Genomic DNA, 45,510 nt, shown 5'->3' on the forward strand with positions numbered 1-45,510 from the left:
GCGGCCGGGAACACGGCACCCCTTCAGCGCGGGCGCGCCGGGCATTGCAATCCAGTCGGCGGTGAGCGAGGAGGATTGGGAGCGGCTCGCGCCGGGCCAGCTCTACCGGGAAGAAGCTGCTGCAGCGCGCTTGCAGGGCTTCGCCACCAGCCACGATGAGGTTATCGCCGGCCTGTCGTCCGTTGCAGCTCCCATCCGGCTCGCCGGCGGACTGCCTGCGGCGGTGGCCGTCGTCTACATCCGCTCAGCCCACCCGGAGGCTGAACTCGGTCTGCGGATTGCGGGCAGCGCCCGCACCATCGAGGAACAGCTCAGCTGACTTCCGCCGCGTCAGTCCTGCTGGGCAGCACCACGGTCGACACCACGCCCAACAGCAGGAGTACGACGGCGGCCGCCATCGGAACCGCGAAAGCTTCACGGACGCTCGCCTCCGCCAGCGCTCCTGCTATGGACGCTCCAAGCGCCGTGCCGGCGACAATGCCGCTAGCCAACAGGGTCATCACCGTGCCGACCAGGTGCTTCGGGGCCACGAGTGAGCCGACGCTGAAAATTGTGACCATCGTTGGACCGACCGGGATCCCGAGGATCAGTAGTGCTGCGAGCATGAACGGAATGTCCAGAGCAAGGAGGGGCAGGAAAGCGGCCGCGCTCATCATCGCCGCTGAAGCCACCCACCGCAGTGGGTGGCGGAATCGCTGTGGCCAGTACGCTACCGACAAGGCGGTGAGGGCGGAGCTGACGCCCATGACGGCATACAGCAGGCCCGCCGCCGTCTCCGCTCCGAAACCTCCGGCGAAGGCGATCAAGGCGGTCTGGGTCGAACCGAAGAAGGTGCCCATCATCACCATCCCGAGAACCGGCAACGCCACAAGAAAACCGGTATGCGCTCTTCGCTGGGTCTTCACCTCCGAGCTTCGCGTCCGGGGGCGGCGCCGCAGCGGAATTACCGCCCGTTCCGTTGGGTGCACAGCGAAGGCGGAAACAAAAGCCAGGGTCAGTGCTGCTGCGAGTGCTAGCGGCAGCCAGGGCGCAATCAGGCTCGCCAGCAGTCCCACCAGCGCAGGACCCAGCACGAAGGTCAACTCATCGGCCGTGCTCTCGTAGGAGAGCGCCGTGTCGAGATCCGTTGGTCGTTTGTCCTGGGTCAGTGCCATCCAGCGAACCCTTGCCAATGGTCCGATTTGAGGGCAGGTGGCGCCCACGAGGAAGGCAGCAATGAGCGTGGGAAGCAGCCCTGTTTCGATGCCCGACACGCCGCTGACAATGATCAGACAGACGATCGCCAGGGTATTGAGTGCGGCTGACAGCAGCAGGACCGGGCGTTGGCCGTAGCGGTCCGCCAGGAAACCGAGGACCGGCGCGCCCAGTGCAGAACCGATGCCGACAGCGCCGGCCGCAAAACCACCGAAAGCGTAGGAATCCGTGCCGGCTGTCACCAGGGTGAGCGCTCCAACGGTGAGCATCGCCAGAGGCAGGCGGGCAATCAAGCCGAGTGGAAGGAAACCTGCGCCGGCAATCTCAGGTAGCCGGCCGAAACGTCCGCGGTGCGAGGTATCTACTTCAGAGGTTGGTGTAGCCATGTGCACTCCGGGTGCTATGAAACGCGCATCGTCCCTCCTCCCGATGCGCCCAACCCGGTAACACCAGCAATTTTACACTCGCTGCAGCTTATTGACGAAGCGCACGGTAGACCCTGTCCGGCTCTTGGAAACGTGCAGCTGGGCGGGGATCCGCTGCATCAGGTCGGCAACATGGCTGACGAGTCCGACTACACGTCCGCCGTCACGCAGGCTCTCCAGGGCGTCCATCACCTGCTCGAGGGAATGCTCGTCGAGGCTTCCAAACCCCTCGTCAACGAAAAGCGTCTCGATATCCAGGCCGCCTGACTCCTGCTGCACGACGTCGGCAAGCCCCAATGCGAGCGCCAATGATGCCATGAATGACTCGCCGCCGGACAGCGTTGCCGTATCCCGGTGCAGTCCGGTCCAGCTGTCAATGACATTCAAACCAAGGCCCGATTTTCGATTTCCCGACTTGGAATCACTGTGGACAAGCGAGTACCGGCCGTCTGACATTTTCTGCAGCCGCTCGGTTGCGGCACCTGCAACCTGTTCCAGGCGGGCCGCCAGCACATAGGTCGCCAAGCTCATCCGATACAGGTTCTCGCCGTTGCCCCTGGCTGTGTCAGCAATCGACCTGGCGAGCTGGTGAGCGTGCCGCAGCGGCACGAGCCGTTCCTCAAGCGCTGCTGCCCTGTCCGCATAGGAGCCCATCTGAACCACTGACTGCTCCAGCAGCCCCACCTCCAGGACAGCCTGGTCAAGAAGCTTCGATGCGTCCGCTTCCTCGGTCGCGGCCGACGCAATGTCATCTTCGTTCGGCACGGGGCTGCCGTCCTTCTCCAGAATGGCGGCGGCCAGGTTCTCCGGCCGCTGCAGGTCCCGTTCGATCCGATGAGCAGAATTTTCGGCATCGCGGATGGCCCGCTCCGCGGTTTCGGCCTCCGTGCTGGTCAGCAGCGCGTCGCGGACGGCTTCCGCTGAAGCGAAGTCCGTTATAGACAGGCGTGTCCGCAATGCAGCTTCGGCCTTGTCAAGGTTCTCCTCTGCCTGCTCACAGCGATTCAAGGCAGCGCACACCGCCCCAAGACTCCGCTCCGTTGCTTCGAGCGCCGTGATTTTCTTCTCAACGGAATCGTAAGAACCACGCACGTCAGACAGCTTTGCGGCCAACGCCGCCTGCTGCTCCGCGAGTGCGGCTAGCCGTGATGATTCTTCTGCCTGAGTCCGCGCAAGGTCCGCCTGTTGCTCGTGCAGCCTGGCAAGCGTTGTATCCGCCGCGGTCTTCCGTGTGCTGAGGTCGGTGGCCAGACGGACCGCCCGTTCCGCTTCCGCATGCTCCTGCTCAAGGGACACAAGCGTAGCGCGAAGCTGCCCGGCATCGGCTTCGCCGCTTCTGGCGCGTAGCCCGGCGGCCTTCAACGCGGCCTCGTCGCGGGCCGCGGCGGTCTTCCGCAGCCGGTTCTCGGCTGCATCCTGCTCTTCCCTGGCAAGTGCTTCGTGTTCGCGGGTGACGAGGGACTGCGGATCCGCAGCTGCAGGCGCCGGATGATCCTCACTCCCGCAGACGGGACAGGGCTCCCCTGCATCCAACCGCTCGGCAAGCTCCGCAGCTGCCTGTTCCAGACGCGCCTGGAGTTTCCGCAGCCAGTCATCTTTCGCTGTGAGAAAGAGTGCTTGATGCTCCTGCTGCAGCTCGTTCAGCTCACGCACAGCACGTTCCGCACTGTCCGCCTGCCCCAGCAACTCCAACCGGCTGGCCGCTTCGATGCACTCCGTTGCCAGTTGTCCTTCACGGGCTGCCATCACCTGCGCGTCTTCCAGGCGCGATGTCAGTTCGACGTATTCCCGCCGCAACTGTTCATCTGCTTCACTGCAGCGCGTTGCCTCGGCCTTCTGACGCTCCAGAGCAGTCTCGGTAAGACGAATCCTTGCTGACAGCTGGCTGAGGTCCTTTTCCAGCGGCAGGGCTGCGCGCGTCGCGGCCAAAGATTCACGAACCACCTCGTGAGCACGTTCGAACGTGGCCAGCGACCGCAGGGAGTCGGGATGGAGAACCTCGGGGGCTTCGTGCCGGACTGCGGGATCGGCTTGCAACGGACGTGCTGCTGATTGCAGGCCCTCCCGCAGATTATGCACCTCTGCAGCCGCCTCGTCCCTCGATTGCAGCGCTCCCTGGAGGATTTGAGCGCGTTGGTGATCTGCCAGCTTTGCCCTCAGAGTTCCAGCCCCGACCAAGGCACCCTGGTTAGCCTGCGCTTCTGAAACCAGCTCGCGGAACGTCAGGCGATCCCTGCGCTCCGCCTCAAACCGGGTGCGCCTCTCTGCGGCGGCATCGCGCAGGATCCTGAGCTCGCGGGTCCTTTTCCGACCCTCAGCCACGGCCGCCGTCAGCAGGTCTTGAAGAAGCACGGGATCAGGCGTCCAATCAACGGAGGCACTGCCCTCGTGGCCGGAACCATCCGGTTCTCCTTCCGGGAATGACGCCGGGGTGCTTGACTGCCGGGGCGTCAGGCCGTGGCGCTCAACTTCCTCTGCAGCCCGACTGAGGAGGGCCTCCAGCTCGGTCTCGGCCTCCTGGAGCCGCGCGGATGTCCGTGCGGAGTGCTCTGCCAGCATGTGTTCCATAGTCGAGAACCGGTCGGTTGCGAACAGCCGCTGCAGGAGCTCGCCGCGAGCGGCTGCGTCCGACCGGAGGAAAGCCGCAAACTCTCCCTGCGGCAACATGACGACGCGCGTAAACTGTTCACGGTTCATTCCCAGAAGATTCTGGAGCTCCGCTCCCGCTTCATCATTGCGAGTGGACCGGGTTACCCACTCGCCGGCAACCCTTTCGCGCAGCAAGGTCTTGGCCTGCTCTGTGGTTGTTCCGCTTCCGCGTTTGGACGGCCGGTTCCAGGAAGGGTTTCGGGTCACTTCCAGACGCCGGGATCCCGCCGAGAACTCGCACACCACTTCCGGCGCAAGCGCATCGGGGGCGTGGTCGCTGCGCAGCCGCTTCGCGTTCTGACGTGCTCCCGGAACGGAACCATACAGCGCGAAACAGATGGCATCGAGCACGCTGGACTTACCCGCCCCGGTGGGCCCGTTCAGCAGGAACAGGCCTTGTTCGGTGAGGGCGTCAAAATCGATGTGCTGGCGCACGGCAAAGGGCCCGAAGGCCTGTATCTCGAGTCTGTGGATTCTCATGCGCCGCTTTCAGCTGCCCGCAGGGCGTCGATCGTCTCAGCGAACAGGGCTGCCTCCTCGGTGCTGGCACTGCGTTGACGTACATGCTCAAGGAACCCGCAGCAGATGGAAGCATCATCAGCGGCCTGGGCGATCCGTTCACTGTAGGTACGCTCTTCCCCCGCGTTTCGGGACGGTTCGAACGCGAGCACCAGGGTTCCCGGAAACCGTGCCCGCAACCGTTCCATGGCCTGGTGCGGCCGCTCGGCATCGGTGAGCGTCACCTGGCACCACGCGTTTTCTGCCGCTGCGTGCTCCGGCGCAGTGATGAGCTCAGCGATAGGACCGCGCAGGATTGCAAGCTCGCGTTGCGGGGCCCACTTCACCGGCTGGATTTCACCTACCCCACCTTCATCGATGTCTACCAGCCAGGCTCCCTTCGACTGCCGCGCCTCGGAGAAGGAATATGCCAGCGGAGATCCGGAATAACGCACCCGCTCCTGCAACTGCTGCTGCCCATGGAGGTGGCCCAGCGCAACGTAGTCAAACCCTTCAAAGAGGTTCAAGGGCACAACGCCGAGACCGCCCATGCTGAGCTCCCGTTCGCTGTCCGAGCCGACGCCGCCACTGGCGAAGGTATGTGCCATGACGACCGAGTGCACGATTGATTGCGTGCGGCGCCGCCGCAGGTCCGACCTGATCTGATCCAGCGCCGCAGCAGTCACTGCCGTATGCGTGGAACTCTCACAATTAAGCGGATCCGCAACCATCCGGGGTTCAAGATATGGCACACCGTAGACGGCAACCTCAATCCCCTCGTCAATTCTGAAAACGGCAGGGCGCCCGATGTCTTCCAACCGGGTACGGAGGTGGACCCCTCCGCGCTCAATGAGCTTCCCGCCGAATCCCAGCCGCACTGCCGAGTCATGGTTGCCGCTGCTGACCACCACCTGCGCGCCGGCTACCGTAATCCGTTCCAATGCCTCGTCGAAGAGCTCGACGACGTCAACGCCAGGCAAAGCGCGATCATAGACATCACCGGCAATAAGCACCACGTCCACGTTCTCCTCGCGGACCGTCTTCTCCAACTGATCGACGAAAAGCCGCTGAGCCTCGAGCATCCCAACACCGTGGAAGGAGCGGCCCAAGTGCCAGTCTGACGTGTGCAATAACCTCATGATTCCAAGCTACCGGCCGTCTCCGACAGTTTCGGACGGCAACGCCGAAGCACCGGTTGGAACGCCGCCTGGACGGTCGGTACGCGCTACGGGGTGCCGTCGTCGTCATGGGTGTCACGGCGGGCTGCCAGCGTAGCGGCGGCTGCCGCGGAACCGGCTGCAGTGTCGCCGGTTTCCGGAGCGCCGTTGTCCCCCGCCGGGGCGGACACGCTCTGCCGGCTGTGGATCGCGAGGTCGAAGCTCCGGTAGAGCAGGCCCGCGATCAGCGCACCGAGCAGGGGTGCAAGCCAAAAGAGCCACAGCTGCTGGACTGCCCACGCCTCGGCGAACAGTGCCGTTGCCGTGGACCGGGCAGGATTGATCGCGCCGTTGTCCATGGGAGCGAGCGCGGTGAGCAAGACGGCGTATCCCAGGCCGATGGCGAAGGGAGCCGCTGCACGTGAAAGTGACCGGCCGGTCGATCCAAGCACTACTGCGGTCAGCAGAGCAGCCGCAGTGACCTCGATCAACAGCACACTCGCGATCGGGAACTGGGTGGAGGAGTGCTCCGCATATCCGTTCGCCGCTGCCGAGAACAGCCCGGCAGTCTGGATGTCCTGCGGGTGCGCGCTGAAAATCACCCAGAACAGGCCGGACGCCGCAAGCCCGCCAAGAACCTGCGCCATGATGAAGGGCAGCACCGACCTCCACGCCAGGCGCCCGGCCATCGCCAGTCCGAGGGTGACAGCGGGGTTGAAGTAACCGCCCGATAGCCGGCCGAATGCGGCGATGGCCGCGGCCAGGCCCAGCCCGAATGCCACACCGGGAGCAATGCCGCCCTGCGGATTGAGCATGGTCACGCCCAAGCCGCCCAGGATCACCAGAAACGATCCAAGCGCCTCCAGCAGGGAAGCCGTGATGAGGCCCGGGCCGTTGTCGTCGTACCGAGTGCCCGTGGCGGGCTTTTCCTGGCTGATCGGGTGCATGGTGGTTGATTCCTTCGATGGTGGTGCGTGCTGGGCACGAGGCAAACCCGTCAAGCGTTCCACTCGTATCTGGGCGTTTCCTGAAGGCATCGTGGCAGGGATCGGCTGGGCGGACTGCCTAGACTAGCGGGGTGACATCTTCTGAATGCTTCCCCCCTGCATTGCGCAGCAGAATCACCGGCTCGATCCTGGCCTGTGCACTCGGTGAGGCTGCCGCAGGATCACCCGATGCGTCTGTCTTCGGCGATGCCACCGCACTGACGCTCTACACGGTCGACGGCATGACTGAAGCGCTCGAGTGGGCCAACGACGGCGTCGCAGCCGATGAAACCGCCTGTCTCTGGCTTGCATACCTCCGGTGGCTCGGGACTCAGGGAGAGGCACCGCCGTCGTCCGCTCCCGCTCCTCCTGCCCGCTGGATCGACAGGCAGGACGTCCTGCATACCCGACGGCACTCGGACGCTGCCAGCATCCGTGCGCTCAGAAGCGGCGAGATGGGCAGCCGTCAGCGGCCGCTTGAAACGGACGACGACGGCCCCGGTGCGCTCCAGCGGTCCGCACCCTTCGGCCTCATCGCCAATGTTCCGCCCGCGATGGTCGAGAAGCTCACACTCGATGCCGCAGCGATCACACACGGCAATCCCGCTGCCCGGATTCCCGCAGCAGTCTTCGCCGGCCTGATTCATGCGATCGCCCACCGGGAACTCTCGCTGTCGGACGCTGTAGCCGAAGCTGCAGCGCACGCGGCGGCATTGGGGTCGACCGACCTCTCGGTCCAGCTCACGAGTCCGGATGCCGGCGCGCTCCCGACTGCTTCACCGACTGCCGGAAACATCCTGTGCGAGGCAATCAGGCTGGTGCTTGCCACCGCAACCGACGACGACGCTGCCCATGTGAGCGCTTTCCTCGCCGCTGCTGCGGAGCAGGATGCGCCTGCAGCGCGGGTTACCGGAGCTGTTGCCGGTGCAATCATCGGCGCACTGCATGGACGCGATGTACTCCCTGCCGCCGCAATTGATCAGCTCACGGGAGCACGGGCGGTCGAGGAATTAGCCGGCCGCTTCGCCTCCGAAATGGGCGCATAGGAAAGGCTCTACTGGCTCGTGACGGGCCAGCGTCCCTCGGTCATCTGCAGGAACTCTGCTTCCGAGAGCACTTCAATGTTCTGGCCCCGGCCGTGAAGCTCCATCACGCGCCGTGCCTTGCCCGTTACCCGACCACTGCGCAGATCTGCGGCAACGAAACCGTTCCCCACCACCAGCACTGTGGTCTTGCGGGTCACGGCGCTTGCCGGTTGCGCTCCGAGCACAGCGGCCCGCTGCTTTGCCTGCGGCCGCGGAATCCCGAGGTCGCCGGTGAAGACAACAGTCTGCCCGTACAACGGGTGTGTGGGATCCGCAGCCGGGTTCGGGTCCGGGTTCAGTCCTTCGTCCGGCCAACCTGCCCAGCCGGTGGCGGGCCCCCGTTCCAGCGCCGTACGGGTCGCCTTCGAAAGCTCGGAAATTCCTGGCTCGTAGGCTTCAAGACGGGACAGCTTCAGCCGGTGCCCGGATACAAGCTCCTCGAGCGTCGCCGCTTCGGCGCGACGCGCGATGTCCACCAGAATTCCTGCGCAGGCGCGGGCATCCTCAACAGCGTCATGGTGGTTCACCAACGGCACTCCGGCAGCTTCCGCCACGTAAGGCAGCGAGTAGGAGACAAGGAAGTAGCTGCGGCGCGAGAGCAGAACCGTGCAAGCGTAGTCGTAAGCAGGACCGGCCAGGTTGGACACTTCAAGCGCCGAACGGATAACGCCCATGTCGAAGGCAGCGTTGTGGGCCACTACGACATCGCTTCCAATGAAGGCACCGATCTCCGGGAACAGCTCACCGAAAGTCGGCTGGTGCGCCACCATGTCGGCGGTGATCCCGTGGATGGCGACGTTGCGGGAGTCGAAGTGGTCGTGGCCTGCCGGCGGGCGCATCAGCCACTGCGCTTCCTCGACGATTCGGCCATTGCGGACCTTCGTGAGCCCTACGGCGCAGGGCGATCCGCGAAACCCGTTGGCAGTCTCGAAGTCGATGGCCGTGAACTCAATTCCCACCCGCTCACGGTATCCGGTGGAGAAGCGTAGGCAGTGGAACCGACTCCGCGTGGCGGGGCCGGTTCCACTTCACGGCGGAACCGACTAAGGCTCTGCCCGACGCAGGGTGAGGAACGAACCGCCGGCAAGGGCAAGGGCCAGAACGGCGAGCCAGCCGGCAACTGTTAGCTGCGTCTGCGAACCAAGGAAGGCTCCGACCTCGGGCCAGGCGCTGCGTGAGCCGATCAGGTACAGGGTTCCCACCAGCGCAAGAGCCACACTGATTCCGGCGATCAGCAATCCCGTTGCCTGCCAGCGCTTGTAAATTGTGGCTGACCAGAACCCGATCAGGAAGAGAGCCATCATCACGGCGAAGTAGAAGGCTATTGGTTGATACCAGGGGCCGTCCGCAATCCAGTCGAGGGCGAAGAAGCTTCCGCCCACTCCCCAGCCACCGGTCCCCTGCTCCACCAGTCCCAGCAACCAGTAGGTCACGGCGGTGATAAGCGCTATCAGCGAGAAGAGGGACAGGGTGCCGAGAAAGAAGGTGCGCCGGGTGATGCTCAGTCCCTGGGAGAACGGGAAGGTGAGCGTCAGGGACTGGATGCCCAGGGCGAAGAAGTACCACATGACAGCCTGGGATCCGCCTGAGATGCGCACCCCGCCGTCGTTCGGAATGAACGACCAGATGATCAGGGTCAGCAGAAAGGATGCGGCGAGGATGATCAGGGGTATCCCGATGAAGATCCAGCGGTTGGCCAGTTGCATCCGCATGACTTTGACGACGCGGTTCATCGTGCTACCTCCGAGAGGGGCCGGTCCGCGGCCCCGGAACTTGCCGGTGATGCGGACATGGTTCTGCGGACAATGAGTTGCTGCAGGGAAACGGGCGCGAGCTCAAGGCCGAGTTCAGCAGCTTCCCGGGTTTCGGACTCGTTCAGCGTGCCGAGTGCCGTTACCGACGCCAGTGAAGCGAAATTGTCTGCGTGGACCACCTCGCGGCCGCCGAGGAAGGTGCGAACCTTCTCGGCCGAGCCCACTACCGTGAATGCTGATCCGCGGATGGTTTCGGCGTCATCATCCATGATGATCCTCCCCTGATCGATCACGATCACGTGCTCCAGCAGGTTCGCTACTTCGTCGATCAGGTGAGACGACAGGACCACTGTGCGCGGGTGCCGCGAGTAGTCCTCGACCAGGCGGTCGTAGAAGAGCTGGCGTGCAACCGCGTCGAGTCCCAGGTAGGGCTCATCAAAGAACGTGAGCTCCGCGCGGGAGGCCAGCCCGATGATTACTCCTACTGCTGAGAGCTGGCCTCGGGACAGCTTCTTGATGTTGCGGCGCAGCGGAAGCTGGAAATCCGTAACCAAGCGATCCGCAAGTTCCTGGCTCCAGTTTGCGAAGAAGAGCGCGGCGGATTTGAAGGCGTGCTCCGCGGTGAAGGAGTCCGGGTACTTCTGGGATTCGCGGATGAAGCAGATGCGGTTGAGGACGCGCTCGTTCTCGTAGGGATGCTCGCCGAAAACCCGTACTTCCCCGGATGATGCGAAACCCTGGGCGGTAAGGATCGACATGAGGGTGGTCTTACCGGCACCATTACGGCCGAGGAGCCCGTAGATGCGGCCAGGCTCCAACGCGAGGTTGATCCCGCGCAGGGCCTCCGATTTCCGGTACTTCTTCGTGAGGTCGGTGACCTCGATGATGGTTTTCACTGCGCTCCCCCCTGCAGGGCGTGTTCGCCCTGCCTGATCATGTCTGCAAGTTCGTCCGGTTCAATGCCGAGCTTGCGGGCTTCCCTGGAAAGCGGCTGGACGTACTGGTCAAAGAACTGCTCCCGCCGACGCTGGATCAGCACCGTCCGGGCTCCGGTTGAAACGAACATGCCGATTCCTCGTTGCTTGTAGAGAATCCCGTCATCGACCAGGCGGTTGACGCCCTTTGCCGCCGTGGCCGGATTGATGCGGTAGAAAGCCGCAAACTCATTGGTTGACGGAACCTGGGATTCCTCGGCCAGGGTTCCGTCGATGATGTCGCTCTCGATGCGCTCGGCGATCTGTTGGAAGATCGGCCGACCATCCTCGATTAGCATGGCGATCCCGCACGGGGCCCACCGGCCCTGTCGACGGGGTTCGCTGGTTCATTACTCATGTAGCTAACCATATAACCAACGAGGGCAATGTCAATAAAGGAACAGGTGTGAGTTTCAGGCGGTGGTCAAGAGCGGCAGAACAGGTTCCTCACCGTTGACGCCGAGGCTCCACTCAGGTCGCTTAAACCAATCCGCCTGAAGCCGAAGGTGCACTTGCCTGGTCACCTCACCGGGCCGGGCGACAACCTCCGACACACCGTTCGCTTCATAGCCGAGGCTGCGCGAAACCCCGAGCGATGAGTTGTTCCACTCAGCTGCCTCCGAGAGCGCCGCGACGGCACCGAGGTGATCGAACGCGAACAGGAGTATTGCGGCGCGCATCTCCTTGCCGAGGCCCCTGCCCTGAACAGGCTGCGTGAGCCAGGACCCGCTGTGAACGGTGCGCAGAAGCGGGAAATCACGGGCGGAGACATCCTGCATTCCCACCACCCGGCCCTCAAAGCTCACGGCGAAATTGATTGTCCAGGAACCCGGCTCAACAGAGCAGCGCTGGCGCCACTGGTGCCTGACGGTCTCGCGGATCAACACGTCCCGCGGCGCGTCCGTCCACGGCACACCGAACGGCATCTTCGCCGGGTCATGGATTCCATCCAGCACGGCATCGATCAGCTCCGGCAACTGCTCGTCCCGAACCGGCGTGAGCGACAGCCGCGGCGTCCGGAGTTCCAGACCGAAGAGCGGCCACACGTCACTCAGCCGGGTCATGAGGCTTCGCGCTTGCGACGCACCTTCCGTACCTTGCTGACAATGAAGAAGGCAACCACCAGCACGACGGCGGCAATCACCAGTTTCTGAAAGATGCCCGCATACTGCTCCACCAAATGCCAGTTTTCACCCAGGTAGTAGCCGGATAACACGAAGATGGTGTTCCAGATCAGGCTTCCCGCGAGGGTCAGGCCAAGGAACTTCCACACCGGCATGCGTTCGATACCGGCAGGAATGGAGACCAGGCTGCGGAAAATCGGCACCATCCGACCGAAAAAAACGGCCTTGTAGCCGTGGCGGTCGAACCACGCCTCAACGCTGTCAACATCCTCAAGATCGACCAGGGGGACCTTGGACACCAGAGTCCTCATCCGGTCCCGGCCGAGCAGTACTCCCAGCAGGTAGAGCAGGTAGGCACCCACCACCGAGCCGGCGGTGGTCCAGAAGAGTGCTTCGAACAGGGTGAAATCTCCCCTGCTGGCCGTGAAACCTGCAAGCGGGAGGATGACCTCGCTGGGAAGCGGGGGGAAAAGATTCTCGAGGGCGATCGCCAGGCCCGCACCGGGTGCACCGATCGTCTCCATCATGGTTACCGCCCAGTCAGCGACACCTCCGAGTGTGGATTCATTCCCGGTCTGCAGGGGCAGGTAACTCATGATTGTTCTCATAACCCGGTTAAGTCTGCCCTATCAGGCCGCCCACACTGAAAGCGGCAACCGGGCCGCTGCCTTTGAACGGCCAGTCATCCCAGGAGTTCGACGATCGACGGCAACAGCGCCTCGAACGCCTGCCCCCGATGGCTGATAGCATTCTTCTCCTCCGGTGCCAGCTCGGCGCAACTGCGGTTCATTCCCAGGGGCTGAAGCGCGGGGTCGTATCCGAAGCCGCCCTCGCCCCGCGGCTCACTCAGAAGCGTTCCTTCCAGTTCACCACGCCTCACGACGTCGGTGCCGCCGGGTAGTGCAAGAGCCGCCGCGCAGACGAACCGCGCCTGCCGCCGGCCCTCCGGAATGTCGGCTAGCTGGCTGAGCAGGAGGTTCAGGTTTGCGGAGTCATCGCCGTGGCGGCCGGCCCACCGTGCCGAAAAGATGCCGGGAGCACCGCCGAGTACGTCGACTGCCAGACCGGAGTCGTCAGCGATCGCAAGGATGCCTGTTGCCTCTGCAACCGCACGTGCTTTGAGCAGAGCGTTCTCCTCGAAGGTTGTGCCGCTTTCCACCACATCGGGTGCGCCGGCGGTGACAGCGTCAATCACCTGGGTATCGACGTCGAGCCCCGGTACCTTTCCGCGCAGCAGCGAGCGCAGTTCACGCAGCTTGCCCGCGTTTCGCGTTGCGAGGACCAGTCGCGGCGCAGCGACAGGATGTTCAGACACCGGCGGACTCCCCCAGTGTCTCGCGCTGCATCTGGGCAAGCTGGGACGTGCCCAGCAGTGCGAGATCAAGCAGCGCATCCAGTTCCGCCCGGTCAAAGGGTGCACCCTCGGCTGTGCCCTGAACCTCGACGAAGCTTCCGCTTCCCGTGACCACGACGTTCATGTCTGTCTCTGCGCGCACATCTTCGACATAGGGCAGGTCAAGCATCGGCACACCGTCGATGATGCCGACGCTCACGGCCGCCACGGTGTCCGTCAGCGGGCGGGAGGACTGCGGGATCATCTTGTGTTCCTTGGCGTAGCGGATTGCCTCCGCGAGCGCCACGTAGGCGCCGGTGATAGCGGCCGTGCGGGTGCCGCCGTCGGCCTGCAGTACGTCGCAGTCAAGAACAATGGTGTTCTCCCCAAGGGCCCGCGTATCAATGATCGAGCGGAGGGAGCGTCCGATCAGGCGGGAGATCTCGTGGGTCCTCCCGCCAATGCGGCCCTTGACGGACTCGCGGTCGGAGCGGGTGTTGGTCGCCCGGGGAAGCATTGCATATTCGGCCGTAACCCAGCCCTTGCCCTCCCCCTTGAGCCACCGCGGAACTCCGGTGGTCAACGACGCAGTACACAGCACCCGTGTGTTCCCGAATTCAATCAGCGCGGACCCTTCGGCCTGGTTGGACCAGCCCCGCGTGATGCTGATGGGCCTCAGCTGGTCAGGTGTCCGTCCATCCGCACGGACACCGTTACTTTCGGAAGTCGATACAGGCGCAGAGTCAGGCTCGGAAGAAGAGGGGGAAGTCATGGTTCCAGTCTGCCAGAGCCGGTTCGGTGCGGGCTATTCACGCCCGCACGCAAACGGTCAGACCAGGTACGAGACCCCGGCAACCGCAACGGCGACATCCCCCGGATAACTGCTGCGTGCCTCTTCCATGGTGAGCACGGCATCGTTCCACACCGGTAGGTGTGTCAGCAGCAGCCGCCGCGATGAGGCAGCGGATGCGACCTCCCCGGCGCGTTTCCCAGTGAGGTGGACGCCACGGATGGCATCGTCCCTGCCCTCGTGGAAGGCTGCTTCGCACAGGAAAATCCCTGAGTCGGCGGCGGCCTCGACCAAACCGTCACATGCGTCTGTATCCCCCGAGTAGGTGAGGACCCGCTTGCCGCCCGGAGCTTCCGGATCCGTAACCTCGATGCGAAGGGCGTACGCCTCGTCCACCGGGTGCAGGACGGGGTAGGGAGTAATGGTGAAGGGACCAACCTGCACGGGAGTGCGCGGCGACCAGGCGCGGAAGTCGAAGTCATCATGCATGCCCGGATCGAGGTCCAGCCCGTAGGCGGTGGCCATCCGGTCCGCGGTCCCGGCGGGACCCCACACGGGGATACGCGGCTGGTTCCAGCCTGCCGGGTCCCAGTGCACTGCCACATGCAGACCGCACAGGTCCATGCAATGGTCCGGATGGAGATGGGTCAGCAGGACAGCGTCAATATCCCGCAGGTCCATATAGCGCTGGAGTGCGCCGATGGATCCGTTGCCGAGGTCGAGCAGGATCCGCCAGGTCTTGCCCTCCTCCTGCGCCGTCACGAGGTAACAGGAGGCAGGCGAGTGAGGTCCAGGGAACGATCCGCTGCACCCGACGATGGTGAGCTTCATGGACGGCGGTTCCCGGCAGCGCCAGCGTCCGCCCGGGCCGTGGAAATCATTTCCGGCGTGATCCGAGCCATGCTTCCTGTCGGATACTGCGCGGACACATGGTCGACACGTTCCACGCTCAAGACTTCCGGTCCAAGGAAGCGCCGCGCCAGTTCCTCGAAGCGGGCTGCGTTGCCCGTAGCCACGAAGTGGTGCCGCGGCTGCCCGGATCCGGTGCGCAGGAGATTGTGGGACACAAGCGCGCGGTAGACGTCCTTGGCGGTTTCCTCCGCGCTGGAGACGAGGGTCACCGAGTCACCCATGACGTAGGAAATCACGCCTGTCAGAAGCGGATAGTGGGTGCAGCCAAGAACCAGGGTGTCGACGTCGGCATCCTGCAGCGGACGAAGGTAGCGGGCGGCCGTCTCGAGGACGTCCGAGCCGGCCGTGACGCCCGCTTCCACATAGTCGACGAACGCCGGGCACGCGGCGGAGAAGATATCGAGGTGGGGAGCCGCGGCGAAGGTGTCCTCATAGGCGCGGGATCCAACGGTTGCGCTGGTTCCGATGACGCCGATCCGTCCGGTCCTCGTCGAGGCGACTGCGCGGCGGACTGCCGGCTGGATCACTTCGATGACGGGAATTCCGTACCGGGCGGTGTAGCGCTCACGCGCATCACGCAAAACGGCAGCGGACGCGGAGTTGCAGGCGATGACGAGCAGTTTGACGCCCGAATCCACCAGTTCGTCCATGACACCGAGTGCGTAGGCCCTTACCTGCGCAATGGGAAGCGGACCGTACGGTGCGTGCGCGGTGTCTCCGACATAAAGCACCGATTCGTGGGGCAGCTGATCGATGACGGCCCGGGCCACCGTGAGGCCTCCGACGCCTGAGTCGAAGATGCCGATGGGGGCTTCGGTGGACCTCAGAGCGGCCAGTTCGGCAGCCTCGGAGTCGGCGGGGTCAGAACTCATGATCCTTTGAGGATAGGATGCACCGCCGGAGTTGGCTAAGCAGGAAGGCGTGTCCTTAATCACAGCGCAGCTCCGGTTTCCAGGCGGAAGCCTTCACCAGGACGGTCAATCGGAGGGCCCTGCCGATGACAGAAGAGCCTGCATCAGCCCCTCCTGCACCCACGTGACGAAGTTGTAGACCAGGGCAAGGTAGGACTCAAGATCCTCGGCATCCTCAAGGTCGGCGATCCCGTGCAGCCGGGCTGCATCCTCGTCTGTCTTGATCTCCAGGCGGTCCGCCAGCACCAGCCGGACATCATTGAGGGCACGGGCCAGCACCTGCGACTGGTCGGGATTCAGAACCATCTGCGGGTTCTCGAGCAGCAGCGCCGCCCCGCGCAGCGCACTGACCTTCTCCTCCCGTAGCGAGCGTTCGGTGAGGCGACGGAATTCCAGCGCGCCGTCGTCGTCGTTCCTTACTGCGTCCGGCAGCAGACGGATCACCGCGCTGTCCTCGGGCTTCACCGCCTCGAGGTCGAGGCCGATCAGCGCCGCCAGCGGATCCTCGTCCTCCCGTTTCTCGGTCTCGAGCAACTGCACGACGTCCGCGAACAGGCGCCGGAGCAGCCGCAGCTCCCCCGGTTCGAATTCACCGGCGATACCGCGCCGCGTTTTGCGAAATGCCCTGGCCACTGCTGCTCCCTACGCGTCCGCTGTCTGGAAAGTAGCCCACAGGCCGTACGAATGCATTGCCACCGTGTCACGCTCCGCCTGTTCGCGCGAACCGGTGGAGACAACCGATCTGCCCTGTTCGTGGACTTCCAGCATGAGGGTCCGCGCTTTCGCCTCGCTGTAACCAAAGTAGGTCTGGAAGACGTAGGTCACGTAGCTCATCAGGTTCACCGGGTCATTCCACACGATGACCACCCACGGAACGGCGGTGCCGGCTGCCAGATCTTCTTCCGTCTCCTCAAGCTGGTGGGTTTCGGGAATTACGCCAACACTCATGGTCTCCATTGTAGATTGGCGCATGGTTCTGCCTGCGCTGCGCTCTTCGAGGCACCCGGAGCGCGAACGGGGCTAGAGTTTTCCTGTGAGCCCACATCGAACCTGGCAGCACCCCAATTCCGCGCTCTACACGGACCACTACGAGCTGACAATGCTGCAGGCCTCCCTCCACTCGGGGGCCGCGCACCGCAGATCGGTCTTCGAAGTCTTCACCCGGCGGCTGCCCGAGGGCCGCCGCTACGGTGTCGTGGCAGGAACCGGGCGCCTGTTGGAGGGCCTGGCGCACTTTCGCTTCGGGCAGGAGCAGCTGGACGCTCTCCGCGCTGCCGGAGTCGTCGATGACACTACATTGGCCTGGCTGGCCGACTTCCGCTTCACCGGAAACATTTGGGGGTACGCCGAGGGCGAGGCATACTTCCCCTCCTCCCCCATCCTCATTGTGGAGGGCACGTTTGCTGAGGCCTGCATCCTCGAGACCTATCTGCTCTCGGTACTCAACCATGACAGCGCCATCGCCTCCGCCGCATCCCGTATGACCGGAGCAGCCGGGTCCCGCCCGTGCATTGAGATGGGTTCGCGGCGCACGCAGGAGGAGTCCGCGGTGGCAGCCGCCCGCGCAGCCATCATCGGTGGTTTCGCCACCACCTCCAATCTCGAGGCGGGACGCCGTTACGGCCTGCGCACCGTCGGTACCGCAGCGCACTCCTTCACGCTGCTACACGATTCGGAGCCCGAGGCCTTCGCGGCACAGGTGGCTGCCCTCGGAAAGGGCACGTCACTCCTCGTCGACACGTACGACGTCGAACAGGGCGTCCGTAACGCCGTCGCCGCCGGTGGGCCGGACCTGGGCGCAGTGCGCCTGGATTCCGGTGATCTCGTGGAGCAGGCCCGCTGGGTGCGGCAGCTGCTCGATGACCTGGGGAACCACCAGACGCGCATTGTGGTGACATCGGACCTTGATGAGTACGCGATCGGGCTGCTCGCCTCCGCTCCCGTAGACAGCTACGGTGTGGGCACGTCCCTCGTCACCGGCTCGGGCGCACCGACCGCCGGCATGGTGTACAAGCTGGTCAGCCGGACCGACGACGACGGCGCTTTCGTCTCCGTGGCGAAGGCGGCCAAGAACAAAACGTCAGTAGGCGGCCGCAAGTATGCGCTGCGACGCCTCAATGAGTCCGGCAGGGCGGTCGCAGAAGTCCTTGGCATCGGCAGCCACCCTTACGACGACGGCAATGACCGCACGCTGCTGCACCAGTTCGTGGCAGACGGCGAGGTGCTCCCCGGGTGGACAGGACCGGAGGGCGTGCAGCGCGCCGTCGAACGCCACCGCCAGTCCATGGCGGAGCTGCCCGGCTCCGTGATGCGACTGCAGCGCGGTGAGCCTGCCATTCCGACCGAATACGAGGAGTCCACATGACACGCGCACTGATCATCGTCGACGTACAGAACGATTTCTGCGAGGGCGGCTCGCTGGCCGTAGAGGGCGGTGCGGGCGTGGCCCAGGCACTCAGTGATTACATCGACGCACAAGGTTTCCACTACGACTACATCGTTGCCACCCAGGACTGGCATATCGATCCTGGTTCGCACTTCTCCGACCAGCCTGACTTCGTGGACTCATGGCCTGTGCACTGCGTTGCGGACCAGCCGGGCGCACAGTTCCATCCCGATCTGGACACCGAGAGCCTTGACGCCGTCTTCCGCAAGGGTCAGTACGAGGCGGCGTACTCGGGGTTCGAAGGCGTCCTGGCACCGGAAGACCAGGTACCTACCGGCGAGCGGAAGATGGATGCAGCCGTCCCGGCCGCGGCGGATGAAGCCGTCTCACTGGACGACTGGCTGCGCGAGAACGAGGTGGACGAAGTGGCGGTCGCCGGTCTGGCCGCGGACTACTGTGTACGGGCCACAGCGCTCGACGCTGTCGTGGCGGGGTACACCACGCGCCTCCTCGTGGATTACACACGGCCTGTCCACGCCGAGCGCCTCAGTGAGGTTCTTGCGGAGCTTGAGGACGCCGGGGTCGAGCTTCTCGAGTGATACAACCGGTCAGTGCGCTTGGGTCAGTGCACGTCGGTCAGTGCACGTCGGTCAGTGTACGTCGGTCAGTGTGCTTCGGTCAGTGCGCGTCTCACGTGCGGCCGATGAACCAGTCCTGCAGCTTCTTGAGCCGCCGCTGCAGCTGTTCCTCGTTTGCCTGCGCCACGGCCGGGCCTCCGCACGCCTTGCGGAGTTCCGAGTGCACCACCCCGTGGGGCATTCCGGAACGAGCGGACCACGCCGAGACATTCTTGGCGAGCTGACCGCGCAGCTCTGTGAGCTGGCGGTGGTCCATCACCTCGGGGACCGCGGGCTCGTGCGCGGCAACGGGGCGCCGTCGTCGTGATTGCTGCTCCTGCTGGCGCTGCCGCAGCAGGACGCCCACCTGATCCGCATCGAGCAGGCCCGGGATGCCGAGGAAGTCCAGTTCCTCCTCGCTGCCCATCTCGCCGCCGGTGCCGAACTCTCCGCCGTCGAACAGCACCCGGTCAAACGAAGCCTGGGATTCGAGGGCTTCGAACTTCTGCTTGGTCAGCTCACCGGAGGCTTTCTCCTCACGGTTGGCAGCCTCCATCAGCGCTTCCTCCGGCGCGAAGCCGTCCTCGTTGTTGTCCGGACGGTCCAGTGCGTGATCCCGCTCTACTTCGAGCTGATTTGCCAGCGCCATGAGGTTGGGCACTGACGGCAGGAAAACCGACGCGGTCTCCCCGCGCCGTCGGGCACGGACATACCGGCCGACTGCCTGGGCGAAAAACAGGGGCGTCGCCGTGGAGGTGGCATACACACCCACGGCCAAGCGCGGAACGTCCACGCCTTCGGACACCATGCGGACAGCGACCATCCAGCGCGTCTCACCGGCAGAGAAGTCTTCGATCTTTCCGGACGCCTTGGCATCATCGGACAGAATAACCGTGGGGGATTCGCCCGTGATCTTCTTCAACTGCCCGGCGTAGGCGCGTGCATCATCGTGATCGGTGGCGATCACCAGGCCGCCCGCGTCAGGAACAGCGCGGCGGACCTCTGTGAGGCGTCGGTCGGCCGCCGCCAGCACTGCAGGGATCCACTCGCCGTTGGGATTGAGGGCCGTCCGCCAGGCCTGGGCCGTGATGTCCTTGGTGACGGCCGCCTCACCCAGGGAAGCGGCCATTTCTTCTCCCGCGCTGGTCCGCCAGCGCATCTGTCCGGAGTAGGCCATAAAGATCACCGGACGGACTACGTGGTCCCGCAGCGCGTCACCGTACCCATACGTGTAGTCCGACCGTGAACGGCGGATGCCGTCGGCGTCTTCGGCGTACTCAACAAACGGGATGGCCGCTGTGTCTGAACGGAACGGGGTTCCCGTGAGGGCGAGCCGACGCGTTGCCGGCTCAAATGCCTCGCGGATACCGTCACCCCATGACAGTGCGTCGCCGCCGTGATGAATCTCATCGAGGATGACCAGCGTCTTCGCCGCTTCGGTCTTGGCCCGGTGCAACATGGGCTTGCTTGCGACCTGGGCGTAGGTCACGGCGACGCCGATGAAGCCCTCGCCGTGCCGGCCGTCAGCGTTGCGGAAGTTCGGGTCGATCGACAGGCCAACCTTGGCGGCGGCGTCAGACCATTGGCGCTTGAGGTGGTCGGTGGGAGCAACAACGACGATTCGGTTTACGATGCGCCGTTCCACCAACTCGGTAGCCACCCGGAGCGCGAACGTGGTTTTACCGGCTCCGGGAGTAGCCACAGCAAGGAAATCCTGTGGTGAGTTGGCGAAGTACTTTGCGAGCGCCTCTTCCTGCCACTGCCGCAACTTGGGTGCAGTGCCCCAGGCAGCGCGTTCCGGGTACGCGGGCGGAAGTGCCGGACCGGCGCCGAACAGTGCGTTATTGCTCACTCTTGGGACGGCACCTTTCCTGTGTGGGTTGTTGCTGGGAGGTGCTCCGATTCACCTCGCGCAGCCCTCAACCCGGCCACTATACCGACTACCGCGAACACGCACAGAGCCAGCCAGATTGCAACAAACACCGGTATCTGGCCCGGCGCTTCCGGGTCCCTCAGGAGCGCGAAAAGGCCGCCTGCGCCGGCTGTTCCGACTACTCCGCCAAGCTGGTCGGAGAGCTGCAGAGCCGCCGAGTTGCGGCCCTGCTCGTGCGGTGCAGAGAGCTTCAGGACAAGCACCGATGTGCTGGACAACGTAAGTCCCATGGCAAAGCCGGCAGCGCTCCACACCAAAACGAGCACCCAGAAGGGCACCTCGGCAGCTACGGCCAGCGCAAGGCCGCCGATACACACGGACAGCAGCGAGGCACCGATCACGAGCAGCCATTGACGGCGGAAACTCACCTTGGCCTGCACGAAGGAGCCCGCGCTCCAGCCGATCGCCGCAGCGCTCAACGCCAGACCCGCGGTGGAGGCGCTGAGGCCTCGAGCGGAGACCAACATCAGTGGAACAAACGCCTCCGCGCCGAAGAAGGCGACGGTCATCAGCCCGCGGGTTGCGATGACGCTCGGAAGACCCGGTGCCAGCCGGACCGTGCCGGCCGGCAGCAAGCGGGGGAAGGAAACGGCCGCGGCCGCCAGCCCCGCGACGCCCAACATCACCAGGAGCCAGGCAGCAACAGGATCGGCGAATCCGTCAGAGGCGATTTTGGTCAGTGCGAACTGCGCCGCAAAAACGCCGCCCGCCAGCAGTAATCCAGTTCCCGCATTCCTGCGTGCAGCCCTGTCCAGCGGCTCCGGCGAACCTGCCACTTTGAGCCGTTCTGTCCGCGGCCAGACCAGGAGGAATGCTGCAACGATGACAGGCGCCACACCAAGGAAGACCCAACGCCAGCTCGCCTGCTCTGCGAGGACACCGGCAACGTACGGTCCGATCAGCGAAGGGACGACCCACGCCGCCGCAAGCCAGCCGAAGACCACCGGCTGCATCCGCTGCGGATAAGCCTTGGCAATGATCACGTAGACGGCAACGATCATGAAGCCGCCGCCAAGGCCCGACACTGCGCGTCCGGCAGTCATGATCCAGAATGCCGGCGCGCTCCCGGACACCGCCAGACCGGCGATCATGAGGCCCATGCCGACGGCAAGTGCAGGGCGGGGTCCACGCCGGTCGCACCAGATCCCGCCCAGGACGCTGCCGAGCAGCGAGGCGGTCAGATACATGGAGAACGCGAGTCCGTAACTGGATACGCCGTTCAGTTCCGCTGCGACGGAGGGCATCGCCGTCACCACCGCCATGGCCTCGAAAGCGGCACAAGTGATGATGGCGATGACCCCGATTGTCAGGGGCCGCAGTGACGCCGACATCGCCCCGCTGCGCAGAGCCTGAGGGTGTGACATGGATTCCTCACGAGCATGCGAACGTCCGCCGGGATATGCCCGGCGGACGGATGGGAAAGGTGGCTAGGACTTGTCCCCTGGCCGCATCGAGTTATAAATTTCCTTGCATTCGGGGCACACCGGGAACTTCTCAGGATCCCTGCCCGGGGTCCAGACCTTGCCGCACAGTGCAATCACGGGTTCGCCGGAGAGAGCGGATTCCATGATTTTCTCTTTGCGTACGTAGTGGGCGAACCGTTCACGATCGCCGGGCTCAACTTCTTCACGCAGTTCTTCGCGTTCGATTGTGGCTGTGGACGTGCCGGAGTCCCCCGGCGCTCCGTGCGGGCTGTCGTCAAACGGGTCTGCAGGCATACTCATTCTTCCATTCTACTGCGCGGCACCCGGCACCCGCCCGGCCTACTTGTTGACGCTGACAGCCTGTAACAATTCCGGTCCGCGTTTGTCATACCAGGCTCCCCCAAGGCGGACACCTCCGATTAGCACTGCCGTCCCGAGTACCACTCCGGCGAGTAGTGTCAACCATCCGAGCACTGCGTCCCCAGTGACAAGATAGGCGATTGCGAGTGCGATTTCCGGCAGCAAAAGCACCATCAGGACCACCCAGCCGATCGCCTGGATGGCCAGCATCGAGAATCCCGTGCCGGGCGGTGTCTTGAACGGGCTTTCTCCCGGAAGCGGAACATTGTAGGTATAACGTGCCGAGAGAACGCTGGAGAAGCCGGCTCCCGTCAGCAGCGCTCCCAGGCTCAGCCCGAGCATCATGGGAAGATCCGCGAGCGATTCGCTCAACCAGAGCGGAACGATGGTGAAAACCAGCACCACGGGCAGTGCGAAAACCATCAGGGCGAGCACCCGGCCCGCGCGGTCGGCCGTGCCGCTGATTCCCGCCGAAAGGTGTAGCCAGAACGCCGTGTTGTCATATGAGATGTCAGCCGAAATGGACCAGGCGAGCAGGAACGCTGTGATGGGGCCCAGATAGTTGAGCAGGGACAGGTCACCGGAATCTCGGCTGATGAACCAGAGCAGAATCGGCAGCAGCGGCACAACGATGACGGATGCCGCATACCGTGGGTCGCGGATCCAGTAGGTGAAGGCCCGCGCTGCCACCGCGCCGGTCGGCGTTCCGGGAAAGCGTGCGAACAGGCCGAGGTTACCCGCCCCTTTACGGGTGACCGCGTTATAGGGCGGCGTAACCAGTGCATGGCTGAGGCTCTTGTGCCAGAGGTAGGCCAACCCGGCGATGGTTCCGATACCGATGCAGAAACGCGCCACCGCAGTCAGCGCATCCCCGGCAGCGAGGTCGGCTGGAACGGCAACGAACACGCCGAGCGGCGTCCACGCGAGGATGTCCGCAAGCTCCCCCGCGAACTCCGGCGAGTTCTGGAAGCCGGCAGTGATCCCGGCGAAGATCGGACCGAGAAGGATCAGCGGAATGATCGCAACCGTCGAACTGAGGTCCTTGAAGCGCCGCGAGGAGGAAAGCGCCGTGCCCGCCGTCGTGATCAGGCGGGAACCTACGATACACAGCAGGACAGCGCAAAGCGCGCAGACTATCGCTGCAACAGCTGCTGCCGGATACCGTATCCAGGTCAGCGCCAGGGTGAGGAACGCAACGAGGGTCACGATCCCGGGGATGCCTATCACCCCGCCCAGGGCGAGGCCGGCCATGAGCTGGCGCATGGGTACTGCAAACGTGACAAACCGGGCCGGGTCAAGCGTCATGTCCACCCCGGAGGCAACGAGAGGAATCACCAGCCAGCCGAGAACGGCGGCGGATCCGCCCAGCACAGCGACGGTCCGCATCAGGTCGAGGTCGAGCGTACCGAGGACGATCAGCCCCGCCACGATCAGTCCGAGCAGACCAAGACCGTAGAGACCACCGAGAACGACGCCGACCAACTGCCAGGTGCTGCGACGAAGGGAATTGCGCAGGAGTAGAAGCTTGAGTTTCAGGAGGTGCGCAACCACGACAACCCCTCCGCGGTGTTCCTGCCTCCGACAAGCTCCACGAACCGGTCCTCCAGGCTCGCGCCGCCGCGCACAGCATCGACCGTCCCCGCCGCCAGCACGGTACCGGAGGCGATAACCGCCACATGGTCACACATCCGCTGAACCAGGTCCATGACGTGACTCGACACGATGACGGTGCCGCCGGAAGCCACGTAAGTAGCAAGGATGTCCCGGATATTGGCCGCTGAGACCGGATCGACGGACTCGAACGGCTCATCGAGCACGAGGAGTCTTGGTGCATGGACAAGTGCCGACGCGAGCGCAATCTTCTTCGTCATGCCTGCCGAGTAGTCCACGACAAGCGTTCCTGCGTCCTGTGCGAGGTCGAGCGCCCGCAGGAGGTCTGCCACTCTTCCAGCGACCTCGTCCCGGTCCATCCCTCGAAGCAGGCCCGCGTAGGTGACCAGCTGTTCACCGGTCAGGCGGTCGAAGAGCCGGACGCCGTCCGGCAGGATGCCCATCAGCCGTTTGGCGTCCAACGGGCTTTCCCACACATCGACGCCATGCACCCATGCCTGCCCGTAGTCAGGGCGCAGCAGTCCCGTAGCCATCGACAACGTTGTGGTCTTACCGGCGCCGTTCGGTCCGACGAGCCCGTAGAAGGAGCCTGCCGGAACATCAAGGTCAATGCCGTTGACTGCAACCTTCTCGCCGAAGCGCTTCGCAAGTCCGCGCAGCACCAGGGCGGGCCTGCCCGCCGACGTCGAGCCACCGGCGGGCGGCTGGAGCGGTTCCTGGGCAGGCGGTGGCTCAGAAGGAGAATGGGAAGTCATACGTCAACGCTAACAACGGCGTCGGCGCTTGTTCGTCATCCGAAAGGACTAAAAACGGACGCACGGCGAGGATGGAGCAGGCGATTAGAACAGCGCCCTCGCCAGTGCGCTCCGCGCCTTGTTCACCCTAGGGTCAGTAGGACCGACGATGTCGAACAACTCAAGGAGGCGAACCCGCGCGGACTCCCGGTCCCCACCGGCACTGCGTGCGATGAAAGTGGTCAGTCGAGCAAACGCATCTTCGACATGTCCGCCCGAGAGGTCAAGATCCGCAACAGCGAGCTGCGCTTCGAGGGAATCGGGAGCTTCCGCCGCTGACGCGCGAACAGCGGTGGCGTCAGCGTCCTGAAGCCGCTGCATGAGCTGCACCTGGGCGAGCCCTGATTTTGCATCGGTGTCGGCCGGCTGCTCGGCAAGCGCCTTGCGATAGGCCGCGGCAGCTGTTGCGTAGTCGCCTGCTTCGATGGCGTCGAACGCTTCCTGATGCAGCGGCGGCAACGGCTCCTCGGCCGGCTCCCCGGTGGAAGTCGGCTCCTCGCCCGGAGAGTCATTGAGCGAACCACTCACGCCATTGGCCTGTGCGACCTTGAGCAGCTCGTCCACGTAGGTTCTGATCTGCGGTTCCGCGAGCGGGCCTTCGAACAGGGGTACGGGCTGCCCCTTGAGGACGCCAACGAGCGTGGGGACGCCCTGCACCTGAAAGGCCTGCGCAATCCCCGGCTGCGAATCGAAGTCCGCGCGCGCGAGCAGGATCCTGCCTGCCTGTTCCACTGCAATAGCCTCAAGGGCGTAGAGGACCTGCGCCGAATGTTCGCTCCAGGACGCGCTGATCGCAACGATCACCGGCACCTGCGCAGACAACTGCACCAGCTGCGGGAAAACCTGCTCCGTTACGTCGACGATGTACGGGCTACCGCCTGCCGCTGGACCTGCGGAACCGGGGCCTTCAGCGGCGGGACCGCCCTGGCTTCCGGCCGCTCCGCCAGCCGACTGCGCTCGGGCCTTCAGTGCGGAAAGATCGACGGCGCCGCGCAAATTCATGGACGATGGCGCGGGGCCGCCCGGGATATTCGGAATGCTCATGCTTTCACCTTATTACTGGGGCTGGACCCATGGGCAACTCACGCCCATGGCAATGGCGGTCGTCAACGCAGTTCAGCGGAAAGGAGCTGCTGGGCAGCACCGATCACAGTAATCTTCTTCTCGCTGCCTGCAGCCGGGACGTACATCATCACCGCTTCGCCATACCGGACGTCGATGCCTTCCTCGGTGGACTCCTCGCCGGTGAGCGTCTCATAGACCGTTCCCTCCAGTGCGATCGAGTCGCCGGGGCCTTCCGGAACGCTGCTGTAAGTGTGCTCGAGGTATCCGAATACCATCGCTCCACCGTCACCGGTGGAGATAGCACTGGTGTGCTCGGCAACCGGCTCGTGGGTGAAAGTGATCTCGGCCGAATCATTCCCGGCGTCGGCTACAACGTCGGATTGGAAAGAGGTGATCGCGTCCGCGAAGGAGTTGGGTTCGAACGTCCCCGCGTTGCCGCCGTCCGGACTGGTCAGATAATCGGCGATTGCAGCAACCGCGTCCTGAGGAGAGGCAACGAGGTCCTCTCCGCCGTCGACCGGTATCTCCTGGAGCCCCTCCGGCGATCCCGCCGTAGGGAAGGTCGTGCCCGGCAGCATCTGGATAGAGGAGGTGAGCCTGTAATTGGACCGGGGATCCTCCTGGACAAGCACGAGGGCCTGCGGCACCGGGTTCGACTCCCCCTGCGTCAGCGCGACGACGGTGCGCGGCCAGTCATTTCCTGTGGGGATCATGCTCGCGAGTACCGGATCCGCAGCTACCGGCGTGGGTGCCGGCACATCGTCCGCCTGCGAACGGACGGAGTAGTTTGCGGTTCGCAGAGTTGCGGCGGCACCTGCGACACGCTGCTCAAGCAGCGTAGCGTCCGCGGCAGCGTCAGCCTCTGTCACGGAGGTGGCTACTGTTGCGAGGATCCGGTCCAGCTGGCTCTCGAGGAGAACCGGGTATTGCGTACCCTCTGCTTCCTCGGCCGGCGTTGCTTCCTCGGCCGGCGTTGCTTCCTCGCCCGGCGCTGACTCGCCCGGCGTTGCAGATTCGGATTCCGACGCAGTACCCACGGCCGTACCGGTCAAGCCAAGCGCGGCGGCCAGACCCAGTGCTGCCAACGGACGGACCTGGTGAGCAGAAAAGGCGGTTCCACGGCCTTGGCGGTGCGCCTGCTGGCGTGCGTAGGCGCGGGAGCCGACGGTGGCCGGTTCCCGCCGGGTCTTGCGCGGCTTGATGAAGGCAAGTGCGATCCCGAGAACCAACAGCAGAGCGCCGAGGATCAGTAACGGAACCGCCCAGGGAGTCGCCGTGTCGTTGGGGCTGGTGATTGAGACAGCAGTGGGCGCAGGATTTTCGCCGTCAGCAGCGATCAGGATGGACCACTCACCCTCCCCCGGGTCCAGCCAACGATGGGTCAAAGTACCGTCAGCGGTCTCCTCGCTTGTCCACAGATCAGACCCCGAAGGGTTCGGAACCGACTCTACGCCCTCCGTAAACTCGGTGAGCAGTTGATCCTCTCCTACGCCCGTGACCGTCAGGTGTGCTGCATCCGCCACCCAGGCATCGACGTCGGACGCCCTGCCCACGGCAAGAGTGAACGTGCCCTCCGACTGGACCGTGATGTCCATCTCGCCGTCGTCTGCCTCCTTGGCGCCGGCATCGATCACTGTGACCGGACCGCTGCGAACGTCTGCGGGGACGCCGACCGTTACCGTCTCCGACGGCGCCCACCACGTGAGCTGACCGATACCCAGTACGACGAGCAACGCACCGATCACCATGATCGGAGCAGCAAGAGGAAAGCGCACGCGAGAAACCTAACGTTGGATTGAGTCAAGCCCGAGCATTACCCCGAGAATCGGACCAGATCCCATCGTAACGAAAATGCACCCAGCGGACCCGTCGGCCGCCGACGCCTGCGAGGACCCCCTTGACAACGCGCGGCGCCGCCCAGGAGTTTCCGGCGGAGGGCCCGCCGCTCCTGTTACTGTTTCGCTAGTCATGCATCCGGCGCTGCAGCGCCAACAGGCAAATGAAAGCGGACATACGTGAGTGAACCCGAAGACGTGCCGATCAGCGAGCCGCTGCCTCGCCCGGTATCGTCAGTGAACTCCGCGCCGGAGGCTCCCCGCGTAGAAGAACCTGCACCGCGCGTCGAGGTGCGCCGGCGGGGGCTGGGCTTCGCCTTGGCACGCCTGCGGCACCTGGTGCCCGTGGCGCAGCCCCGGCCGCGGTTCGAATTCCCGCCCGAACGCGGCGAGGAGGTGCCCGTCGACGAGTCAGTCAGCATCAGCGACGATCGCCTCAAGTTCGGTGGCCCGCAGCCGCGATCGATGCGCCAGCATCCAATTCACTTCGGCTTCATGGCGAGCGTCGGTGCAGGGCTTGCGCTACTGGCATACTTCATGATCACCAATGTCGGCCAGCTTCTTGTCTGGATCGGCGCAGCGCTTTTCATAGCACTCGGGCTCGACCCCATCGTTCGCTGGCTTGAGAACCGAAACGTGCCCCGCCCCGCCGGCATCACTTTGGCCTTGGTGATGCTTGTTGGCATCATCGTGGGTTTCTTTGCGGTCCTGATCCCGACGATTGTCTCGCAGACCGCCCAACTGGTCGAACGCGCGCCCGGTTACGCGCGGGAGTTCCTGGCGTCCGACTTCTTCCAGACGGTTGACCAGCAGTTCGAGGTACGGGAACGCGCAACCGAGGAAGTCAACAGGTTTTTCGCCAACTCGGAAGCGGTCGGCGGCATCTTCGGCGGTGTTCTGGGTGTGGGCACCGTAATCCTCAACAGCCTGTTCGGCGTTCTCGTGATTCTGGTGCTCACGCTGTACTTCCTCGCATCGCTGCCCGCGATGAAGAAATGGGCGTACCGTCTTGCTCCCCGCTCGCGCCGGCCCCGGGTCGAGCGGCTCGCCGAGGAGATCACCCGCAGTGTGGGCAACTACGTCATCGGCCAGGCCTGCGTGGCCCTGCTGAACGCAACCTTCGCCTTCATCTTCATGACCATCGCGGATGTGCCGTTCTCGGTACTGCTTGCTTTCGTCGTGGCAATGCTCGCATTCATACCGTTGGTCGGCGCGGTGATTGCCGCCGTCGTCGTCAGTCTGGTGGCGCTCACCGTGGGCTGGCAGACCGCAGCGCTGTTCGCAGTGCTGTACGTTGCCTATCTCCAGGTAGAGGCGTACTTCATCTCTCCGCGGATCATGCAGAAGGCTGTGGCGGTACCCGGCGCGATCGCCGTCATCGCGGTGATTGCGGGCGGGAGCCTGCTCGGAGTGCTCGGCGCCCTCATCGCCATTCCGCTGGCAGCCGGCGCGATGCTGCTTTTGAAGGAAGTCTTCATCGCCCGCCAGGACAACCAGTAGCGGCAGGTCCAGCTGCCGAAGGCGCTAGTCAGCCCGTGCCGTGGGTCCGTTCCATTCTGTTGCCAGGGCACCAGGCTTACCGAGTACGACGGCGGCGACCTCCTCCAGTACGCGGCTCACGTACTTCTCCCCCACCCACAGGTGCTTGGCGCCGTCCACCCCGGTTACCCGGGCCTGCGGCACCCGGGCGAAGCGGCTAACCGCCTCCGGCGGCTGAAGGTAGTCGTCGTGCTCGGGAACGAGGACATGCAGGGGCAGCTCCGCTTCCGCCCAGGAGTCGAGATCTGCGTCCGTGGCCCTGTGCAGCGGCGGAGACAGCAGGACGGCGCCCTCGATGTACTCGGCGACCGGCTCCCTCGCCCCATATTTCAGGCACAGCTCTGTGCCGAAGCTCCAGCCGACCAGCCAGACGTTGGTCAGGCCCTCGTTGACCACCCACTGCACCGCAGCCTGCAGGTCATGCTGCTCCAGGCCGCCGCCGTCGAACTCCCCGTCACTGCACCCCCGAGGTGAGCAGGTGCCCCGGGTGTTGAATCTGAGCACCGCGATGTCCGCCAGCGCCGGCAACCGAAATGAGGCCTTCCGGTAGACGTGGGAGTCCATGAAACCGCCTGCTGTCGGCAAGGGATGCAAAGTCACGAGCGTTGCAGCCGGGACCCTACCCACAGGTGCGGCAAACTCGCCCACCAGCGTCTTGCCATCCGCCGTCGTCAGTTCGATATTTCGGCGGTCAGCAGGCAAGACCGTACCCGCCCTGATTTCGGCCGGTTCGGAACTTTCGGAAAACTGGTACGCGGGCTCTGAGCTGGTCACCTGATCCAGTCTACTTACCCCGACCGGCGGGTACGCCAGCACGCCAGATGCCAATGCCGCCGGTCGGCCAGCGCAGTCTCGGCTCCGAACAGCGAGTCTTCCTGCCACGCCACCAGATGGGCGACGCCGGGTGGAATGTCCCGGTGGCAGCCGGGACACAGATAGTGCTTGGAAGCGTTCTGTTCGGTGATTCGCCGCACCGACCAGACGCCGTCACGACCGGATTCCCTCGTGGGAATGCCCGCCCTGGCCCGCTCCAGATCGAGCTCCGGCGCCTCGGACCACTTGCGGCGCGGCTGGGCGCGCGACTTCCTCGGCTGGTTCGAACGGGGCATGGATCAAGTCTGCACCGGGCGCCCTGAGAACGGGAAACTGCCCTGGGGCGGGTAGTGTGCACAGGGTGCGTTTAGTCATTGCCCGCTGCTCCGTCGATTACATCGGACGCCTCCGCGCCCATCTTCCCCTCGCGACCAGACTGCTCATGGTCAAGGCGGACGGCTCGGTTCTGGTCCATTCCGACGGCGGCTCCTACAAGCCGCTGAACTGGATGAGCCCGCCTGCCACCGTGAGGATCCTCGAGCCGGCAGCCGAGGATGCCGAGCTGGGGGTCACCGAAACCTGGAACGTCCAGCATGCCAAGAGCGATGACCGCCTGGTCATCAGCATCCATGAGCTACTGCATGAAAGTTCGCATGATCTCGGCGTGGACCCCGGCCTGATCAAGGACGGCGTCGAAGCAGACCTGCAGCGGCTGCTCGCGGAGCAGATCAGCCTTCTCGGCGACGGCTACTCGCTCATCCGCCGCGAATACATGACCGCAATTGGTCCGGTGGATATTCTTGCCCGGGACGGCGAGGGCCGCACGGTCGCCATTGAGCTGAAGCGCCGTGGCGATATTGACGGTGTCGAACAACTCACCCGGTACCTCGAACTACTGAACCGCAATCCGCTGATGGCTCCGGTCAAAGGCATTTTCGCGGCACAGCAGATCAAGCCCCAGGCGCGGGTGCTGGCTCAAGACCGGGGAATCGATTGCCTGACACTTGACTATGATGCAATGCGCGGTGTTGACGATGCGGATTCGCGCCTGTTCTAACCGCTGTCCGGATCTGGGGGACCGCGGTGACGGTTTGAACCGCTTACCGCAATCCTGAGCATCCGGATATTCGAATTCCCGCTTAACAATCGGTTTAATCGTCGGAATGTCCGTTGACCAGCCCATACGGCTATGTGATGCTTATTTCAGTCTTTGTGTACGTGGTTTTCATGCTCGCAAGACAGGTTGCGAGCGTGAAGCTTGTCGTAGGTGCAGGGTCGTTCTTGTCCTCGATGGAATTCACGCGAAGTAACTCGCGGTCGGCATACAGTGTGTCGATTCAGAAATATGTTCCATTATGAGGAGAAATATAAATGGCACAGGGAACCGTCAAGTGGTTCAACGCTGAAAAGGGCTTCGGCTTCATCACGCCGGACGACTCCGAGGGCGATGTCTTTGTTCACTACTCCGAGATCCAGACCGGAGGATTCCGGAGCCTCGATGAAAATCAGCGAGTACAGTTCGAGATCGGCCAGGGCGCCAAGGGTCCCCAGGCTACAGGCGTCACCGCGCTGTAACTCGAGTTGAAGCACATAGTTTGGGCCCCCACTTGTGCGGGGGCCCAAACTATTTAACTGGTTCCTGCTGCCCTGCCGTGCACGAACATCAGCGCCACGTACCGATGCCTATCACCGGGCCTGCTTCCAACCAGGAGGACAAACCGGCATAGACGTCGAACTTCATCGCGAGAAGCACCTCGGTCCCCTCGTAACTCAGCGTCACCACTATTGCCCCCGGCTGGATACGGGCCTTTTCCACCTCAGTGGGCTGACGCCAGCCTTTCAGTTCGAGCGAGCTGCGTAGGTACCGCTGACGGGGTCGTGGGCTGAGCGAGACCAGCCGTAACCACTCAAGGTGCTTGTCTGTATAACGACAAACCCCCATCCGCCAGCCCTTGCTCGGGAGGCGGATGGAGGCGTCGAAGGTTCCCAGCGCGGTGCGCAACTGAAAGCGGCGCAGACAAAAAGCACCGACCATGAAGACCAGCAGGGCAAAGAGCGCAGCAAGCGAGATGAACGTGATACCGATGCCGTCCATCAGGCCTTACGCTACTTAGCGTCTGCGGTCACTGAACCGCCGATCCTGGCATTGTCGGCAACAATAACCACACGGTTGCTGTCCACTGAGAAGAAGCCGCCATCAACGCCGACGATGAGCCGTTCGCCGGAGACCGGCTGGATGGCGAGCTCTCCTTCTGCGAGGATCGCGAGCACCGGAGAGTGTCCGGGAAGGATCCCGATCTCGCCGTCAGCAGTGCGGCCCTTGACCATGGTCGCCGCGCCGGACCACACGAAGTGGTCCGCCGCGACGATTTCGACTTCGAGTTCAGCCATGGAGCTTACTTTCCGCTCTGCTCTTGAATCCGTGCCCACTGACGCTCGACGTCGTCAAGACCGCCGATGTTGAAGAACGCCTGCTCGGCAATGTGGTCGAGATCGCCGTTGGCGATGGCGTTGAAGCCCTCGATCGTGTCCTTGATGCTCACGGTCGAGCCCTCGACACCGGTGAACTGCTTTGCCGTGTAGGTGTTCTGCGACAGGAACTGCTGGATGCGGCGTGCGCGCGAAACAACAATCTTGTCTTCTTCGGACAGCTCATCGACACCGAGGATGGCGATGATGTCCTGGAGTTCCTTGTTCTTCTGCAGGATCTGCTTGACGCGCACAGCGGTGTTGTAGTGATCGTGACCGATGTACTGCGGATCGAGGATCCGCGACGTGGAGGTCAGCGGATCGATGGCCGGGTACAGACCGCGTGAAGCGATCTCACGCGACAGTTCCGTGGTTGCATCGAGGTGCGCGAACGTGGTGGCCGGGGCCGGGTCCGTGTAGTCATCCGCCGGCACGTAAATGGCCTGCATCGAAGTGATGGAGTGGCCCTTGGTGGACGTGATGCGCTCCTGGAGGAGGCCCATCTCATCTGCCAGGTTGGGCTGGTAGCCCACGGCCGACGGCATGCGGCCCAGCAGGGTCGACACCTCGGAACCTGCCTGGGTGAAACGGAAGATGTTGTCGATGAAGAGCAGCACGTCCTGCTTCTGAACATCGCGGAAGTATTCCGCCATGGTGAGTGCGGACAGCGCAACCCGCAGGCGCGTGCCTGGCGGCTCATCCATCTGACCGAAGACAAGGGCGGTGTCCTTCAAGACGCCGGCCTCTTCCATTTCGACCCAGAGGTCGTTTCCTTCACGGGTACGCTCACCGACGCCGGCGAAGACCGAGGTACCACCGAAGTTGCGTGCCACGCGGGTGATCATTTCCTGGATCAGCACCGTCTTGCCCACTCCGGCACCGCCGAAGAGACCGATCTTTCCACCCTTGATGTAGGGGGTAAGAAGGTCAATGCTCTTGATTCCGGTTTCAAGCATCTCGGTGGAGCCCTCAAGCGAGGCGAAGGAGGGAGCCTTGCGGTGGATTGGCCAGCGCTCGGTGATCTCCAGCTGCGATTCCTCGACGTCGAGCGGCTTGCCCAGAACGTTGAAGATGTGGCCCTTCACGACGTCTCCGACGGGAACCGAAATGGCAGAGCCGGTGTCCTGAACGGTGGTACCGCGCACCAGGCCGTCGGTCGCCTGCAGGGAGATCGCACGCACGAGATTGTCGCCCAGATGCTGCGAGGTCTCGAAGGTGATCATGCGCGTCTCACCGTTGAGGGTCACCTCGGTGGTCAGCGCATTGTAGATGGCGGGAATGGCGTCAGCCGGAAACTCAACGTCGACAACCGGGCCGATGACACGGGCTATGCGGCCGGTCGCGCCGGGGGCAACTGAGTCCGTACTGTTCTCAACAGTCTGGGCAGTCATCTCTCTCACTTCATTCAGTAGATGGCGTGGTGCTAATGGTAGTGCGGTTGGGAACCCCGTGGGGTCCGCGGAGGCCGGGGGGGGTCAGGACGCGCTTAGTGCGTCCGCACCTGCCACGATCTCCGAAAGCTCCTGCGTGATTTCCGCCTGGCGGGCGGTGTTGCGAAGGCGCGTGTACTTTTTGATCAGTTCGGTCGCGTTGTCGCCCGCCGACTTCATGGCACGCTGGCGTGCTGCGAGCTCGCTCGCAGCCGCCTGAAGCAGCGCTGCGAAGATCCGGGACTCGATGTACCGCGGAAGCAGCGCATCAAGAACTCTTTCGGGTTCCGGCTCGTACTCGTACAGGGGAAGGATGTCCGACTCGCTCGCTGCTTCCTCTTCGACAACCTCAAGCGGCAGAAGACGAATGACCGTCGGTTCCTGGGTGACCATCGAACGGAAACGCGTGTAGACGACGTGGATCTCGTCAACACCACCGTCCTCGAAGTCGGTTCCGAACTGCTCCAGAAGCACGGCGCCAACCTCACGCGCGGTCTCGAACTCGGGCGCATCCGTGCCGCCCGTCCAGACCTGCTCGTAGGGACGACCGCGGAAATCAAAGTACGCCTGGGCTTTCCGGCCGATCAGATAGGTCTTGACTTCCTTACCCTCCTCGCGGAGAAGCTCAAGGAGAGCTTCCGCCTGCTTCAGCACAGTGGCCGAGTAGGAGCCCGCCAGGCCTCTGTCCGAGGTCATGATGAGCACTGCCGCCCGCCGGATCTGCTCCGGCTCGGTGGTCAGTGGGTGATCAATCTCGGACTGCGACGCAACAGCGGAAACCGCACGGGTGATGGCATTGGCATAGGGCAGTGACGACGACACGCGGGCGCGTGCCTTGCCAATGCGAGAGGTGGCGATCAGTTCCATCGCCTTGAAGATCTTCCGCATCGACGTCGTCGACACGATCTTCTGGCGGTAGACCCGGATCTGGGCTCCCATACTTGTCCTTTCCTTCGTAGTCCCTATGAAAGGAACTACGGTTCAGGCATCGGGCGTTCGCGCGCGGTGCGCGCGAACGCCCGCGCCGTTAGCGCTTCTGCTTGACGATCTTTTCCTGGTCCACGGAGCCCTCATCGAGTGGGCTGTGTTCCTCGTGGCCTGCGACAAGACCATCATGACCTTCGCCGAAGAACCCCTGCTTGAAGTCCGTGATGTGGGACTTGAGCTCATCCACAGTGGAGTCTTCGAGCTTATTGGTCTGCGCCAGCGTGGTCAGCACTGAGGACTTGTGGCGCAGGTGCTCCAGGAACTGGGACTCGAACTTGCGGATGTCCTCAACCGGTACATCGTCAAGGTACCCATTGGTGCCGGCCCAGATCGAAACGACCTGCTCCTCCATGGGGAACGGCGCGTACTGGCCCTGCTTCAGCAACTCCATGAGGCGTGCCCCGCGGGTCAGCTGCTGACGGGAGGCAGCGTCCAGGTCCGAAGCGAACATGGCGAACGCCTGCATGTCACGGTACTGGGCGAGATCGAGTTTCAACGTACCCGAAACCTTCTTCATTGCCTTCACCTGCGCGGCACCGCCCACGCGGGACACGGACACACCGACATCAACGGCGGGCCGCTGGTTGGCGTTGAACAGGTCTGACTGAAGGAAGATCTGACCATCAGTAATGGAGATGACGTTGGTCGGGATGTAGGCCGACACGTCGTTCGCCTTGGTTTCGACCAACGGAAGGCCGGTCATCGAACCTGCGCCCAACTCGTCCGAGAGCTTCGCGCAACGCTCCAGCAAGCGGGAGTGCAGGTAGAACACGTCGCCCGGGTAGGCTTCGCGTCCTGGCGGGCGGCGCAGCAGCAGCGACACCGCGCGGTAGGCCTCAGCCTGCTTGGAGAGATCATCAAAGATGATCAGTACGTGCTTGCCGCCGTACATCCAGTGCTGGCCGATGGCTGAACCCGCGTAGGGAGCAAGGTACTTGAAGCCGGCCGGGTCCGAGGCAGGCGACGCCACGATGGTGGTGTACTCCAGGGCGCCCTTGTCCTCCAACGTCTGGCGAACGGCCGCGATGGTCGAAGCCTTCTGGCCGATGGCGACGTAGATGCAGCGGACCTGCTTCTGCACGTCTCCGGATGCCCAGTTGGCCTTCTGGTTGATGATGGTGTCGACGGCGATGGCCGTCTTGCCGGTCTGGCGGTCACCGATGATGAGCTGGCGCTGTCCGCGGCCGATCGGGATCATGGCGTCGATGGCCTTGAGGCCGGTCTGCATCGGCTCGTGCACCGACTTGCGCTGCGTTACGCCCGGCGCCTGGAGCTCAAGTGCACGACGCGCCTCTGCCTTAATCTCACCGAGGTCGTCGATCGGCTGCCCAAGGGGGTCAACCACACGGCCAAGGAAGGCGTCGCCCACGGGAACGGAGAGAATCTCTCCGGTCCGGTGTACTTCCTGACCTTCTTCGATACCGGTGTAGTCACCGAGGACAACGACACCGATTTCACGGGTGTCGAGGTTCTGGGCGAGGCCCAGCGTGCCGTCTTCGAAACGCAGCAGCTCGTTTGCCATGACCGAGGGAAGTCCCTCTACCCTGGCGATGCCGTCGCTCGCGGATGTTACGCGGCCAACTTCGACCCGCTCCGCGTTTCCGGGTTCGTAGGACGCCGCGAACTCGTTCAACGCATTACGGACGTCGTCGGCGTTGATGGTCAATTCGGCCATCTGCAGTCCCTGCTCTCCTGTGTTGTGACCACCGCCGGTAAGCGGTGACCGTTTTGTTTTCGTCTGTAGTCGAAGCCCGCGAGCTTCAGCGTTGCCTTGTCCGCAGCTAAACGGCCATCTTTCGACGGAGTTCGGACAGACGGCTTACCGCCGTGGCGTCAACCACTTCGTCTCCCACCTTCACGCGAACGCCGCCCACGAGGGACGGATCCACGCTGACATTGACCTTGAGGTCTCGCCCGTAGAGCGCATTCAGCCCTGCCTGGAGCCGGGCCAATTGCTCGTCCGACAGCGGACGGGTAACGCTGACGGTAGCAATCCAGCGCTCCTGGCGCAGTGCAACAAGCTCGACAAAGCGTTCAACCAACGCCGACGGCCGCAGGCCACGCGGCGACAGAACCGCCTGACGGATCAGAAGCCTGGCTTCATCTCCGGCCGAGGGAACGAGCTTCAGCGCAAGGGCCACTTTCGCTGATCCTTCTGCCTGGGGTTCAGACAATGCGCGCTGCAGATCGTGGTTCGAGCCAACGACGCTCAGGAATGAGAAGAGATCGTTCTCAAGTCCCTCGAGCCCTCGGATTCCCTGTCCCCTGTTTTCGGCCACCGCAATAGCGACGGTTGCGGCGAGCGCTTCCAGTGCGTCACCGATGTCGCGGGGCTTGGCCCAGCGGCGGGCAACGAGGTCGCGAACGATGTCCGACGCCTCCGGCGAAATCCGTCCAGCGAACAACCGCGTGGACAAAGCAACCTTCTGCTCGCCGTCGCGATTCGGGTCAGTGACGGCGCGGCGGAGCCCGGCGTTCGAATCGAGTGTGTCCAGCACACCGAACAATTCCTCGGCCAGCGTCAGCGATGCTGTGCCGAGACGAGGCTCAAGTTCCTGCCGCGCCGCCGTGAGGGACTGGCTTGATACGCCTGCCATTATTTGGCTGCACCTGCGCTCTGGGTAGCGGACTGCGCCTCCAGGTCAGCGAGGAAGCGGTCGACAACGCGTGCAGAGCGCGCGTCATCAGCCAGGGACTCGCCGACAATTCGGCTGGCCAGATCAGTGGCAAGGGTTCCGACGTCAGCCCGCAGTGAGACAGCAGCTGCCTGACGGTCGGCCTCGATTTGTGCCTCAGCCTGCGCGGAGATGCGGTTCGCCTCGGCGACTGCCTTCTCCTTGAGCTCAGCCAGGATCTGGGCGCCCTCAGCACGTGCTTCCTCGCGGATGCGATTCGCCTCGGTGCGAGCGTCGACCAGCTGCTGCTTGTACTCCTCGCGTGCCGCGTTGGCCTCAGCCTGTGCGGCCTCCGCCTTTGCGATGCCACCCTCAATGGCTTCAGTCCGCTCTGCAAACGTCTTCTCAAACGCCGGCATGACGAACTTGATAACGATGTACATCAGTACAGCGAACCCTGCGACCGTAACCAATAGTTCCCATAGGTTCGGTGCGAGGGGACTTTCAGCTGCAAGTATGACTGCGCTATCCATGTTGTTTCACCCGTCTTTCTACCACTAGTCCGTTTGGTCAGCCAGCGACTCTTCTAGAGAACGAAGGCGAAGACCAGACCGAGGATTGCGAGGGCTTCGGTCAGTGCCAGGCCAAGGAATGCGATTGGCTGCAGTACACGCTGCGCCTCCGGCTGACGAGCAACACCGTTGATGTACGCGGCGAACACGAGGCCCACACCGATACCACCGCCGATTGCGGAGAGACCGTAGCCTACGAGGTTGATGTTGCCGTTGATAATGCCTTCCATTTTCTTCCTTTCAAGATGCCGCGCTATGCCGGCAGGTTGGTTGGGATCATCCCCAGCGGGGAAGACTTTTGTTAGGTATTAGTGGGCGTCCGCATGAAGGGCGCCCTCGATGTAGATCGCGGCCAGCAGGGTGAAAACGTAGGCCTGGAGAACCATGATCAAAGCTTCGAGCATGTACATGGCAACCGCGCCGCCAAGAACCAAAACTCCGGTTCCCTGCAGGAGGATGTTGCCGGACAGGGTCATGAATTCGATCGCGCTGCCGGCCAACATCACGATGAGGTGACCTGCCAGCATGGTTGCGAACAAACGGAGGGAGTGGGTGACCGGACGAACCAGGAAGTTCGAAATGATCTCGATCGGAACTACCAGCGGCATGATGTACCACGGCACTCCGGAGGGAACCACGGCGAGCTTGAAGTAGCGCAGGCCATGCTTCTTCACGCCGACGGCAATCCAGAGGATGTAGAAGATGGCCGCGATCGCGTACGCGCTGCCAGGGTGGGAGAAAGTGGGGATTTGAAGCAGCGGGACCGCACCGAAGATGTTGTTCACGAGGATAAAGAAGAACGCGGTGAAGAGCCACGGCACATACTTCATGTACTCGCGTCCGCCGATGATGTCCTTGCCGATGGAGTTACGCACGAAGCCGTACGCGGCTTCTCCGAGGAACTGCATCTTGCCCGGAACAAGTTGACCACGGCGGGAGGCTATATAGAAAAATGCGCCGATGAGGATGACCGACAGGATGACCAGCAGCATCTGCTTGCCGAAGCCTGGCGCGAACCAAACGCCATATTCACTATTCCAGGGAAGAATGTTCGGCGGGTGCGCTTCTTCAATCGTGGGTGGGACAAAGCCCTCTTCAGTGGTGGTTTGAGCGGGGAGCGCAAGCGCGATCAACGCGTTTCCTCTCTGCAGTGTCCATCGTTGGGCGGAGTTGGATCGGGCACAGCGTTACTGCTCCGACGCATGAAGTTATGGGACATTACTCAGGGGAACCTTCCTCCGGACCGCTCCTGCGTTCCGGCGTTGATCCAGGACCGGAGGAGTTGGAACGGGTGAGGTTGTGCTTGTGGGAGAGATAAAAGCCGCCCACTGCACCCAAGAGGCCTCCTGCGAGCACGATCCAACGCGTCCCCAGGAGACTGTCCAGCCCCCAGCCTATCAAACTCCAGACTATGATCCCGCCAATGATGTAGCTGAAAACAGCTATTCCATCGTTGTACCCGGCTTCGCCGTAGCGACCGCGCGCGTCAGCCTCTGGGCGCTCATCGCCCGAGCCCGAGCCGGTGCTGGAGGCTCCTTTACGCACGTCCATCAACCGCCTGCGTTCCGGACGACCCGGTCGAGTCACAGTCGTTGTAGAGCTGGTGGCGCGCCTTGGCAAAAACGGTGACCTCGACAATCTGCCAAAGAACTACTGCTCCCACGGCCGCACCGAAAAACCAGGTGCGTTCCAGCCAGGAGGGGACACCGACAAAAAACAGGACAGCGGCAAAGCCGACCACCTTGATGGCGTAAGTGACCATGAAGATTCCGAGGGCGCCGCTGGGATTCGACCGACCGACGAAATGGCCGATGAGCAGGCTCAGCCCGAAGAAGAGTGCCACCACGGCGTAGCCGAAGAGCACGCTCGCGGCCCCGCTCCCCCCGTTCATCGCGAATGCGATGGCGGTGGTGATGACCAGCGCCGCCCCCGTGACAGCGAGGCAACGCAGCAGGATCCGCAGCCACAGGGACTCAGTGGGACCAGACGCGGAGGCACGGGACACACTGGCGCGCGGTGCGTCGGGTGTGCTCATGGGGTTCCGTCCATCGAGGGGTAGGTTGGGCAGGCGTCTCAGCCCGGCCGGTCCCTGAAATTCTACAGCAGATAGAAATCGATCCCGCTCTTAGTTGCTTTTCTCAACCGTCAGCCGGAATCAGCCGTCGTCGGGCAAGGAGTTTCGGCGAGTAGATGTACAGCGCGACGACGGCGGCCGCGAACACTGAGCAGACGATCGCCAGTGGTGCCGGTGCCGTAGCGAGGACAAATCCGGCCGCACCGACCAGTGCAGAGCACGCGGTGACCACAAGCGCTGACTGCACGTGGGTGAGTCCGACGTCGGTCAAACGCTGGTAGACATGCTCGCGGTGCGAGGCGTACCAGCGATCCCCCGCTCTCACTCGCCGCAGGAAGGTGATGAAGGTGTCGGCCAGATAGATCAGCACAGGAGACAGCAGGTACTCGAGGTAAACGCCCGCCAGCAAGCCAGCGACCGCCATGCCGGCGATGGACGCGCCCAGCAGATAACTGCCGACGTCGCCGAGGAAAACAAAACCCCGCCCAAGATTCCAGGGCAGGAATCCAGCGAAAGCTGCAGCAACCACAAGTCCAGCGACTGTAAGCCAGAACTGGCCCACGAGCATGCCGGCTACCGAGTAGAACACGCCCACCAGGACGCCATGGAGGCCGGAGATACCGTTGATGCCGTCCATGAAATTGGCGGCATTCACGTAGGCGGCCACTGCAAGCGCGCCAATCGGCACCCACCAGTAGGATTGCCCGATCGTCCATGCAAGAGCAGTGGTTCCGACTGCTCCGATCGTCAACTGGATCAGCGCACGCAGCCGGATCGACAGACCCCGGTAGTCTTCGATCCAGCCGAGTACGGCCGCCGCTGAAAGGATTGCCAGGACGATGAGCACCACTGAGCGGTCTACCGGGACCAGGCCGGTCAGCAGGGACAGAAGAAGCCCGACGACGATCCCCACTGCGACGGTGATGCCCACTCCCCGGATAACCACCGAGGTGTGAGAGGACCGTTCATTGGGGATGTCGAGCACGCCCAGCTTCTGCAGGATCGGCTTCAGTCCAAACGGCAGGACCAGGCTGAGCAGCAGGGAGGAACCGACAACAACCCAGAGCAGCATGGTCAGGCCCCTTTTTCAGCCGGAGGTTGCATGCCCTCGGAATAGGCCTCGATGCCGCCCTTGACCTTCCAGTCACGCAGGTCGAGCATGCCCGGATCAAGTGCCGCTACCCGGGTGTGCGAAATCTTGGGGTGGAGGGGGCGGGCGTCGTCCTCGTCGATCCCCACAAGGTCTTCGTGTAGTTTCTCGCCTTTGCGCAGGCCGGTGAAGACTATTTCGATGTCCTTCCCGGACATTGCGATCATCCGCTGGGCCACATCCAGAATCTTCACCGGCTCCCCCATGTCGAGGATCAGGACTTCCCCCCCGCTGCCGATTGCTCCCGCCTGAATGACGAGCTGGCAGGCTTCAGGGATGGTCATGAAGAAGCGGGTCACCTCGGGGTCGGTGACAGTGATCGGTCCGCCCACCCTGATCTGCTCAGTGAATAGCGGCAGCATCGATCCGCGGCTACCAATAACGTTGCCGAAGCGGACGGACACGTACCTTGCGCCCGCCGCGCCGGCCGTCCAGGCCGTCAATTTCTCAGCGACGCGCTTCGAGTGACCAAGAACGCTGGTGGGATTGGCGGCCTTGTCCGTGGAAATGTTTACGAAGTTGCTGACACCGGCCGCTTCGGCTGCCCGCAGAACGTTGAGCGTGCCAAGGACGTTCGTTTTCCACGCCTCTTCCGGATACTGCTCAAGCAGGGACACGTGCTTAAGCGCCGCCGCATGGAAAACCACCTCAGGTTTGCGGTCTACGAAGATTGCGCGCAGCGTGTCTGCTTCCCGGATGTCGGCAAGGACTGTGTCCCTGCCCGTCAGCAGTCCCCTGCCTGTCAGGGAGATCTGGGTGGTCTGAAGTCCCGTTTCGTCACGATCAAGCATGATGAGTTCCGCTGGCCCGAACTCTGCGATCTGGCGGCACAGCTCGGAGCCGATGGAACCGCCTGCACCGGTCACCAGAACCCGCCTGCCGGCGATGTAGCCCGCCACCTCGTCAGCGCGGATATCCACCGGACGCCGGCCGATCAAATCCTCCACCGCCACTTCACGGAAATCGGTGAGGCCCTTCTCTCCGCCTCCAGCGAGCATCTCGCGCAGCGGCGGCAGCACGAGTACGCGTATGTTAAGCCCAGTGACGAGGTCCGAAACGCGCCTCACCTGCGCCGCTTCAACATCGGAAAACGCAATGACGAGGGCGGTTGCACGCGTGCGCCGCGCCATCTCGGGCAGATCTTCGAGGCGGCCCAGTACCGGAACCGTGGCGAGCCGCAGGTGCTTCTTGGCGGGATCATCATCGATCAGGCCGACCGGAAAGTAGGGGGACTCCCGATCCTGCATCATCCGGGTTACCAGCGACTTGCCGAGGAAGCCTGCCCCATAGATCAGGGTCCGCTGCGCGTCGTCGCCGGGTTTGGCCTTGCTCTCCACATACATACGCTTCAGATAGCGGGTTGACGCCATGAAGATACAGGCAAAAGGGAAAGCGATAATAGCCACGCTTCGCGGGATCTGGATGACGCTGATGAAAGCGATGCTCACCAGCAGCAGGATCACAGAAACAATCACCGTCACGATCACCAGCAGACGCGCTTCGTGGAAGCTACCGAACGCATAGCGCCCCCGGTAGAGGGCGAAGCTCATCCCGACAACCAGCTGGGAGATCACTGCAACGGCGCAGAAGACGACTGCACCCGGCACATTGATCTGGGTGACCAGCAGCTCCAGGCGAAGGATCACGGCCAGGAAGACAGCAACAATCCACGCGAAGGAATCAAAGGCGTACTGGGACCACAACCACAGGGCCGGCTTGTCTGTCCTGCCGGCGGAGTCGTCCTGATTCACGCGAGCCGCGGAATTCTGGTTATCCGTCTGTGTCATGATTCCTTTGGATGGGCGGTTGGCGTAGCGTCACGCCCCCTTCGATCCGGCGCGAAAAGGCCGTCCGGGCCGTGTAATAGACTTTCCCTACCCGAGAATACTAGCCCGACTGATGCGTGCTCCCTGTGACCGATCACCGCGAGCTGAGCGTTGCGGAGGCTGGCCGAAAGGACCGTTTTGCAGGAAACCGTGGCTGTAGCGGCAGTGACTTTCGACAGACCGGATGACGTACAGACACTTCTCGAAGCGCTCGCACGGCAAGATCACCCGATCGCATCTGTGGCACTGGTTGACTCGGGCACACAGGACGTCTCTGCCCTGGCTGAACAATCCAGCGCTCCCGTGAACTACATCCGGTCCGCCACCAATCTGGGCGGCGCCGGCGGTTTCTCCCTCGCAATTCTTTCCGCGATGGCGAGCGGCGCCGAGTGGATCTGGATCATGGACGACGACGCCCACCCTGAGGACACCGCTGTCCTCAGCAAACTGCTTGAGTCCGCCCATCTGCGCAACCTTGACGTCGTCGTGCCCCTGATCGTCGCACCGACCGATTCCACCCGGCTCTCCTTCCCCTTTCGCATCCAGGGGCGCACCACCCACGATCGGGATCAGGTGGAGAACCTTGGCTTCATTCCGGACATTGCCCAGTTCTTCAACGGAGCGCTGATCCGCGCCGACGTCTTTTTCCGGGTCGGGCTGCCGGATCTACGCCTGTTCATCCGCGGCGATGAAACTGACTTCATGCTGAGGCTCCGCCGCGCCGGCATCCCCTTCGGTACGGTCACCACCGTTGCGCTCAGCCACCCGCCGGGATGGGCTGAAGTGCAGCACGTCATCGGCGACCGGCTCCATGTGCTGGTTCCGGAAACACCCTTCAAGCGCTTCTACTTCTTCCGGAACCGCGGACATCTCACGCGTCGGTACATCCGTGTGCGTTCCTTTGTAGCGGACGTGGTGGGGTACCCGGTCTACTACGTCCGCAGGGGTGATATCCGCGGGCTTGCCTCCTGGGCCCGTACCTACGCTGCAGGAATGCGTGGGCGTAGCTTCGGCCCTCCCTCCGACTTCGGGTTCTGATTGATGACCGCGCAGCCGTCCGTCACCGTGGTGGTGACTACCTTTAACCGCGCCGGCTACTTGAGCCGACTGCTGGATTCTCTGGGACAGCTCGATCCGGCGCCTGCCGCCGTCGTCGTCGTTGACAACGCCAGTACCGACTCCACCGGTGAGGTACTGGAAGCGGCGGCCGCCTCGTTTCCGGTCCCGCTGACGGTTCACCGGCTGGGAGTCAATGCCGGTGGCTCCGGCGGCTTCTCCGCCGGTGTTGAGCGCGCGCTGGCCGACGGCGCGACCTGGCTGTGGCTGATGGACGACGACGTCGAAGTCCTGCCCGGCGCGCTGGCCGCCTTTTCCCCGTGGCTCGAACACTACAGATGCTTGCACGGCCGGCGCCTCGACCACACCGGTGAACCTTTCTTCTGGCAACACCGTTTCAACCCGTTCCTTGGCGTGCACTTCCCGATTCCCGGCAACGTCTTCGCTTCTTCTCCGGTTTTCCGCACCAATGTGGCGTGCTTCGAGGGTGTTCTCCTGCATGCGGGCGTCGTCCGCGAGGTGGGACTGCCTGACCCGCGGTTCTTCATCAACGGCGATGACACCACTTACGGCTGGCTCATCTCCCAGCGGGAGCCAGTTGTCTACATTGACGAGTTTGTGCTGCGGAAGGCCCGCCCGCAGAAGCAGATCGACCTCGGCCTGCGGCATCTGAACGATTCGAGCAACCTGGGACGCTACTGCGGAATGCGGAACCGCGGGCATCTCGCAAGGTATTTGATGGAGTACGGGCAATTCAACCGCGTCGGATTCGCACTGGGAACAGCCCTCACCGCAGCGAAGGAACTGGTACGGCTGATCGCGGTCGAGCATACTCTTTCGGGCGTCGGTTCCCTGTGGCACGGGTGGCGCGAGTCGCGCTTTGTCCTGCGGGATCCCGACTGGCTGCCGATGCCGGCGCTGACTCCCCGGGCAACGGGCGCTGCCTCATGATCTGGTCCGTCGTCGGCGGCAGCGGCTTCGTCGGGAGCGCAGTCCTCAAGGCGCTCACGGAGGCAGGTGAGGAAGCAAGGCCGGTCAGGGCACCGCGCGTCAGTGCATCAGCAGACACACCGGCACGGGTACTCGCGGAGGCTGACCGGCAGGCCGCCGTCGTCGACCGCCTGGCGGCTGAACTCGCCGGTTGCACCGTGGTGGTCAATGC

At 63.5% G+C, this 45,510-nt stretch carries 47 protein-coding genes and 1 pseudogene; 10 read left to right on the top strand and 38 right to left on the bottom strand.

Going from position 1 to position 45,510, the window contains the following annotated elements; translation table 11 throughout:
• Positions 1 to 319: pseudogene (locus tag P4U43_RS09810) on the top strand (IclR family transcriptional regulator C-terminal domain-containing protein); the annotation flags it as partial.
• Here P4U43_RS09810 and P4U43_RS09815 read toward each other — a convergent pair.
• From P4U43_RS09815 to P4U43_RS09830, 4 genes are all read right to left on the bottom strand, one after another.
• Complete coding sequence (locus tag P4U43_RS09815; protein WP_277358577.1) at positions 312 to 1,580, bottom strand: MFS transporter; 1,269 nt, start codon at positions 1,578 to 1,580, stop codon at positions 312 to 314. The pseudogene P4U43_RS09810 and the gene P4U43_RS09815 overlap by 8 nt on opposite strands.
• Positions 1,581 to 1,652: 72 nt before the next feature.
• On the bottom strand, positions 1,653 to 4,748 hold the full coding sequence (locus tag P4U43_RS09820; protein ID WP_277358578.1) for an AAA family ATPase: 3,096 nt from the start codon (positions 4,746 to 4,748) through the stop codon (positions 1,653 to 1,655).
• Positions 4,745 to 5,905: an exonuclease SbcCD subunit D gene (locus P4U43_RS09825; protein ID WP_277358579.1), complete on the bottom strand. Its 1,161-nt coding sequence runs from the start codon at positions 5,903 to 5,905 to the stop codon at positions 4,745 to 4,747. Before P4U43_RS09825 ends, P4U43_RS09820 begins: the two co-directional genes overlap by 4 nt.
• Positions 5,906 to 5,991: 86 nt before the next feature.
• Positions 5,992 to 6,933 (bottom strand): aquaporin, encoded by a 942-nt coding sequence (locus P4U43_RS09830; RefSeq protein ID WP_277358580.1) that lies wholly within the window; start codon positions 6,931 to 6,933, stop codon positions 5,992 to 5,994.
• A 68-nt stretch (positions 6,934 to 7,001) separates the two neighbouring features.
• Here P4U43_RS09830 and P4U43_RS09835 point away from each other — a divergent pair, with 68 nt between their 5' ends.
• Positions 7,002 to 7,955, top strand: coding sequence for an ADP-ribosylglycohydrolase family protein (locus P4U43_RS09835; protein ID WP_277358581.1), 954 nt, complete (start codon positions 7,002 to 7,004; stop codon positions 7,953 to 7,955).
• Positions 7,956 to 7,963: 8 nt separating this feature from the next.
• On the opposite strand, the gene P4U43_RS09840 is transcribed toward P4U43_RS09835, so the two are convergent.
• The 12 genes from P4U43_RS09840 to clpS form a co-directional block, all read right to left on the bottom strand.
• Complete coding sequence (locus tag P4U43_RS09840) at positions 7,964 to 8,953, bottom strand: exonuclease domain-containing protein (RefSeq protein ID WP_277358582.1); 990 nt, start codon at positions 8,951 to 8,953, stop codon at positions 7,964 to 7,966.
• Between the two features lie 84 nt (positions 8,954 to 9,037).
• The gene (locus P4U43_RS09845; RefSeq protein ID WP_277358583.1) at positions 9,038 to 9,727 is read right to left on the bottom strand and encodes a hypothetical protein; all 690 of its coding nucleotides are present in this window, start codon (positions 9,725 to 9,727) and stop codon (positions 9,038 to 9,040) included.
• Positions 9,724 to 10,644 carry an ABC transporter ATP-binding protein gene (locus P4U43_RS09850; protein WP_277358584.1) on the bottom strand — a complete coding sequence of 307 codons (921 nt, stop codon included), beginning with the start codon at positions 10,642 to 10,644 and terminating at the stop codon, positions 9,724 to 9,726. The genes P4U43_RS09845 and P4U43_RS09850 overlap by 4 nt, the downstream gene beginning before the upstream one ends.
• Positions 10,641 to 11,021: a GntR family transcriptional regulator gene (locus P4U43_RS09855; protein WP_277358585.1), complete on the bottom strand. Its 381-nt coding sequence runs from the start codon at positions 11,019 to 11,021 to the stop codon at positions 10,641 to 10,643. Before P4U43_RS09855 ends, P4U43_RS09850 begins: the two co-directional genes overlap by 4 nt.
• A gap of 114 nt (positions 11,022 to 11,135) precedes the next feature.
• Entirely contained in the window at positions 11,136 to 11,786 is a 651-nt protein-coding gene (locus tag P4U43_RS09860) for a GNAT family N-acetyltransferase (protein WP_277358586.1), read from the bottom strand.
• Entirely contained in the window at positions 11,783 to 12,442 is a 660-nt protein-coding gene (locus P4U43_RS09865; protein WP_277358587.1) for a DedA family protein, read from the bottom strand. Before P4U43_RS09865 ends, P4U43_RS09860 begins: the two co-directional genes overlap by 4 nt.
• Positions 12,443 to 12,528: 86 nt before the next feature.
• A complete protein-coding gene (rdgB, locus tag P4U43_RS09870; protein ID WP_277358588.1) occupies positions 12,529 to 13,161 on the bottom strand; it encodes an RdgB/HAM1 family non-canonical purine NTP pyrophosphatase in 633 nt (210 codons plus the stop codon).
• Positions 13,154 to 13,951, bottom strand: a complete 798-nt coding sequence (rph, locus tag P4U43_RS09875) for a ribonuclease PH (RefSeq protein WP_277358589.1) — start codon at positions 13,949 to 13,951, stop codon at positions 13,154 to 13,156. Before rph ends, rdgB begins: the two co-directional genes overlap by 8 nt.
• Before the next feature lie 57 nt (positions 13,952 to 14,008).
• Complete coding sequence (locus P4U43_RS09880) at positions 14,009 to 14,800, bottom strand: MBL fold metallo-hydrolase (protein WP_277358590.1); 792 nt, start codon at positions 14,798 to 14,800, stop codon at positions 14,009 to 14,011.
• The gene (gene murI / locus P4U43_RS09885; protein WP_277358591.1) at positions 14,797 to 15,753 is read right to left on the bottom strand and encodes a glutamate racemase; all 957 of its coding nucleotides are present in this window, start codon (positions 15,751 to 15,753) and stop codon (positions 14,797 to 14,799) included. Before murI ends, P4U43_RS09880 begins: the two co-directional genes overlap by 4 nt.
• A 105-nt stretch (positions 15,754 to 15,858) precedes the next feature.
• Positions 15,859 to 16,425, bottom strand: a complete 567-nt coding sequence (locus P4U43_RS09890; protein WP_056548123.1) for a DUF2017 domain-containing protein — start codon at positions 16,423 to 16,425, stop codon at positions 15,859 to 15,861.
• A 9-nt stretch (positions 16,426 to 16,434) separates the two neighbouring features.
• Positions 16,435 to 16,740 carry an ATP-dependent Clp protease adapter ClpS gene (gene clpS, locus P4U43_RS09895; protein WP_204531134.1) on the bottom strand — a complete coding sequence of 102 codons (306 nt, stop codon included), beginning with the start codon at positions 16,738 to 16,740 and terminating at the stop codon, positions 16,435 to 16,437.
• An 85-nt stretch (positions 16,741 to 16,825) separates the two neighbouring features.
• On the opposite strand from clpS, the gene P4U43_RS09900 reads away from it, so the two are divergent.
• A complete protein-coding gene (locus P4U43_RS09900; protein WP_277358592.1) occupies positions 16,826 to 18,157 on the top strand; it encodes a nicotinate phosphoribosyltransferase in 1,332 nt (443 codons plus the stop codon).
• Positions 18,154 to 18,777: a nicotinamidase gene (locus P4U43_RS09905; RefSeq protein ID WP_277358593.1), complete on the top strand. Its 624-nt coding sequence runs from the start codon at positions 18,154 to 18,156 to the stop codon at positions 18,775 to 18,777. The genes P4U43_RS09900 and P4U43_RS09905 overlap by 4 nt, the downstream gene beginning before the upstream one ends.
• A 91-nt stretch (positions 18,778 to 18,868) precedes the next feature.
• On the opposite strand, the gene P4U43_RS09910 is transcribed toward P4U43_RS09905, so the two are convergent.
• From P4U43_RS09910 to P4U43_RS09940, 7 genes are all read right to left on the bottom strand, one after another.
• Positions 18,869 to 20,647: a DEAD/DEAH box helicase gene (locus P4U43_RS09910; protein ID WP_277358594.1), complete on the bottom strand. Its 1,779-nt coding sequence runs from the start codon at positions 20,645 to 20,647 to the stop codon at positions 18,869 to 18,871.
• Positions 20,644 to 22,092 carry an MFS transporter gene (locus P4U43_RS09915; protein WP_277358595.1) on the bottom strand — a complete coding sequence of 483 codons (1,449 nt, stop codon included), beginning with the start codon at positions 22,090 to 22,092 and terminating at the stop codon, positions 20,644 to 20,646. The genes P4U43_RS09910 and P4U43_RS09915 overlap by 4 nt, the downstream gene beginning before the upstream one ends.
• Before the next feature lie 63 nt (positions 22,093 to 22,155).
• Complete coding sequence (locus P4U43_RS09920; RefSeq protein WP_277358596.1) at positions 22,156 to 22,452, bottom strand: DUF3039 domain-containing protein; 297 nt, start codon at positions 22,450 to 22,452, stop codon at positions 22,156 to 22,158.
• Positions 22,453 to 22,491: 39 nt separating this feature from the next.
• Positions 22,492 to 24,063, bottom strand: coding sequence for an ABC transporter permease family protein (locus tag P4U43_RS09925; RefSeq protein WP_277358597.1), 1,572 nt, complete (start codon positions 24,061 to 24,063; stop codon positions 22,492 to 22,494).
• Entirely contained in the window at positions 24,045 to 24,878 is an 834-nt protein-coding gene (locus tag P4U43_RS09930) for an ABC transporter ATP-binding protein (protein ID WP_277358598.1), read from the bottom strand. Before P4U43_RS09930 ends, P4U43_RS09925 begins: the two co-directional genes overlap by 19 nt.
• 84 nt (positions 24,879 to 24,962) lie before the next feature.
• Positions 24,963 to 25,961, bottom strand: coding sequence for a tetratricopeptide repeat protein (locus P4U43_RS09935; protein WP_277358599.1), 999 nt, complete (start codon positions 25,959 to 25,961; stop codon positions 24,963 to 24,965).
• Positions 25,962 to 26,023: 62 nt separating this feature from the next.
• Positions 26,024 to 27,757: a hypothetical protein gene (locus tag P4U43_RS09940; protein ID WP_277358600.1), complete on the bottom strand. Its 1,734-nt coding sequence runs from the start codon at positions 27,755 to 27,757 to the stop codon at positions 26,024 to 26,026.
• A 240-nt stretch (positions 27,758 to 27,997) separates the two neighbouring features.
• Between P4U43_RS09940 and P4U43_RS09945 the strand changes: the two genes are divergently transcribed.
• Positions 27,998 to 29,317: an AI-2E family transporter gene (locus P4U43_RS09945; protein WP_056548110.1), complete on the top strand. Its 1,320-nt coding sequence runs from the start codon at positions 27,998 to 28,000 to the stop codon at positions 29,315 to 29,317.
• A 24-nt stretch (positions 29,318 to 29,341) separates the two neighbouring features.
• Here the strand turns inward: P4U43_RS09945 and P4U43_RS09950 are convergent, their stop codons facing one another.
• Both P4U43_RS09950 and P4U43_RS09955 read right to left on the bottom strand, forming a co-directional pair.
• Positions 29,342 to 30,130 carry an alpha/beta hydrolase gene (locus P4U43_RS09950; RefSeq protein ID WP_277358601.1) on the bottom strand — a complete coding sequence of 263 codons (789 nt, stop codon included), beginning with the start codon at positions 30,128 to 30,130 and terminating at the stop codon, positions 29,342 to 29,344.
• A 14-nt stretch (positions 30,131 to 30,144) separates the two neighbouring features.
• On the bottom strand, positions 30,145 to 30,465 hold the full coding sequence (locus P4U43_RS09955; protein WP_277358602.1) for a hypothetical protein: 321 nt from the start codon (positions 30,463 to 30,465) through the stop codon (positions 30,145 to 30,147).
• Between the two features lie 65 nt (positions 30,466 to 30,530).
• Here P4U43_RS09955 and nucS point away from each other — a divergent pair, with 65 nt between their 5' ends.
• Together nucS and P4U43_RS09965 are read left to right on the top strand one after the other, a co-directional pair.
• Positions 30,531 to 31,226: an endonuclease NucS gene (nucS, locus tag P4U43_RS09960; RefSeq protein WP_277358603.1), complete on the top strand. Its 696-nt coding sequence runs from the start codon at positions 30,531 to 30,533 to the stop codon at positions 31,224 to 31,226.
• A 314-nt stretch (positions 31,227 to 31,540) separates the two neighbouring features.
• A complete protein-coding gene (locus P4U43_RS09965; RefSeq protein WP_056548105.1) occupies positions 31,541 to 31,744 on the top strand; it encodes a cold-shock protein in 204 nt (67 codons plus the stop codon).
• An 88-nt stretch (positions 31,745 to 31,832) separates the two neighbouring features.
• Here the strand turns inward: P4U43_RS09965 and P4U43_RS09970 are convergent, their stop codons facing one another.
• From P4U43_RS09970 to P4U43_RS10030, 13 genes are all read right to left on the bottom strand, one after another.
• A complete protein-coding gene (locus P4U43_RS09970) occupies positions 31,833 to 32,264 on the bottom strand; it encodes a DUF2550 domain-containing protein (RefSeq protein WP_277358604.1) in 432 nt (143 codons plus the stop codon).
• 11 nt (positions 32,265 to 32,275) lie between these two features.
• Positions 32,276 to 32,560, bottom strand: coding sequence for a F0F1 ATP synthase subunit epsilon (locus P4U43_RS09975; RefSeq protein ID WP_056548103.1), 285 nt, complete (start codon positions 32,558 to 32,560; stop codon positions 32,276 to 32,278).
• A 5-nt stretch (positions 32,561 to 32,565) separates the two neighbouring features.
• Positions 32,566 to 34,029, bottom strand: coding sequence for a F0F1 ATP synthase subunit beta (atpD, locus tag P4U43_RS09980; protein WP_277358605.1), 1,464 nt, complete (start codon positions 34,027 to 34,029; stop codon positions 32,566 to 32,568).
• An 84-nt stretch (positions 34,030 to 34,113) separates the two neighbouring features.
• Positions 34,114 to 35,007 (bottom strand): F0F1 ATP synthase subunit gamma, encoded by an 894-nt coding sequence (locus tag P4U43_RS09985; protein ID WP_056548101.1) that lies wholly within the window; start codon positions 35,005 to 35,007, stop codon positions 34,114 to 34,116.
• Positions 35,008 to 35,095: 88 nt separating this feature from the next.
• Complete coding sequence (gene atpA / locus P4U43_RS09990; RefSeq protein WP_056548099.1) at positions 35,096 to 36,730, bottom strand: F0F1 ATP synthase subunit alpha; 1,635 nt, start codon at positions 36,728 to 36,730, stop codon at positions 35,096 to 35,098.
• A 106-nt stretch (positions 36,731 to 36,836) separates the two neighbouring features.
• Positions 36,837 to 37,652 (bottom strand): F0F1 ATP synthase subunit delta, encoded by an 816-nt coding sequence (locus P4U43_RS09995; RefSeq protein WP_277358606.1) that lies wholly within the window; start codon positions 37,650 to 37,652, stop codon positions 36,837 to 36,839.
• Positions 37,652 to 38,203, bottom strand: a complete 552-nt coding sequence (locus tag P4U43_RS10000) for a F0F1 ATP synthase subunit B (protein ID WP_204531172.1) — start codon at positions 38,201 to 38,203, stop codon at positions 37,652 to 37,654. The genes P4U43_RS09995 and P4U43_RS10000 overlap by 1 nt, the downstream gene beginning before the upstream one ends.
• A gap of 53 nt (positions 38,204 to 38,256) precedes the next feature.
• Positions 38,257 to 38,472, bottom strand: coding sequence for an ATP synthase F0 subunit C (gene atpE, locus P4U43_RS10005; RefSeq protein WP_204531175.1), 216 nt, complete (start codon positions 38,470 to 38,472; stop codon positions 38,257 to 38,259).
• Positions 38,473 to 38,550: 78 nt separating this feature from the next.
• A complete protein-coding gene (gene atpB / locus P4U43_RS10010; protein WP_277358607.1) occupies positions 38,551 to 39,375 on the bottom strand; it encodes a F0F1 ATP synthase subunit A in 825 nt (274 codons plus the stop codon).
• Positions 39,376 to 39,460: 85 nt separating this feature from the next.
• On the bottom strand, positions 39,461 to 39,793 hold the full coding sequence (locus P4U43_RS10015; RefSeq protein ID WP_404800719.1) for a hypothetical protein: 333 nt from the start codon (positions 39,791 to 39,793) through the stop codon (positions 39,461 to 39,463).
• Positions 39,780 to 40,277 (bottom strand): hypothetical protein, encoded by a 498-nt coding sequence (locus P4U43_RS10020; protein WP_277358609.1) that lies wholly within the window; start codon positions 40,275 to 40,277, stop codon positions 39,780 to 39,782. Before P4U43_RS10020 ends, P4U43_RS10015 begins: the two co-directional genes overlap by 14 nt.
• Before the next feature lie 103 nt (positions 40,278 to 40,380).
• The gene (locus tag P4U43_RS10025) at positions 40,381 to 41,388 is read right to left on the bottom strand and encodes an MraY family glycosyltransferase (protein WP_277358610.1); all 1,008 of its coding nucleotides are present in this window, start codon (positions 41,386 to 41,388) and stop codon (positions 40,381 to 40,383) included.
• 2 nt (positions 41,389 to 41,390) lie between these two features.
• Positions 41,391 to 43,253, bottom strand: a complete 1,863-nt coding sequence (locus tag P4U43_RS10030; protein ID WP_277358611.1) for a polysaccharide biosynthesis protein — start codon at positions 43,251 to 43,253, stop codon at positions 41,391 to 41,393.
• A gap of 177 nt (positions 43,254 to 43,430) precedes the next feature.
• On the opposite strand from P4U43_RS10030, the gene P4U43_RS10035 reads away from it, so the two are divergent.
• The 3 genes from P4U43_RS10035 to P4U43_RS10045 all read left to right on the top strand — a co-directional run.
• Positions 43,431 to 44,330, top strand: a complete 900-nt coding sequence (locus tag P4U43_RS10035; protein ID WP_277358612.1) for a glycosyltransferase — start codon at positions 43,431 to 43,433, stop codon at positions 44,328 to 44,330.
• Positions 44,331 to 44,333: 3 nt separating this feature from the next.
• Positions 44,334 to 45,299 (top strand): glycosyltransferase, encoded by a 966-nt coding sequence (locus P4U43_RS10040; protein WP_277358613.1) that lies wholly within the window; start codon positions 44,334 to 44,336, stop codon positions 45,297 to 45,299.
• A partial coding sequence (locus P4U43_RS10045) for an NAD-dependent epimerase/dehydratase family protein (RefSeq protein WP_277358614.1) occupies positions 45,296 to 45,510 on the top strand: 215 nt, incomplete at its 3' end. The genes P4U43_RS10040 and P4U43_RS10045, both read left to right, overlap by 4 nt.

Source organism: Arthrobacter vasquezii (genome assembly GCF_029455255.1).
Taxonomy (GTDB): domain Bacteria; phylum Actinomycetota; class Actinomycetes; order Actinomycetales; family Micrococcaceae; genus Arthrobacter_D; species Arthrobacter_D parietis.

What these genes read in the sequence shown, in the direction of transcription:
- P4U43_RS09815 (WP_277358577.1), bottom strand. Translation starts at nt 1,580, where the DNA reads ATGGCTACACCAACCTCTGAAGTAGATACCTCGCACCGCGGACGTTTC.
- P4U43_RS09820 (WP_277358578.1), bottom strand. Translation starts at nt 4,748, where the DNA reads ATGAGAATCCACAGACTCGAGATACAGGCCTTCGGGCCCTTTGCCGTG.
- P4U43_RS09825 (WP_277358579.1), bottom strand. Translation starts at nt 5,905, where the DNA reads ATGAGGTTATTGCACACGTCAGACTGGCACTTGGGCCGCTCCTTCCAC.
- P4U43_RS09845 (WP_277358583.1), bottom strand. Translation starts at nt 9,727, where the DNA reads ATGAACCGCGTCGTCAAAGTCATGCGGATGCAACTGGCCAACCGCTGG.
- P4U43_RS09855 (WP_277358585.1), bottom strand. Translation starts at nt 11,021, where the DNA reads ATGCTAATCGAGGATGGTCGGCCGATCTTCCAACAGATCGCCGAGCGC.
- P4U43_RS09860 (WP_277358586.1), bottom strand. Translation starts at nt 11,786, where the DNA reads ATGACCCGGCTGAGTGACGTGTGGCCGCTCTTCGGTCTGGAACTCCGG.
- P4U43_RS09865 (WP_277358587.1), bottom strand. Translation starts at nt 12,442, where the DNA reads ATGAGTTACCTGCCCCTGCAGACCGGGAATGAATCCACACTCGGAGGT.
- rph (WP_277358589.1), bottom strand. Translation starts at nt 13,951, where the DNA reads ATGACTTCCCCCTCTTCTTCCGAGCCTGACTCTGCGCCTGTATCGACT.
- P4U43_RS09880 (WP_277358590.1), bottom strand. Translation starts at nt 14,800, where the DNA reads ATGAAGCTCACCATCGTCGGGTGCAGCGGATCGTTCCCTGGACCTCAC.
- murI (WP_277358591.1), bottom strand. Translation starts at nt 15,753, where the DNA reads ATGAGTTCTGACCCCGCCGACTCCGAGGCTGCCGAACTGGCCGCTCTG.
- clpS (WP_204531134.1), bottom strand. Translation starts at nt 16,740, where the DNA reads ATGAGTGTTGGCGTAATTCCCGAAACCCACCAGCTTGAGGAGACGGAA.
- P4U43_RS09905 (WP_277358593.1), top strand. Translation starts at nt 18,154, where the DNA reads ATGACACGCGCACTGATCATCGTCGACGTACAGAACGATTTCTGCGAG.
- P4U43_RS09915 (WP_277358595.1), bottom strand. Translation starts at nt 22,092, where the DNA reads ATGTCACACCCTCAGGCTCTGCGCAGCGGGGCGATGTCGGCGTCACTG.
- P4U43_RS09920 (WP_277358596.1), bottom strand. Translation starts at nt 22,452, where the DNA reads ATGAGTATGCCTGCAGACCCGTTTGACGACAGCCCGCACGGAGCGCCG.
- P4U43_RS09930 (WP_277358598.1), bottom strand. Translation starts at nt 24,878, where the DNA reads ATGACTTCCCATTCTCCTTCTGAGCCACCGCCTGCCCAGGAACCGCTC.
- P4U43_RS09935 (WP_277358599.1), bottom strand. Translation starts at nt 25,961, where the DNA reads ATGAGCATTCCGAATATCCCGGGCGGCCCCGCGCCATCGTCCATGAAT.
- P4U43_RS09955 (WP_277358602.1), bottom strand. Translation starts at nt 30,465, where the DNA reads ATGCCCCGTTCGAACCAGCCGAGGAAGTCGCGCGCCCAGCCGCGCCGC.
- P4U43_RS09965 (WP_056548105.1), top strand. Translation starts at nt 31,541, where the DNA reads ATGGCACAGGGAACCGTCAAGTGGTTCAACGCTGAAAAGGGCTTCGGC.
- P4U43_RS09970 (WP_277358604.1), bottom strand. Translation starts at nt 32,264, where the DNA reads ATGGACGGCATCGGTATCACGTTCATCTCGCTTGCTGCGCTCTTTGCC.
- P4U43_RS09975 (WP_056548103.1), bottom strand. Translation starts at nt 32,560, where the DNA reads ATGGCTGAACTCGAAGTCGAAATCGTCGCGGCGGACCACTTCGTGTGG.
- atpD (WP_277358605.1), bottom strand. Translation starts at nt 34,029, where the DNA reads ATGACTGCCCAGACTGTTGAGAACAGTACGGACTCAGTTGCCCCCGGC.
- P4U43_RS09985 (WP_056548101.1), bottom strand. Translation starts at nt 35,007, where the DNA reads ATGGGAGCCCAGATCCGGGTCTACCGCCAGAAGATCGTGTCGACGACG.
- atpA (WP_056548099.1), bottom strand. Translation starts at nt 36,730, where the DNA reads ATGGCCGAATTGACCATCAACGCCGACGACGTCCGTAATGCGTTGAAC.
- P4U43_RS09995 (WP_277358606.1), bottom strand. Translation starts at nt 37,652, where the DNA reads ATGGCAGGCGTATCAAGCCAGTCCCTCACGGCGGCGCGGCAGGAACTT.
- P4U43_RS10000 (WP_204531172.1), bottom strand. Translation starts at nt 38,203, where the DNA reads ATGGATAGCGCAGTCATACTTGCAGCTGAAAGTCCCCTCGCACCGAAC.
- atpE (WP_204531175.1), bottom strand. Translation starts at nt 38,472, where the DNA reads ATGGAAGGCATTATCAACGGCAACATCAACCTCGTAGGCTACGGTCTC.
- P4U43_RS10015 (WP_404800719.1), bottom strand. Translation starts at nt 39,793, where the DNA reads ATGGACGTGCGTAAAGGAGCCTCCAGCACCGGCTCGGGCTCGGGCGAT.
- P4U43_RS10020 (WP_277358609.1), bottom strand. Translation starts at nt 40,277, where the DNA reads ATGAGCACACCCGACGCACCGCGCGCCAGTGTGTCCCGTGCCTCCGCG.
- P4U43_RS10025 (WP_277358610.1), bottom strand. Translation starts at nt 41,388, where the DNA reads ATGCTGCTCTGGGTTGTTGTCGGTTCCTCCCTGCTGCTCAGCCTGGTC.
- P4U43_RS10030 (WP_277358611.1), bottom strand. Translation starts at nt 43,253, where the DNA reads ATGACACAGACGGATAACCAGAATTCCGCGGCTCGCGTGAATCAGGAC.
- P4U43_RS10040 (WP_277358613.1), top strand. Translation starts at nt 44,334, where the DNA reads ATGACCGCGCAGCCGTCCGTCACCGTGGTGGTGACTACCTTTAACCGC.